The organism is Bradyrhizobium diazoefficiens (assembly GCF_016616235.1).
In the GTDB taxonomy this organism is placed as follows: Bacteria; Pseudomonadota; Alphaproteobacteria; order Rhizobiales; family Xanthobacteraceae; genus Bradyrhizobium; species Bradyrhizobium diazoefficiens_H.
The window spans coordinates 1738078-1794283 of sequence record NZ_CP067100.1 but is presented as its reverse complement, the minus strand read 5'-3'; the positions used below and the strand labels follow the sequence as shown (position 1 = coordinate 1794283).

53 protein-coding genes (1 of these 53 cut by a window edge) are annotated in these 56206 nt (G+C 64.6%); 13 read left to right on the top strand and 40 right to left on the bottom strand.

Features of this window, described 5'->3' with window-relative positions:
- Window positions 1-13, top strand: the 3' end of a protein-coding gene (locus JJB99_RS08525) for a 5-(carboxyamino)imidazole ribonucleotide synthase (RefSeq protein ID WP_200498343.1). 1094 nt of this gene lie to the left of the window's left edge; only the last 13 of its 1107 coding nucleotides appear in the window; the start codon falls outside the window, past its left edge; its stop codon occupies window positions 11-13.
- Between the two features lie 36 nt (window positions 14-49).
- Here JJB99_RS08525 and aqpZ read toward each other — a convergent pair whose 3' ends face one another.
- A complete protein-coding gene (aqpZ, locus tag JJB99_RS08520; protein ID WP_200498342.1) occupies window positions 50-772 on the bottom strand; it encodes an aquaporin Z in 723 nt (240 codons plus the stop codon).
- A gap of 263 nt (window positions 773-1035) precedes the next feature.
- Here aqpZ and rpsU point away from each other — a divergent pair, with 263 nt between their 5' ends.
- Together rpsU and JJB99_RS08510 are read left to right on the top strand one after the other, a co-directional pair.
- Window positions 1036-1332 (top strand): 30S ribosomal protein S21, encoded by a 297-nt coding sequence (gene rpsU, locus JJB99_RS08515; RefSeq protein ID WP_008546194.1) that lies wholly within the window; start codon window positions 1036-1038, stop codon window positions 1330-1332.
- Window positions 1333-1579: 247 nt separating this feature from the next.
- Window positions 1580-2230, top strand: coding sequence for a tetratricopeptide repeat protein (locus JJB99_RS08510; protein WP_200498341.1), 651 nt, complete (start codon window positions 1580-1582; stop codon window positions 2228-2230).
- Between the two features lie 68 nt (window positions 2231-2298).
- On the opposite strand, the gene JJB99_RS08505 is transcribed toward JJB99_RS08510, so the two are convergent.
- The 4 genes from JJB99_RS08505 to JJB99_RS08490 form a co-directional block, all read right to left on the bottom strand.
- Entirely contained in the window at window positions 2299-3648 is a 1350-nt protein-coding gene (locus tag JJB99_RS08505; protein WP_200500082.1) for a carbohydrate porin, read from the bottom strand.
- 131 nt (window positions 3649-3779) lie between these two features.
- Complete coding sequence (locus tag JJB99_RS08500) at window positions 3780-4841, bottom strand: ABC transporter permease (protein WP_200498340.1); 1062 nt, start codon at window positions 4839-4841, stop codon at window positions 3780-3782.
- On the bottom strand, window positions 4838-6364 hold the full coding sequence (locus JJB99_RS08495; RefSeq protein ID WP_200498339.1) for a sugar ABC transporter ATP-binding protein: 1527 nt from the start codon (window positions 6362-6364) through the stop codon (window positions 4838-4840). Before JJB99_RS08495 ends, JJB99_RS08500 begins: the two co-directional genes overlap by 4 nt.
- 61 nt (window positions 6365-6425) lie before the next feature.
- On the bottom strand, window positions 6426-7391 hold the full coding sequence (locus JJB99_RS08490) for a sugar-binding protein (protein ID WP_200498338.1): 966 nt from the start codon (window positions 7389-7391) through the stop codon (window positions 6426-6428).
- A gap of 276 nt (window positions 7392-7667) precedes the next feature.
- Between JJB99_RS08490 and JJB99_RS08485 the strand changes: the two genes are divergently transcribed.
- Window positions 7668-8942: an ROK family protein gene (locus JJB99_RS08485; RefSeq protein ID WP_200500081.1), complete on the top strand. Its 1275-nt coding sequence runs from the start codon at window positions 7668-7670 to the stop codon at window positions 8940-8942.
- A gap of 97 nt (window positions 8943-9039) precedes the next feature.
- Here the strand turns inward: JJB99_RS08485 and JJB99_RS08480 are convergent, their stop codons facing one another.
- The 13 genes from JJB99_RS08480 to JJB99_RS08425 all read right to left on the bottom strand — a co-directional run bounded on the left by JJB99_RS08480 (window position 9040) and on the right by JJB99_RS08425 (window position 19987).
- Window positions 9040-9993, bottom strand: a complete 954-nt coding sequence (locus tag JJB99_RS08480) for a hypothetical protein (RefSeq protein ID WP_200498337.1) — start codon at window positions 9991-9993, stop codon at window positions 9040-9042.
- A gap of 94 nt (window positions 9994-10087) precedes the next feature.
- A complete protein-coding gene (locus JJB99_RS08475; protein WP_200498336.1) occupies window positions 10088-10372 on the bottom strand; it encodes a cupin domain-containing protein in 285 nt (94 codons plus the stop codon).
- A 112-nt stretch (window positions 10373-10484) separates the two neighbouring features.
- Window positions 10485-11582 (bottom strand): calcium:proton antiporter, encoded by a 1098-nt coding sequence (locus tag JJB99_RS08470; RefSeq protein ID WP_200498335.1) that lies wholly within the window; start codon window positions 11580-11582, stop codon window positions 10485-10487.
- Window positions 11579-11725 carry a hypothetical protein gene (locus tag JJB99_RS35995; RefSeq protein ID WP_210347643.1) on the bottom strand — a complete coding sequence of 49 codons (147 nt, stop codon included), beginning with the start codon at window positions 11723-11725 and terminating at the stop codon, window positions 11579-11581. The genes JJB99_RS08470 and JJB99_RS35995 overlap by 4 nt, the downstream gene beginning before the upstream one ends.
- Entirely contained in the window at window positions 11722-13143 is a 1422-nt protein-coding gene (locus JJB99_RS08465) for a sodium:proton antiporter (RefSeq protein ID WP_246775174.1), read from the bottom strand. Before JJB99_RS08465 ends, JJB99_RS35995 begins: the two co-directional genes overlap by 4 nt.
- A 10-nt stretch (window positions 13144-13153) precedes the next feature.
- A complete protein-coding gene (locus JJB99_RS08460; protein WP_200498333.1) occupies window positions 13154-13951 on the bottom strand; it encodes an alpha/beta hydrolase in 798 nt (265 codons plus the stop codon).
- Between the two features lie 107 nt (window positions 13952-14058).
- Window positions 14059-15456 carry an NAD(P)(+) transhydrogenase (Re/Si-specific) subunit beta gene (locus JJB99_RS08455; RefSeq protein ID WP_200498332.1) on the bottom strand — a complete coding sequence of 466 codons (1398 nt, stop codon included), beginning with the start codon at window positions 15454-15456 and terminating at the stop codon, window positions 14059-14061.
- Window positions 15457-15494: 38 nt separating this feature from the next.
- Window positions 15495-15812, bottom strand: a complete 318-nt coding sequence (locus tag JJB99_RS08450; RefSeq protein WP_200498331.1) for a proton-translocating transhydrogenase family protein — start codon at window positions 15810-15812, stop codon at window positions 15495-15497.
- Window positions 15813-15823: 11 nt separating this feature from the next.
- Window positions 15824-16951 carry a Re/Si-specific NAD(P)(+) transhydrogenase subunit alpha gene (locus JJB99_RS08445; RefSeq protein ID WP_200498330.1) on the bottom strand — a complete coding sequence of 376 codons (1128 nt, stop codon included), beginning with the start codon at window positions 16949-16951 and terminating at the stop codon, window positions 15824-15826.
- A 140-nt stretch (window positions 16952-17091) separates the two neighbouring features.
- Complete coding sequence (locus JJB99_RS08440; protein ID WP_018317799.1) at window positions 17092-17244, bottom strand: aa3-type cytochrome c oxidase subunit IV; 153 nt, start codon at window positions 17242-17244, stop codon at window positions 17092-17094.
- Between the two features lie 96 nt (window positions 17245-17340).
- On the bottom strand, window positions 17341-17736 hold the full coding sequence (locus tag JJB99_RS08435; RefSeq protein WP_200498329.1) for a type II toxin-antitoxin system death-on-curing family toxin: 396 nt from the start codon (window positions 17734-17736) through the stop codon (window positions 17341-17343).
- 11 nt (window positions 17737-17747) lie between these two features.
- Window positions 17748-17972: an AbrB family transcriptional regulator gene (locus JJB99_RS08430; protein ID WP_018641564.1), complete on the bottom strand. Its 225-nt coding sequence runs from the start codon at window positions 17970-17972 to the stop codon at window positions 17748-17750.
- A gap of 110 nt (window positions 17973-18082) precedes the next feature.
- Window positions 18083-19987, bottom strand: a complete 1905-nt coding sequence (locus tag JJB99_RS08425; protein ID WP_200498328.1) for a M3 family oligoendopeptidase — start codon at window positions 19985-19987, stop codon at window positions 18083-18085.
- 127 nt (window positions 19988-20114) lie between these two features.
- Here JJB99_RS08425 and JJB99_RS08420 point away from each other — a divergent pair, with 127 nt between their 5' ends.
- The 3 genes from JJB99_RS08420 to JJB99_RS08410 all read left to right on the top strand — a co-directional run bounded on the left by JJB99_RS08420 (window position 20115) and on the right by JJB99_RS08410 (window position 26086).
- The gene (locus JJB99_RS08420) at window positions 20115-21611 is read left to right on the top strand and encodes a sigma-54-dependent transcriptional regulator (protein WP_200498327.1); all 1497 of its coding nucleotides are present in this window, start codon (window positions 20115-20117) and stop codon (window positions 21609-21611) included.
- Window positions 21612-21955: 344 nt separating this feature from the next.
- Window positions 21956-24190, top strand: a complete 2235-nt coding sequence (locus JJB99_RS08415) for a L,D-transpeptidase family protein (RefSeq protein ID WP_200498326.1) — start codon at window positions 21956-21958, stop codon at window positions 24188-24190.
- Window positions 24191-24475: 285 nt separating this feature from the next.
- Window positions 24476-26086: a DUF882 domain-containing protein gene (locus tag JJB99_RS08410; RefSeq protein WP_246775173.1), complete on the top strand. Its 1611-nt coding sequence runs from the start codon at window positions 24476-24478 to the stop codon at window positions 26084-26086.
- 45 nt (window positions 26087-26131) lie between these two features.
- Here JJB99_RS08410 and JJB99_RS08405 read toward each other — a convergent pair whose 3' ends face one another.
- The 3 genes from JJB99_RS08405 to JJB99_RS08395 all read right to left on the bottom strand — a co-directional run bounded on the left by JJB99_RS08405 (window position 26132) and on the right by JJB99_RS08395 (window position 27400).
- Window positions 26132-26557, bottom strand: coding sequence for a DUF1801 domain-containing protein (locus JJB99_RS08405; RefSeq protein WP_200498324.1), 426 nt, complete (start codon window positions 26555-26557; stop codon window positions 26132-26134).
- 71 nt (window positions 26558-26628) lie between these two features.
- The gene (locus JJB99_RS08400) at window positions 26629-26901 is read right to left on the bottom strand and encodes a DUF2312 domain-containing protein (protein ID WP_142250883.1); all 273 of its coding nucleotides are present in this window, start codon (window positions 26899-26901) and stop codon (window positions 26629-26631) included.
- Window positions 26902-27094: 193 nt separating this feature from the next.
- Complete coding sequence (locus JJB99_RS08395; protein ID WP_200498323.1) at window positions 27095-27400, bottom strand: DUF1244 domain-containing protein; 306 nt, start codon at window positions 27398-27400, stop codon at window positions 27095-27097.
- A gap of 171 nt (window positions 27401-27571) precedes the next feature.
- Here JJB99_RS08395 and JJB99_RS08390 point away from each other — a divergent pair, with 171 nt between their 5' ends.
- On the top strand, window positions 27572-28171 hold the full coding sequence (locus JJB99_RS08390; protein WP_200498322.1) for a DUF1036 domain-containing protein: 600 nt from the start codon (window positions 27572-27574) through the stop codon (window positions 28169-28171).
- Window positions 28168-29604, top strand: a complete 1437-nt coding sequence (gene pyk / locus JJB99_RS08385; RefSeq protein ID WP_200498321.1) for a pyruvate kinase — start codon at window positions 28168-28170, stop codon at window positions 29602-29604. The genes JJB99_RS08390 and pyk overlap by 4 nt, the downstream gene beginning before the upstream one ends.
- 150 nt (window positions 29605-29754) lie before the next feature.
- Here pyk and JJB99_RS08380 read toward each other — a convergent pair whose 3' ends face one another.
- Entirely contained in the window at window positions 29755-30435 is a 681-nt protein-coding gene (locus JJB99_RS08380; RefSeq protein WP_200498320.1) for a helix-turn-helix domain-containing protein, read from the bottom strand.
- A 230-nt stretch (window positions 30436-30665) separates the two neighbouring features.
- The gene (locus tag JJB99_RS36655; protein ID WP_283816047.1) at window positions 30666-30794 is read right to left on the bottom strand and encodes a hypothetical protein; all 129 of its coding nucleotides are present in this window, start codon (window positions 30792-30794) and stop codon (window positions 30666-30668) included.
- Between JJB99_RS36655 and JJB99_RS08375 the strand changes: the two genes are divergently transcribed.
- The gene (locus tag JJB99_RS08375; RefSeq protein ID WP_349629009.1) at window positions 30793-32223 is read left to right on the top strand and encodes a hypothetical protein; all 1431 of its coding nucleotides are present in this window, start codon (window positions 30793-30795) and stop codon (window positions 32221-32223) included. The genes JJB99_RS36655 and JJB99_RS08375 overlap by 2 nt on opposite strands.
- 328 nt (window positions 32224-32551) lie before the next feature.
- On the opposite strand, the gene JJB99_RS08370 is transcribed toward JJB99_RS08375, so the two are convergent.
- Entirely contained in the window at window positions 32552-32716 is a 165-nt protein-coding gene (locus JJB99_RS08370) for a Flp family type IVb pilin (RefSeq protein WP_200498318.1), read from the bottom strand.
- Window positions 32717-33017: 301 nt separating this feature from the next.
- Here JJB99_RS08370 and JJB99_RS08365 point away from each other — a divergent pair, with 301 nt between their 5' ends.
- Complete coding sequence (locus JJB99_RS08365; RefSeq protein WP_200498317.1) at window positions 33018-34511, top strand: hypothetical protein; 1494 nt, start codon at window positions 33018-33020, stop codon at window positions 34509-34511.
- 507 nt (window positions 34512-35018) lie between these two features.
- Here JJB99_RS08365 and JJB99_RS08360 read toward each other — a convergent pair.
- The 12 genes from JJB99_RS08360 to tolQ form a co-directional block, all read right to left on the bottom strand.
- Window positions 35019-35354 carry a nuclear transport factor 2 family protein gene (locus JJB99_RS08360; protein WP_200498316.1) on the bottom strand — a complete coding sequence of 112 codons (336 nt, stop codon included), beginning with the start codon at window positions 35352-35354 and terminating at the stop codon, window positions 35019-35021.
- Window positions 35355-35519: 165 nt separating this feature from the next.
- Complete coding sequence (locus JJB99_RS08355; protein ID WP_200500080.1) at window positions 35520-36725, bottom strand: ABC transporter substrate-binding protein; 1206 nt, start codon at window positions 36723-36725, stop codon at window positions 35520-35522.
- 455 nt (window positions 36726-37180) lie between these two features.
- Window positions 37181-39103 carry an ATP-dependent zinc metalloprotease FtsH gene (ftsH, locus tag JJB99_RS08350; RefSeq protein ID WP_200498315.1) on the bottom strand — a complete coding sequence of 641 codons (1923 nt, stop codon included), beginning with the start codon at window positions 39101-39103 and terminating at the stop codon, window positions 37181-37183.
- Between the two features lie 317 nt (window positions 39104-39420).
- Window positions 39421-40512: a tRNA lysidine(34) synthetase TilS gene (gene tilS / locus JJB99_RS08345; RefSeq protein ID WP_200498314.1), complete on the bottom strand. Its 1092-nt coding sequence runs from the start codon at window positions 40510-40512 to the stop codon at window positions 39421-39423.
- 64 nt (window positions 40513-40576) lie between these two features.
- Window positions 40577-41623 carry a tol-pal system protein YbgF gene (ybgF, locus tag JJB99_RS08340; protein WP_200498313.1) on the bottom strand — a complete coding sequence of 349 codons (1047 nt, stop codon included), beginning with the start codon at window positions 41621-41623 and terminating at the stop codon, window positions 40577-40579.
- 186 nt (window positions 41624-41809) lie between these two features.
- Window positions 41810-42298 carry a peptidoglycan-associated lipoprotein Pal gene (gene pal, locus JJB99_RS08335; RefSeq protein WP_200498312.1) on the bottom strand — a complete coding sequence of 163 codons (489 nt, stop codon included), beginning with the start codon at window positions 42296-42298 and terminating at the stop codon, window positions 41810-41812.
- A 272-nt stretch (window positions 42299-42570) separates the two neighbouring features.
- Window positions 42571-43302, bottom strand: a complete 732-nt coding sequence (locus JJB99_RS08330) for an N-acyl amino acid synthase FeeM domain-containing protein (protein ID WP_200498311.1) — start codon at window positions 43300-43302, stop codon at window positions 42571-42573.
- A 176-nt stretch (window positions 43303-43478) separates the two neighbouring features.
- Window positions 43479-45815 (bottom strand): putative bifunctional diguanylate cyclase/phosphodiesterase, encoded by a 2337-nt coding sequence (locus JJB99_RS08325; protein ID WP_200498310.1) that lies wholly within the window; start codon window positions 45813-45815, stop codon window positions 43479-43481.
- 255 nt (window positions 45816-46070) lie between these two features.
- Window positions 46071-47423: a Tol-Pal system beta propeller repeat protein TolB gene (tolB, locus tag JJB99_RS08320; RefSeq protein WP_200500079.1), complete on the bottom strand. Its 1353-nt coding sequence runs from the start codon at window positions 47421-47423 to the stop codon at window positions 46071-46073.
- Between the two features lie 40 nt (window positions 47424-47463).
- Window positions 47464-48423, bottom strand: coding sequence for a protein TolA (locus JJB99_RS08315; RefSeq protein ID WP_200498309.1), 960 nt, complete (start codon window positions 48421-48423; stop codon window positions 47464-47466).
- A 4-nt stretch (window positions 48424-48427) separates the two neighbouring features.
- Window positions 48428-48880 carry a protein TolR gene (gene tolR, locus JJB99_RS08310; protein WP_200498308.1) on the bottom strand — a complete coding sequence of 151 codons (453 nt, stop codon included), beginning with the start codon at window positions 48878-48880 and terminating at the stop codon, window positions 48428-48430.
- Between the two features lie 58 nt (window positions 48881-48938).
- Window positions 48939-49655 carry a protein TolQ gene (gene tolQ, locus JJB99_RS08305; RefSeq protein ID WP_027561063.1) on the bottom strand — a complete coding sequence of 239 codons (717 nt, stop codon included), beginning with the start codon at window positions 49653-49655 and terminating at the stop codon, window positions 48939-48941.
- A gap of 582 nt (window positions 49656-50237) precedes the next feature.
- On the opposite strand from tolQ, the gene JJB99_RS08300 reads away from it, so the two are divergent.
- Entirely contained in the window at window positions 50238-50756 is a 519-nt protein-coding gene (locus JJB99_RS08300; RefSeq protein ID WP_200498307.1) for a DUF2231 domain-containing protein, read from the top strand.
- Window positions 50757-50800: 44 nt separating this feature from the next.
- On the opposite strand, the gene JJB99_RS08295 is transcribed toward JJB99_RS08300, so the two are convergent.
- Entirely contained in the window at window positions 50801-51565 is a 765-nt protein-coding gene (locus tag JJB99_RS08295) for a serine O-acetyltransferase (RefSeq protein ID WP_200498306.1), read from the bottom strand.
- Window positions 51566-51889: 324 nt separating this feature from the next.
- Between JJB99_RS08295 and JJB99_RS08290 the strand changes: the two genes are divergently transcribed.
- Window positions 51890-53053 carry an acyl-CoA desaturase gene (locus JJB99_RS08290; RefSeq protein ID WP_200498305.1) on the top strand — a complete coding sequence of 388 codons (1164 nt, stop codon included), beginning with the start codon at window positions 51890-51892 and terminating at the stop codon, window positions 53051-53053.
- 66 nt (window positions 53054-53119) lie between these two features.
- Here JJB99_RS08290 and JJB99_RS08285 read toward each other — a convergent pair whose 3' ends face one another.
- The 3 genes from JJB99_RS08285 to JJB99_RS08275 form a co-directional block, all read right to left on the bottom strand.
- Window positions 53120-54247, bottom strand: coding sequence for a S41 family peptidase (locus JJB99_RS08285; RefSeq protein ID WP_246775171.1), 1128 nt, complete (start codon window positions 54245-54247; stop codon window positions 53120-53122).
- A gap of 481 nt (window positions 54248-54728) precedes the next feature.
- Complete coding sequence (locus JJB99_RS08280) at window positions 54729-55214, bottom strand: DUF2852 domain-containing protein (RefSeq protein ID WP_200498304.1); 486 nt, start codon at window positions 55212-55214, stop codon at window positions 54729-54731.
- Window positions 55215-55335: 121 nt separating this feature from the next.
- Window positions 55336-56088 carry a TetR/AcrR family transcriptional regulator gene (locus tag JJB99_RS08275; protein WP_200498303.1) on the bottom strand — a complete coding sequence of 251 codons (753 nt, stop codon included), beginning with the start codon at window positions 56086-56088 and terminating at the stop codon, window positions 55336-55338.
- Between the last annotated feature and the right edge of the window lie 118 nt (window positions 56089-56206).

Genomic DNA, 56206 nt, shown 5'->3' with positions numbered 1-56206 from the left:
GAAGGCCGGGTAGCGGGACCGGGGCGCGTGCTGCGATCCCGCCTGTCGATCAGGCCGGCTTCACCCCGGCGACGACGCCGGTGGGCTCCTCGCTGAGCCAGCGATAGATCACCCCCCCAAGCGCGCCGCCGATCAGCGGTGCGAGCCAGAACAGCCAGAGCTGCGCCAGCGCCCAGCCGCCGACGAACAGCGCCGGGCCCGTGCTGCGCGCCGGATTCACCGACGTATTGGTGACGGGGATGCTGACGAGATGGATCATCACCAGCGCAAGCCCGATCGCGAGCGGCGCAAAACCCGCCGGCGCGCGGCCGTGGGTGGCGCCCATGATGACGAACAGAAACATCATGGTCATCACCATCTCGGTGACGAAGCAGACGACCATGCTGTACTGGCCGGGCGAATGCGCATCGTATCCGTTCGAGGCAAAGCCCTTGGCGATGTCGAAGCCGGGGGCGCCGCTCGCGATCACATAGAGCAGCTCGGCGGCGACGATCGCGCCGCAGACCTGCGCGATCACGTAAGGCAGGATCTGGCCCGCCGGAAAGCGCCCGCCGGCGGCAAGCCCGACGGTGACCGCCGGATTGAGATGGCAGCCCGAGATGTGGCCGATCGCATAGGCCATGGTGACGACGCTCAAGCCGAAGGCGAGGGAGACCCCGACCAGGCCGATGCCGACCTGCGGGAAGCCGGCCGCGATCACCGCGCTGCCGCAGCCTGCGAATGTGAGCCAGAATGTGCCGATGGCCTCGGCCGCGTATTTCTTCATATCCATGTGGCATCTCCCCTGATTGCAAGATCTCCGGATCAACTTCCGGAAAACGGCCCCGTCCTGGGCGCCAAACCACCCCAAAATAGGACCGCATAGGGCATTTTCGCCGCATTTAATGGCTGAACTTGGCCCGAAAACCCGCTTGGCAGGTGGACATCCAGGGTTTTGTCTGATACATCCGCGCGCTCAAGGTTAAGGGCCTGCGCATTTCGCCATCCCCTTAGACTTACCAGAATTCAAATCCGATCCACCAAAGAGGATGCCGCGTGCAGGTTCTCGTTCGCGATAACAATGTCGATCAAGCCCTCAAGGCGCTGAAGAAGAAGATGCAGCGCGAGGGCATTTTCCGCGAGATGAAGCTCCGCGGTCACTACGAGAAGCCCTCCGAGAAGAAGGCCCGTGAAAAGGCCGAAGCCGTGCGCCGCGCGCGCAAGCTGGCCCGCAAGAAGCTGCAGCGCGAAGGCCTGCTGCCGATGAAGCCGAAGCCGGTGTTCGGCGCCGGTCCCGGCGGTGATCGCGGCGGCCGTGGCGGCCCGGGTGCAGGTCCGCGCGGACCGCGCTGATCTTTCCGGATTTATCAGACTTCAGTTTTCGATAACGCGGGCTCCTGGCCCGCGTTATTGTTTTGTGAGCGGTGCCTTGCTGGGATGGGGCACCACCGATGCGGCGCCAATGCGCGATGAGATTGGATGAATCGTCACCGCGCTTTAGGTTGTTGTTTGCGCATGATCTCTTCGGAAAACCGCGGCACACCTTGCGCTCACGCGGTCCTCCGGGTCCGGATCATGCTTTAGCGCGAGCGAACCGTAGATGGCCTTCCCTTTCCCCGAACGCGGAATGGCGCGGCTGCGCCGGATCTGGCAGCAGCCGCTCGCGCTCGGCTTGATGGGCATTGCACTGTGCGGCTGCTCCTTCGACCTGGGCTCGCTGATGCCGGAGAAGGACAAGCCGCAGGAGGCGCCCAAGGCGGCACCGACGGCCGAGAGCGCGGTCAGCCCTGGCAATGTCACCGAGGCCCAGGCGCACACGGCGAAGGCCCAGGCCCTGGCCAAGTCGGGCGAGACGGCCGCAGCGCTGGATGAATTCAATCGCGCGGTCGGGCTCGATCCCTACAATGCGCAGGCGCTCTATGGCCGTGCCCTGATCTATCAGGCCAATAACCAGCACGATTTCGCCATCGCTGATTTCAGCGCCGCGAGCGGGCTCAACCCGCAAAAGGCCGAGCCGCTGCTCGGCCGCGCCGCCAGCTATCTTGCGATCGGCAAAGTCAAGGAGGCCGCGGCCGACCTCGACGAGGCCTCCGAGGCCGATCCGCACAATGCCCAGGTCTGGACCGCGCGCGGACAGGCCTATGAGCGGCTGGGCGACAAGGCCAAGGCGGCTGCGTCTTACAACAAGGCGGTCGCGCTGCGTCCACGCGACGATGCCGCCCGCAGCGGGCTCGCCCGCGTGGGCGGCTAATCGAAGCATCCGTCGTCAACGCATCCGCCGTCCGGCTCAATGTTTTGAACCGGACGGCTGGCGCCAGATCAGAAGTGGACCTCGGTGCGCATACCGAGAACCACGGCATTGTCGGTCTTCACGCCTGCGGCGTTATAGCCGCGCCCGCCGGGATTGATGACATATTGCGCGTCGAACTTGAGGTTCAACCAACCGGTCGCCTGCCATCCGTACCAGACTTCGATCGGAACCTCGTTGCCGCCAGCATTGGGACCGAGGGCAGCTGAATTGACGTGGGTCGTTCCGACCGCGAAGCCGACTTCGTCCTTGGGACGCCAGGTGAACGTTCCGGTATGCCTGAAGCCGAGCGCGATCTGATAATCCTGGTACGACGTCCGGTGATCGGCCCAGCTCGTATTGAGGAAGGTGTACCAGCCCTGCGCGTCGGGACCGTCAACGGTCAAGCGCTGCAGGATCGACTCGTAGATGCCGTAGCGGCCTCTTTGATCTCCGAGATTCTGATCGGGGACGCCACCAACGCCCGGGATGGTGCTGATGATGCCCGGGAGACCCCCATCGATGGTCGACGCGCTGTCATACCAGCCGCCCAATCTCCAGGTCCCGGTCAAGGGACCCTTCGGAGTCCAGACCAACTCGACCGGCACCAGCACGCCACTGGCGGGGCTGGAGGACGGGACGCCCGGCAGGAAGTAGATGCTGGGCTCCGAGGTCGTCAGATAATTCGGATTGGCATCGTAGACGCCGACCGAAACCGTGAATTCCGGAGTCAGCTTGTAGTGGACGACGCCGGCCCACTGGCTTACCGGCCAGTTGTAGATGTATCCACCCTGGATGTTGCCGGGTTGGCCGCCGCAGAAGGTCAGGTTGATGAACTCGCACAGACCGAAGAAGAAGTCGGAGCCGACGGGAAGACGGCCGCCCTTCAGTTCGAGGCGGTCATCGAACAGCTTCTGCGAGTAGTAGAGCTGCGTCAGGCGCAGAATATTGCCGCGGCCGTAGACTTCGTTGGTCAGCTGCAGGGCGGGAATGCCCGCTTCGCTGTTCAGATTATCGCCGAAGCGGTCAACCAGCGTGAGGCCGATCGTGCCGCCCTGGATGCCGGCAAGCTTGCCCATGTCGAGCTTGGCCCCGAACCACAGTTGTCCGGCGTTGGCTGCGGTGTTCCTGCTTCCGCCCGACAGATTGCCGACGGATTCATTGCCCAGCGTCAGGCCCAGATCGATGCCCTGCTCCTTCAGCCTGGTCCTGCCGAGATCGCCGAACAGATACGGCCTCGTCCAGAAATCGTCAGCGGCCGCATAAGGGACAGGCGGCGCCTTCGTCGGAAGATCGGCCGCATATGCTCCACCGCTCAAGAGCGATGACAAAGCAATCGCCGCACCGCATGCCCATGCGGTGTTCACATATCTACGCAACATTTCGTCCTCCCGCCGTCTCAGGCTTTGTCTCTTCCTCACGCCCTTGCCCAAAGCCCTCGAGCCCCGAACGTGGTCCTTCCCCAGCAGCCGCCGACGAAGCAGCGTGATGTCAGCTGGAGGCTGGATCTCTGTCATGCTTGATCGCCCGTTCTCGCCGGCAACACAGCCTGGCTGTGCGGTGAGGCGCCCTGTTTTGCCTGCACAGGTTTCGATCTCGGCGCCGTGGTGGCGACGCCGGCCAGCGCCATCTTGCGCCGCCGCCGGGCCTGCAATTGCTGATCGGCCAGCACGCCGATCAGAATGACCGTCCCCATCACTGCGAAGTTCAGGGAATTGGGGATTCCCAGGATATTGACGAGGTTCTGCAGCACCTGCAGCAGCCCCGTCCCCAACACGATACCGAGGATGGAGCCCTCGCCGCCGCGCAGGCTGCACCCGCCCAGCACGGCAGCCGCGATCGCGTAGAGTTCGTAGAAATTGCCGAACGAGCTCGGCGAGACCGAGTTGGTGTAGAACACGAACAACACGGTCGAAACGCCGGCGAGTCCGCCGCTGATGATGTAGGCGGTTGCGATCACGACATTTGTGCTGATGCCGGAGAAGCGCGCCGCTTCCTCGTTCTTGCCGACCGCATAGAGCCAGCGCCCGTAGACCGAGCGGTGCAACAGCACCCCGAGAACCAGCGCGAGGACGATGAGGAAGATGAAGGTGTTCGGGATGCCCGCCACATTGCCGGAGGCGATGTTGCTCAGTGTCGCGGCCTCGTCGCCGTAGCCGAAGCCGCGTGTCGAATCGCTGGTATAGTAGCGGGCGGCGCCGCGATAGATCAGGAGCCCGCACAGCGTCACGATGAAGGGCTGCATCTTGAGGCGCGTGATCAGGAAGCCCTGGATGCCTCCCAGCGCCAGCCCGCCCAGCAATACGGCCAGCAGCGCGATGGGCCAGGGAACCTGATAGGTCGTCAGAAGGTCGATGAAGACGACGCCGAGCAGCGCGAACATCGAGCCGAGCGAAAGGTCGATGCCGCCGGTGATGATCACGAGCCCCTCGCCCAGCGCGAACACGCCGAACAGACCGATCAGGTTGGCCATGTTCAGCAGATTCACCAGCGACAGGAAGGCCGGATTGATCGCGCCGGTGACGGCGGAGATCACCGCAAGCAGCAGGAACAGGCCGAGCTCTTTCTTCGTCATGGCGCAGCGGCTTCCATGGTTTCCGGCGCTTGGCCGATCGCCAGCCGCAACACGTTGTATTCGCTGAACTGTTCGCGTTCGAGGACGCCGCTGACACGGCCTTCATGCATCACGGCCACCCGGTCCGAGACGCCGATGACCTCCTCCATGTCCGAGGAAATCATCACGATCGCGACGCCCTGGTCGGCGAGATCGCGCATCAGCGCATAGATCTCGCTCTTGGCCCCGACATCGATGCCTCGGGTCGGCTCGTCGAAGAACATCACGCGCGGCTGCATGGAAAGCCATTTGCCCAGCACGACCTTCTGCTGGTTGCCGCCGGAGAGCGTCACGACTTCCATATCGATGCTCGGCGCCTTGATGGACAGGCGCCTCGCCTGCTCGTTCGCGACCTTGCGTTCGGCCGCGCCGTTGACCAGCGACATCCACGCATAGTTCAGCAAGTTCGCGAGCGTGACGTTCTCCCGGATCGGCAGCTCCAGCACGAGCCCGGATTTCTTGCGGTCTTCCGGCACCAGATAGATGCCCTGCCCGATCGCGTCCCGCGGCGAGGCGACGGCGACCGGCGCGTTGTCGATCCTGATCTCGCCACCCAGCAGCGGGTCGATGCCGAAGGCGGTGCGAGCGAGTGAGGTGCGGCCGGCGCCTACGAGCCCTGCCAGGCCGAGGATCTCCCCGCGGCGCACGGAAAGATCGATCTGCCGGTCGGGAAACGCCGACGTCACGAGGCCGGCGATATCGCAGCCGCCCGGTTGCGGCGACCGCTTCGGCGGCGTGTACAGCGACTTGAGGTCGCGGCCGATCATCAGCCGGATCATGGCGGCGTGACTCAGCTCGTCCCGCGCCAACTCTCCCACCGTGCGCCCGTCGCGCAGCACGACCACGCGGTCCGCGCAGGTCATGATCTCGCCGAGCCGGTGAGAGATATAGATCACCGAAATGCCGTGCGCCTTCAGGTCGGCAATCACCGCCAGCAGCCGCTCGGTCTCGGAAATCGTGAGGCTGGAGGTCGGCTCGTCCATGATGATCACGCGGGCGTCGATCGAGAGCGCCTTGGCGATCTCCACCATCTGACGCTCGGCGATGGACAGATTTTCGACCGGCGTGTCCGGACTGAAATCGGCGCCGAGGCGCTCCAGCAGCGGCGCCACGCGGGCGCGCATCTGCGCGTCGTCCACCAGCTTCAGCGGACCGCCGAAGAGTTTCTCGCGCCCGATGAAGACGTTCGCGGCGACGTCGAGGTTCTCGAACAGGTTCAGTTCCTGGTGCACGAAGGCGATGCCGGCCCGCGTCGCCTCGCTCACCGTCATCCGCGCGTGGTCGTCGCCGCCGATGCGGATCACGCCTTCGCTCGGCGCGATCACGCCGCCCAGCACGCGCATCAGCGTCGATTTGCCGGCGCCGTTCTCGCCGATCAGGCCCAATACCTCGCCGCGGTACACACGCAGGCTGACATCGTCGAGGGCCCTGACACCGGGATAAGTCTTGCTGATCCCGGCAAGCTCCAGCAGCATATCCGTCATTCCGCGTTCCCCCGCGTCACACCCGGCGGTCTGTGGCCGCCGGGCGTGAAACACACCGAAGCTATTTCTTCAGCAGGTCCTTCAGGTATGCAGTGAACTCCGCGACGTTGGACTTGCTGATCACCTTGGTCGGCACGATCAGCTTGCCGTCCGCCGGGATCCAGGACTTGTCGCCGTTCAGCGTCTTGATGATGTTGGTGGCGGAGAGATAGCCGAACTCGTACGGCTGCTGCACGACCGTGGATTCGATCGTGCCGTCGGAAATGCCCCGCAGCGTACGCTGATCCTCGTCGAAGCCGACGATCTTCACCTTGCCGGCCTTGCCCGCCGCCTTCACCGCGTCATAGATCAGCGGTGTCTCGTAGCTCCACAGGCCGGACAACAGCGCAATGTCGGGATATTTGACGAGGACGTTCTCCATGTTCGCCTTGGCCTTGGCGAAGTCCACCTGATCGGTGAACACGTCGACCAGTTCGACCTTGGTACCGGCGATCGCGTCCTTGATTCCCTGGACCCGCTCGCGGGCGTTGTCGGCGTCCATCGTGCCGACAAATAGCGCGATCTTGCCGCCGTTCGGCAGCGCTTTCTTGATCTCCTCGCCCGCCTGCCGGCCGGCTGCGACGTTGTCGGTGCCGATATAGGCGAGACGCTTGCTCTGCGGCGCATCGCTGTCCGTCGTGATCAACACGGTCTTCGCCGCAACCTTGTTGAGTTGTTCGGTTGCATGCGGCGCATCGTCGACGGAGATCGAGATGCCGGCGACGCCGCGCACCAGCAGGTCGTCCAGCTCGCGCCGCTGGCCTGCGGCCGTGCCTTCGTTGGTGACGATCAACTCGATGTTGTAGTCCGGGTGTTCTTTCTGGGCTTTCTCGAGCCCGCGTCCGGCGATGGTCCAGAAGTCGGCCGCAACGTTGGTCACAAGCGCGATGGTCTTTTTCTGCTGCGCCTGCGCCACCCCGGTGGCCATCGCGAGCGCGGCGGCACTCGCCAACAACGGGACGATCAATTTCTTCACTGAGTCCTTCACGGCATCCTCCCTTTGAATCACCCCACATGAGGCGGTGCGTGCGACGCTTCTGCGTCTTATTTTATTTACGCGATGAATAAATTACTGGAGAAAGCTCTCTGGTCAAGGCTGTTCCTGTTGTAACCCTCACGCACCAGTAGCATTTAGGTATGGAAGTGCGACATTTTGGCACCACTTTTCCTTCTTTGCTGAAGTCATCCAGTCGATTAATTTCCAAAATCGAATTTAAGGTTCCCGGCATTGATTAACTTCGCGAACGAATTAAAAGCCGGCGGCATGGATCAGCAACCCGAGCCCCCGAAACGTAATTCAGGCGTGGCTCGCGGATCGAACCGCGGCCGTCTGGTCGAAGCCTTGCGACGCCAGGGGCCATCGCCGCGGGTGGAGCTCGCGCGCAGCACGGGGCTGAGCTTCCCGGCCATTTCAGCCCTGACGTCGCGACTGATCGCGGATGAGCTGCTGTGCGAGGCCGAAACCGAGACCGGCGCGGCGACGTCGTGGCCCAACGATACCGACGAAGAGGATGCGGACGGGCTGAACGGCAGGCGCCGCGGCCGGCCGGCGGTGCTGCTGACCCTGAATCCGGCGTTTGGCCGCATCATTGCGGTCTCGCTGCGCATGAACCAGATCGAGACGCTGATCGCGGATTTCAGCGGCTCCGATCTGGCGCAATCGCGACTCGCTCTCGCGACCCGGGCGCTCGATTCGGCCGCGCTGTGCGAGCTCGTCATCGCGCAGATCGAAGCGATGCTCGAGGCGACGGCCACGCCGCGCCATCGGCTGCTTGGTATCGGGATTGCGCTGCAGGGCATCGTCAACGCCGACACCGGGCGGCACCTGTGGAGTCCTGCGCTCTCGGTCACCGACGTCGATCTGGCGAAGCCGATCCGGCAGGCATTCGGGGTCGAGGTCGCGATGGCGAATGATGCAGTCGCGGTTGCACTGGCCATCGCCGCCGCGGAGCCGGCACTGACGCAGGGCCTGTCGGCCACGATCATGGTCGGCCACGGCGTCGGGATGGGCGTCGTCGTCGACGGCGAGGCGCGCTGGGGCACCGGCGCCGGCAGCGAGATCGGCCATGTCAAGCTGGCGCCGAACGGTCCACAATGCCGCTGCGGGCAGCGCGGCTGCATCGAGGCCCATCTCGCCGACTACGCGCTCTACCGGGATGCCCGCACCTTCCTCGACCTGCCGCCGGCGCCATCGCAGCAGCCATCGGACGCGCAGATGGCTCTGCTGCGCGAGCGAGCCTCGGCCGGTGATCCCCGCCTCGAGCACTTGTTCCACCAAGCAGGCCACGCGCTTGCCGAGGCGGTCGCCGTGACGATATCGGTGCTGCGCCCGAACCATGTCATCCTGGCGGGCGCCGGCCTACAGGCATTTGAAATGATGCGCCGCGCCTATGAGGAGCGGCTTGAACAGGCGGTTTTGCCGTGGCTGCTCAAGTCCACGGCAATCCATGTACGTCCGAGCGAGTCGGTGACAATTCTCGACGGCATGGTGCGGCGGACGCTGGAGGTCGTGGACCGCAACTACATGGAGACCAGCTAGAGCGTGATCCGGAAAAGTGTGTAGCAGTTCTCCGATAAGATCATGCTCAAACAATAACCTAAAGCGCGATCGCGATTCGTCCTTGTCTCATCGCGCTTTAGTCCGGAGTGGAGCTCTTCGGCAGGACGGAGTGGAACATCGACTTCATGCCCGACAGCATCTCGTCCGCAACGTTGGTCTTCTTCGGCCGCGGCATGGAGGCGCCGGCATCGGCCCGCAGATCGAGCGGCGGCGCGATCACGGGCACGGGGATGTCAGCCGGCGGCGTGATTCGATTCGGGTCGTCGTCGCCAACCGACGACGTGTAAGACGGCGACGAGGTGCCGTTGCCATAGGCGTCCGGCGAGGGCGCGGACACCGTGATCGGCGGCGGCAGCGGACGGATCGTGGACGGCTCGGTAGCGATGACGCGCGGAGCCTCCGGGGTGCGGATGGCTTCGCGCACCGCGGGCTCGGGCGTCCGCTCGACCGGCTTGGTCTCGGCAGATTTGGCCTCAGCGGCCTTCGCTTCAGAAGATCGGCCCTCGGGCGACTTGCGCAGACGCTCGATGGCAGCGCGCGCCAGATCGTTGGCATCGGGCGTGGCCGCCTGGGACGCCGCGGCCGGCGCCGAATTGGCTTCCACCACAGGAGCTGCGGCTGCCGGAGTCGACTTGGCGGCCGCCTTCTCGCGTGCTGGCGGGCGGCCGTGCGAAGCGGTCTCGGCGGGAGTGACGTCCGCAGCCTTGGTGTCCGCGGCCTTGGTCTCAGCGGCCTTAGTATCGGCGGCCTTGGTTTCGGACTTATCGGCAGGCTTCTCGGCCTTGTCCGCCGCGGTCTTCTCGGAGACGCTCTTCTCGGATACGCCCTTGGCCTTGATGCCGGGCGCCGGGAGGTTGGCCACGTCAGCGGGCTTATTGCCGCTCTTGCCGGCATCGCCGGGGGCGACTACGGCCGCGGGGGCGTCGGCCGGCTTGGCGTTGATGTAGTGATTAACGATGTAGGCCCCGATGATCGTCGCGAGCACCGAGGGGAAGATATCCATCGAGATTTTAGCGAGGTATTTCAGCATTTCTCGGCCACTCCCCGCGCGATCTGATGCGGGAACTTTGGGGCATTGTAAGGGATCAACTGCGACGGATCGATGGCAAATAGTCATGCCAGCCTTAAGGCTTCAGCTCAATCTCAAGAAATACGATCTCGGTTGAGGTTTCGTTAAGTACGTCGTGTTGGACGCCGGCCTTGCGAAAGTAGGACTTTCCGGCCGCAAGCTGCGCCTTGGACCGCTCGCCGGTGGGCACCACGATCGTCATCTCGCCGCCGACCACGGGAACAATCACATAGTCCATCCCGTGGGTGTGATGCCCGGTTGCGCTGCCCGGCGCGAGCCGCCATTCGGTCACCCGGACCTGGTCGTTGTCGATCTGAACCTCGGATTTGGCGGCGAGCATCGGGAACTCCTTGAAGCATGATCTGGACCCGGGAGCTCGCGTGAGCGCAAAGTGCTGAGCGCTTGTCCCGAAAAGATCATGCTCGAACGACAGCCTGGAACGCGACGGCGCTTCAGGGCACGAAAACCATGAACACGTAGACGGCAAATACCACCATATGGACCAGACCGAACAGGACATTGGTTCTGCCCGTGCCGAAGGTCAGCATGCTCAGGAAGAAGGTGAGCAGCAGAAGGACGCTGCCCTGGGCGCTGAGCCCGAGTTCGAGCTCCTTGTCGAACGCGTAGGTTGCAACGCCGACGGCGGGAATGGTGAGGCCGATGGTCGCGAGCGAGGACCCGAGGGCGAGATTGATGCTCTTCTGGAGATCATTCCTGCGGGCCGCCGCAATCGCCGCGACGCCTTCGGGCATCAGGATCAGGAGCGCGACCAGAAGCCCGGCAAAGGCCGGTGGCGCGCCGATCTTGGCGGCCACGGCGTCGACCACGAGCGAGAACTTCTTGGCGAGCAGCACGACCGCCAGGAGCGAGATCAGGAGCAGCCCGGCGGTGAGCGCAAGCGCTCCGACCGACAGGTGTGTCTCCCCTCCCTCGCCTTCCGCCCGTTCGTGGACGAAGTAATCCTTGTGCAGGACGGTCTGGGTGTAGAGAAACACCGCATAGAGCGCGAGCGTCACCACATCGACGAAGCCGAGCTGAACCGCCGAGTAGGCCGGGCCCGGCGTGGTGGTCGTGTAGTTCGGCATGATCAGCGTGATCGTGGCGAGCGCGAACAGCACACTGAGATAGACGTTGGCCCCGGAGAGCTGAAAACCCTGCTCGCGATAGCGCAGGCCGCCGATGAAGATGCAGAGCCCGACGAGACCGTTGCAGACGATCATGACCACGGCGAACACGGTGTCGCGCGCCAGTTCCGGGGCAGGCTTGTCGCCCAGCATGATCGTGGTGATCAGGGCCACCTCGATGATGGTCACCGAGAGCGTCAGCACCAGCGTACCATAGGGTTCACCGACCCGTTCGGCGATCACCTCGGCATGATGCACGGCGGCGAACACCGTGCCGAACAGGATGACCAGAAGGATGGTGGCGAAGACGAGCCCGCCCGGCGAAAGCGTGAAGACGTAGCCGGTCGCGGCGACGGCCACGAACAGCAGCACCGCCAGCGCCGGAAAGACCCAGGCCGACCGGGGCATCGGATCATGCGCGCTCATCCATCGGCTCCAGTTACTTCGGGCATGATCCGGGAAAGTGTGTCGCGGCTGTCCGAAAGATCATGCTCGCTCGAAAGGCCCGAGGTGCAATGAAAATCCGTTGCACCCGCCGCGAGCAGTAGCAAATCGGCCGGCAGATTCAATGCCACTCCAGCAACGGCGCGACCGGCAGCAAGGTCAGCAGCAGGAACAGCGGGATCAGCACGGCGCCTGCGCGCAGGAGATAGCCGAAGAAGCCCGGCATCTCGATGCCGTTCTCGCTGGCGATGCTGCTCACCATGAAGTTCGGCGCATTGCCGACATAGGTGAGCGCTCCCATGTAGACCGCGCCCATGGAAATGGAGGCGAGCGTGCCGGACAGCCCATGCATCAGGACCTGCGGGTCGCCGCCGGCGAGCTCGAAGAACAGCAGATAGGTTGGCGCATTGTCGAGGAAGGCCGACATCAGCCCGGTCAACCAGAAATAGGCGACCTCGCGCGGCGCGCCGTCCGGCGTCGTGACCGCCGATAGCAACCAGGCGAAGACGCCGCGATGGCCGGCATCGAGCATGGCAATGACCGGGATGATGGCGACAAAGATGCCCGCAAACAGTTTCGCGACCTCGCGGATCGGCTCCCAAGTGAAGCCGTTGGCCTGCCTGTGCTCGTCCGGCGTCAGCCACACCGACAGCGCGGCAATGGCGAGCAGCGTCGCGTTGCGGATGACGTCTTCCAGCTCCAGCCGGGTGCCGAGAATGTCGAAGGCGATGCCGGACTTCCATGTCGCCGAGGCGAGCAGGCCGGCGACGATCGCTGCGATCAGCACCAGGTTGACGATCCCGCGGATCCGCACCGGCTCCGCGGGATCTTTGACGCCGGGTAACGGTTCGCTGCGGAAACGCCAGACGTCGACGGCGATGAAGATGGCGAGCAACGCGCCGGCAACGATCGTGGTCTGGAACCAGATATTCCGCGTGGTCCAGAAAAAGTCGACGCCGTGCAGGAAGCCGACGAACAGCGGCGGATCGCCGAGGGGGCTCAGCGCGCCGCCAACATTGGCGACCAGGATGATGAAGAAGACGACGACATGGGCGTTGTGGCGCCGCGGCCGGTTGGCGCGGATCAGCGGACGGATCAGGATCATGGCGGCGCCCGTGGTGCCGACGATGCTCGCCATCAGCGTGCCGAGCGCGAGGATGGCGGCATTCGCCGCCGGCGTCGCCTTGATGTCGCCGCTGATGAGGATGCCGCCGGCCACGACATAGAGCGAGAACAGCAGCACGATGAAGCCGAGATATTCGGCGAGCATGGCATGGACAAGCGCGGCAAGCGTCATCATGCCGCCAAAGAGCCAGACGAGCGAGCCAAGCGTCAGCAGCGACCAGGCCGCGGCGATCTTGCCGTAATGGTGATGCCAGAATTTCGGGAACAGCAGCGGCCCGAGCGCGATCGACAGCAGGAGACCGCCAAAAGGCAGCGCATAGGGCCAGCGCATCGCCGCGCCATCGAGCCCGGCCGCAGCCCATGCGGGCTGCGGCAGCAACGCAAGGAGTGCGGCGATGGGCGCGCCACCGTGCCGCATCAAGAGCCGTCTAGGAAGCCATGAAGCGCTTCGCTGTTTCGATCGCACCAAAAGCATCGAGATTGTCGTGTCCACCACCGGCGAAGCGCACGAACTGCTTTGGTTCATGCCCGAGCGCGAACAGACGCTCTCCGAACACGATCGAAATGGCAAGGTCATTGGTGCCATGCATCACCAGCAGCGGCACCCTGACGCGCACGATTCGCTCGTCGGAGCGAAACTGATCACGCATCAGCAGGCGGACCGGGACGAAGCGGAACGCCGTGGCGGCGAGGTCGGCCGTGGAAGTGTAGGGAGCCTCCAGGATCAGCTTGCCGACGGGATGCTCGGAGGCGACCGCGACGGCCACGCCCGTCCCAAGCGAAAAGCCCCAGGCGACGATCCGTTCCGCCGCATAGTGCGCCGTGGTGAAGGCGTACGCGACGGCGGCATCGCGCAGGAGCCCCTCCTCGCTCGGCGCGCCGGTCGAGCCGGCATAGCCGCGATAGGATAGCGCGACGAGACCGGTACCGTCAGCGGTCATCGCCCTGAAGCGGCTGACGCAGCCGGCGAGAAAATCGCCGTTGCCCGGGAAATAAAGGATGACAGGACGGCCCGGCTTGGCCGGCACGTGCCAGACGATGACCTTCTCGCCGTCGGAGGTGGGCAGGACATGCTCTTCGGCCTCGGGCAGGCCGGCGGCGTCCGGGGCGGTGCGACCGACGGGCGGGATCGGAAACAGCATCTCGCGCTGCCGGACATACAGCACGACGAGACCGGCGCAATAGACGGTCAAGAGCAGGATGGCGATCCACTTGACGATGGTCATGATCACGTGGCCGGTCTCCGGCTCAGCACCTGCGACGGCCCCGCCGCAATTCCATGACATCGAGCCGGATGCTCGCGGGCACGTTCAGGCCACGGTCCGCTCCCGGACTACATCGCCTTGACGATATTCTCGGTGACCTTCTTGGCGTCGCCGAGCAGCATCATGGTGTTGTCGCGATAGAACAGCGGATTGTCGATGCCGGCATAGCCCGAGGCCAGCGAGCGCTTGATGAACATCACGGTGCCGGCCTTCCAGACCTGCAGCACCGGCATGCCGTAGATCGGCGAGGTCTTGTCCTCCTCGGCGGCCGGGTTGGTGACGTCGTTGGCGCCGATCACGAAGGCGATGTCGGCTTGCGCGAACTCGGAGTTGATGTCCTCGAGCTCGAACACCTCGTCATAGGGCACATTGGCCTCGGCCAGCAGCACGTTCATGTGGCCGGGCATGCGGCCGGCGACCGGGTGAATGGCGTATTTCACCTCGACGCCTTCCTTTTTCAGGATGTCGCCCATCTCGCGCAACGCGTGCTGGGCCTGCGCCACCGCCATGCCGTAGCCGGGCACGATGATCACCTTGGACGCGTTCTTCATGATGAAGGCGGCATCGTCGGCCGAGCCGAGCTTGGCCGGCTTCTGCTCGCCGCCGCCACCGCCGGCCGCAGCGGTCTCGCCGCCAAAGCCGCCGAGGATGACCGAGATGAAGGACCGGTTCATCGCGTGGCACATGATGTAGGACAGGATCGCGCCGGAGGAGCCGACCAGCGCGCCAGTGATGATCAGCGCGGAATTGCCGAGCGTGAAGCCGATGCCCGCCGCAGCCCAGCCAGAGTAGGAGTTCAGCATCGAGATCACGACCGGCATGTCGGCGCCGCCGATCGGGATGATCATCAGCACGCCGAGCGCCAGCGCCAGGATGACGATCAGCCAGAAGTCGAGCGCGCCGCCGGTCAGGACCAGCCGGACGATGAAGAACACCAGCGCGACGGCGAGCGCGATGTTGATGATGTGGCGGGCGGGCAGGATGATCGGCGCGCCGCTCATCCGCGCCGACAACTTCAGGAACGCGATCACCGAACCGGTGAAGGTCAGCGCGCCGATGGCGACGCCGAGCGACATCTCGACCAGGCTCTGCGGATGGATGTTGCCGGATGTGCCGATGTCGAAGGCTTCGGGCGCGTAGAACGCGCCGGCGGCGACCAGCACCGCGGCCATGCCGACCAGCGAATGGAAGGCGGCGACCAGTTCCGGCATCGAGGTCATCGGCACGCGGCGGGCGATCACCGCGCCGATCGCCCCGCCGATCGCGATACCTGATATCACCAGCAGCCAGGCGACGCCGTCCGCCGGTGGATGGCTGGCGAGCGTGGTCGCGACCGCGATCCCCATGCCGATCATGCCGAACAGATTGCCCTGGCGCGACGACGCCGGGCTCGACAGCCCGCGCAGCGACAGGATGAACAGCACTCCCGCCACGAGATACAAAAATGCAGAGAGGTTGGCGCTCATCTCAGGTCCCCATTATCCCATCAGCCCGAGGTGGCCGCTTACTTCGACTTCTTCTTGTACATCGCCAGCATGCGCTGGGTGACAAGGAAGCCGCCAAAGATGTTGACGCAGGCGAAGACCAGCGCGACGAAGCCGAAGCCGCGCGCCCAGCCCGAGCCGCTCGAAATCATGCCGACGCCGACCGCGAGCAGCGCGCCGACCACGATCACCGAGGAGATCGCGTTGGTGACGCTCATCAGCGGCGTGTGCAGCGCCGGCGTCACCGACCACACCACGAAATAGCCGACGAAGACGGCGAGGACGAAGATCGACAGCCGGAAGATGAAGGGATCGACGACCTGTGCAGCATGCTCCATGGCGGCTCTCCTTACGCTTTCGGCTGGAAGTTCGGGTGGATCACGGCGCCGTCCCTGGTCAGGGCGGTGGCCTTGACGAGCTCGTCGTCCCAGTTCACGGCGAGCTTCTTCTCGTTCTTGTCCACCATGGTCTCGATGAACGAGAACAGATTGCGGGCATAGAGGCTGGAGGCCGAGGCCGCGACGCGGCCGGCGACATTGGTGTAGCCGACGATCTTGATGCCATCGAGGTCGACGACCTCGCCGGGCCTTGCGCCCTCGACATTGCCGCCGCGCTCGACGGCGAGATCGACCAGCACCGAGCCCGGCTTCATCGACTTGACCATGTCGGCGCTGACGAGCTTCGGCGCCGGCCGCCCCGGAATCAGCGCGGTCGTGATCACGATGTCCTGCTTCTTGATGTGCTCGGCGGTGAGCGCGGCCTGCTTGGCCTGGTACTCTTTCGACATCTCCTTGGCGTAGCCGCCGGCGGTCTGCGCGTTCTTGAATTCCTCGTCCTCGACCGCGAGGAATTTCGCGCCGAGCGATTCCACCTGCTCCTTGGTCGCGGGGCGCACGTCCGTCGCGGTGACGACGGCACCTAAGCGGCGCGCGGTCGCGATCGCCTGGAGGCCGGCGACGCCGACGCCCATCACGAACACCTTTGCGGCAGGCACGGTGCCGGCCGCGGTCATCATCATCGGGAAGGCGCGGCCGAACGCTTCGGCGCCCTCGATGACGGCGCGGTAACCGGCAAGGTTGGCCTGCGAGGACAGCACGTCCATCACCTGCGCGCGGGTAATGCGCGGCATCAATTCCATCGCGAAGGCGGAAACGCCGGCATCGGCGATCGTCTTCAGGGCGGCCTCGTTGCCGTAGGGATCCATGATGGCGATGACGAGCGCGCCGCGCTTGTACTGCGAAAGCTCGGAGGCCTCGGGCCGCTTCACTTTGATGATGATGTCGGCGTCCTTGAGCGCGTCGGCACTGACGGTGGCGCCCACCGCGGTGAACTCGGAATCCGGCAGGCCCGATTTGATCCCGGCGCCCGGCTCGACGGCGATCTCGGCGCCGAGCGCCTTGAATTTTTTCACCGTATCAGGCGAGGCCGCAACGCGCGGCTCCGACGGATCGATTTCCTTGGCAACGGCGATCTTCATAGGCCCTCCGGCGGCGCGGGACAGCGCACGCGCAAACTTAAGCGTTTACTCCCGCGGCGTTCGTTACCGGTTTTGTGACCGGCTTGGATGCAAATATTATGAGCAGCTGCTGCCGCTGGCGTGTGCAGCTGCCGAAGGAATCAGGTCAGGAAGATCGCCATCAGGATCACGATGAGCGCGACCGAGGCGGTGCCGTATTTCACCAGCTTGATGAAGCCCTCATAGGTCTGCTCGTGCGCAACGTAATCGTTGCCGTCGGCGGTGCTGTACGCAACTTCGCTATGATCTGCCATGGATGTCCCCAGTCGAAAGTCCAATTCTTGGGCTGGGATACCGCAAAGCTTCGGGCAGGGCAACGGCAGGCGGACGTGGTTTCGCCGCAAATCAGGTCATTTGGAATCCCAATTGTCGCGGATCCAGCGAACGAGGCTCGGCTCGCTGACGTCGCCCGCCGCGAGAGAGAGGATCATGGTCGTTGCTTCCGCAGGATCAGGGCTGAAGGCTACGCCGTTCTTGTGGAGGAAGACTATCATCGCCATAAAGGCGATGCGTTTGTTTCCATCGACGAATGCATGGTTCTTCGCGAGCCCGAATGCATAGGCGGCGGCAAGCTCGTCCAGCGACGCCTGCTCGTAGCGCCACTTGTTGATCGGGCGATCAAGCGCCGACCGCAACATGCCTTCGTCACGCAGACCAGGCGCGCCTCCGAAGCGTCGGAGTTGCCGGCTGTGAATGGCGACGGCCTGCTCGTAAGTGATCCAGAGCGGCTCCTGAGGATCGCTCATTGCATGGCCGACTATTTCGCAAGCGCCGCGAGCGTATCGCGATACTTGTCCATCACCTCGTCGGCGATTTCCATCGTCCGCTCGAAATCGGGATCGTAGGGCAACAGCTGGAATCCACCGCCCGGCAATTCCACGATGTGCAATTGCTGCCCGCGCTTGAGATCGAGCCGCTGCATCAGCTCGCGAGGGAGCAACAGACCATCTGAGTTGCCGATCTTCTTAATTTCGATCTTCATGGCTTTTTCCGCCAACCGCTACGTTATACATATGTATAACGTAAGCCTAACAAGGGTTCAACAGGTGTTTTACGTGACCTTAAATAAACTAAGGCGCGACCCGCATCGCCTCAGCCCATCGCCTCCAGTTCGTCGATCATGCCGGCGATGACGCTGAGCCCGCCCTCCCAAAACTTCGGATCCTTGGCATCGAGGCCGAACGGCCGCAGCAGCTCGGAATAATGCTTGGTGCCGCCGGCCGCGAGCATGTCGAGATAGCGCTCGGCAAAGCCTTCCGCCGCGTGCTCATAGACGGCATAGAGCGAGTTCACGAGGCAATCGCCGAACGCGTAGGCGTAGACGTAGAACGGCGAGTGGATGAAGTGCGGGATGTACATCCAGTAGTTCTCGTAGCCCGCCTTGATCTCGATTGCCGGCCCCAGGCTCTCGCCCTGCACCGACAGCCAGAGCTCGCCGAGCCGCGTCGCGGTCAGCTCGCCGTTCTTGCGCTCGGTGTGGACCGCGCGCTCAAAGGAATAGAACGCGATCTGCCGCACCACCGTGTTGATCATGTCCTCGACCTTGCCCGCGAGCAGCGCCTGGCGCTGCTTGGCGCTCTTGGTCTGCGCCAGCAGCCGCCGGAAGGTCAGCATCTCGCCGAACACGCTCGCGGTCTCGGCCAGCGTCAGCGGAGTCGGCGCCATCAGCGCGCCGTTCTTCGCAGCGAGCACCTGGTGCACGCCATGACCGAGCTCATGCGCAAGCGTCATCACGTCGCGCGGCTTGCCCTGGTAGTTCATCAGCACGTAAGGATGCGCCGACGGCGTGGTCGGATGCGAGAACGCGCCCGGCGCCTTGCCCGGACGCACCGGCGCGTCGATCCAGCGGTCGGTGAAGAAGCGCTCGGCGATGTCAGCCATGTCAGGCGAGAAGCCGCGATAGGCAGTCAGCACCATGTTGCGCGCATCGGGCCAGCCGATCACGTCGGTCGCGGCAAACGGCAGCGGCGCGTTGCGGTCCCAATAGGCGAGCCGCTTCTTGCCGAACCACTTCGCCTTCAGCGCATAATAGCGATGCGACAGCTTTGGATAGGCGGCGCGCACGGAGGCGACCAGCGCATCCACGACCTCGCGCTCGACGCGGTTGTTCAGATGGCGGGAATCCGCAACGTCCTGAAAACCGCGCCAGCGGTCGGAGATGTCCTTGTCCTTGGCGAGCGTGTTGGTGATCAGCGCGAAGGTGCGCTCATTGGCCTTGAAGGTCTTCGCCAGCGCTTCAGCCGCGGCTTTGCGCTTGGCGCCGTCGCGGTCCTGCAGCAGGTTGAGCGTCGGCTCGATCGCGAGCTCCTTTGCGCCGACCTTGAAGCGCAGGGCGGAAATGGTCTGGTCGAACAGCCGGTTGAAGGCGGAATAGCCGGTCTGCGCCTTCTCCAGAAAAAGCTGCTCGAGCTTGTCGTCGAGCTGATACGGCTTCTCCTTGCGCAAATCCTCGATCCACGGGCGGTAATGCGCCAGCTCCGGGGCCTGCATCGCGCCGTTCAAAACATCGTCATCGATGCGATTGAGCTCGAGCGCGAAGAATAGCAGATGCGTGGACGCCGCCGTCAGCCGCTCCGAGACGTCGCCGTAAAACTTTGAAATCTTGGGGTCCACGCTGTCGCCGGCATGCACGAGGCCGGCATAGGAGCCGAGACGGCCGGCGAGATCGTCGATCGCCTCATAGCGCCGCACGGCCTCGGCGAGCCATTTTCCGCCATCTTCGTTTGCTGTCCCTGTCGCGAGCTTGCCCTTGTAGTCGGTCTCGAACGCGACGCAATCGGCATCCATCTTGTCGAGATCGCGCGCCACTTCCGGCGCATCGATCCCGGAATAGAGATCGGCGAGGTTCCACTCGGGAAGCTTGCCGGTCTTGCTCGCAGCTTTGGAGGGCTTTGCCTTGTCGACGGCTTTTTTGGTGCTTGGCTTGCGGAGATCGGGCTTGGCTGCCGGCTTTTTGAGAGCAGACTTGTTCAAGGCAGATTTGGAGCGCGAATTCATTGTGTGGGAAACCTGTGTTCAACAATCGCGACTGCGAGCGGGGGCATCAAGGTTTAAGAGTGCGTTAATCGGCTTCGGCCAGAGTGACCCGATTCGAGACAGATAGTAGTAGCGTGCGGGGAACACCATGGCTGCCTGTATTTTGATCGCCGACGACGACGCTGTAGCCCGCCGGCTGGTCGAGAACATGGTGCAGAAATGCGGCTATGAGACGGTCGTCGTGGACTCCGGCGACGCCGCGATCGCCGCCCTCACCGCTCCCGATGCATTAGCCATCGACGCCGTCATCCTCGATCTCGTCATGCCCGGCCTCGATGGCATGGGCGTGCTGGCGAAAATTCGCGACGTCGGCCTCAGCGTCCCTGTCATCGTGCAGACCGCCCATGGCGGCATCGATAACGTGATCTCGGCGATGCGCGCAGGTGCGGCCGATTTCGTCGTCAAGCCGGTCGGCGTGGAGCGCCTCCAGGTCTCGCTTCGCAACGCGCTCAACGCCTCGGCTCTGAAGGGCGAGTTGCAGCGCATCCGTCACAGCCGCGAGGGACGGCTGACCTTCTCCGACATCATCACTCGCGCCGAGGCGATGACAGGCGTGATGCGCGCCGCGCAGAAGGCGGCGAACTCCTCGATCCCCGTGCTGATCGAGGGCGAGTCCGGCGTTGGCAAGGAGATGTTTGCGCGCGCCATCCATGGCAGCGGCGAGCGCAAGGCCAAACCGTTCGTCGCGGTCAATTGCGGCGCGATCCCCGACAATCTCGTCGAATCCATCCTGTTCGGCCATGAGAAGGGCGCCTTCACCGGCGCCACCGAACGCCATACCGGCAAGTTCGTCGAGGCCCATGGCGGCACGCTGTTCCTGGACGAGGTCAGTGAGCTGCCGCTGAGCGCGCAGGTCAAGCTGCTGCGTGCGCTCCAGGAAGGCGCGGTCGAGGCGGTCGGCGGCCGCAAGCCTGTGAAGGTCGACGTCCGCATCATCTCGGCAACCAACCGCAAGCTCTTGGAGCGGGTGAAGCAGGGCCATTTCCGCGAAGACCTGTTCTACCGCCTGCATGTGCTGCCGCTGACGATCCCCTCGCTGCGCACTCGCCGCGAAGACATTCCGCATCTGCTGCGACATTTCCTGGCGCGCTTTGCCGCCGAGGAGAACCGCCCCATCACCGGCATCAGCGGCGAGGCGGTCGCGCATCTCGCCCAGCTCGACTGGCCCGGCAACATCCGCCAGCTCGAGAACGCGGTCTATCGCGCCGTGGTGATGAGCGAGGGCGACCAGCTCGGGCTCGGTGATTTTCCCCTGCTGACGTCGCAGCCGCATACCGCAACGGAGATTCCGACCGCGCCGTTGATGATCGAGCCGATTGCTGCGCCTTCCGTGGTATCGGGTAGTGAAATACCGATCGCGCCTCTGCCGCTGGCGGGATCTCTCTCCATGCTGACCCCGACCGGCGACGTCCGTGCGCTGGAGGACATGGAGAACGAGATCATCCGCTTCGCGATTTCGCATTACCGCGGGCAGATGTCCGAGGTCGCCCGCCGCCTCAAAATCGGGCGGTCCACCCTCTACCGCAAACTCGACGAAGCCGGGGTTCCCGGCCATGGCGGCAAAAGCGGCGAGGAGACGCACTGAGCCGCATGTGAACCGTAGCTGCCGTGGCGCGGACTGGTCGTAAGCCGTTCGCAGGATGGCGGAATCTGATTGCAATCTGAACCGTGACTTGGAAGTGACAGACACAGGGAAAAGCGCGTCGCGGAAGCGCACAATCCGTTGCAAACAGGCTTCCTTGAAGTCAGTTTGTGGTGAGTTGTCCCGTGTAGCGCTGGCTGAAAAACCGGGGCCTGTATATCGTCTGCGTCAGAATCGTTGCGTGCAGGCGTGCAACTTTCGCGAGGCCGGCGCGGTTTGGCCGAAGCTCATTTGAACGATAACGAAGCTGTTCCACGAGGAACAGTTCACCCGAGGGGTGCAACACAATGCGAGACTGTTTGAACCACCGTGCAGGTTTTGACCGTGTCTTGATGACGGTCGCGGCAACCTTCCTCACGGTGTCGGCCAGCTCGGCCCTGGCGCAGGATCAGGCCCGCAGCAGCGCCGCCGAGCTCGCGATCGAAGCCGCGATTCCGCGCCCCGAGCCCGCCAATGTCCCGCCCCCAACCGCTTCCGACATCAAGCTCGACACCACGGCGACGGTTCAGGACTCCGCCAAAGAGCCGACCAAAGAACCCGTGAAGACTGAAGCTGCTCCCGCGCCAGCCCCGGAGAAGGTCGAGACCAAACCTTCCGACGTCGCCACCACGCCGGCGCCCGAGGCGCCGAAGAGCGACACTGCTAAATCGGAACCTGCGCAAACCGAGCCTGCCAAGACAGAAGCTACAAAGACAGAAGCTACAAAGACCGAACCCGCCAAGGCCGATACCGCGACGGCAACACCGGCTGCGTCGGCAGCGCCCGCTGCGGCTCCGGCCGAGCCGGTCAAGGCCGCAAGCAACGTGCCCGCCGCCGACCAGCCGGTCGCCGACAAGCTCAAGGACCTTATCGGCGCCAAGGCCTCGCGCCATTTCGAGCGCAAGAACGAGCGCGCCGCGGTCGAGAAGTTTTACAGCGCGCGCGACTTCGCGCCGGTCTGGACCCAAGCCGGCAGCCTGACCGCTGCGGCCAAGGGCGTGATCGCGCGGCTGAAGGACGCCGCCTCCGACGGCCTCAACCCGGCCGATTATCCGGTGCCGGATTTCGCCGCGGCCACGACGCCCGATGCGCTCGCGGATGCCGAGCTGAAGCTCACCGCCAGTATGTTCGACTATGCGCGCCAGGCCCAGAGCGGCCGCATGCACTGGTCGCAGGTCAGCGCCGACATCCTCTATCCCGAGCATCCGGTCGATCCGAACGAGGTGCTGACGAAGATCACGACCGCGGCGGACGCTTCCGCGGCGCTCGAGAGCTACAATCCGCCGCAGAAGCTCTACAAGGAGCTGAAGGCGAAGCTTGCGGAGCTCCGCGGCCAGGGCAACGGCCCGGCAATCGAGATCGCCGAAGGTCCGACGCTGAAGTACACGCCGGCCAGCAAGAAGCAGGCCGAGATCGTCGTGGACGATGCGCGCGTGCCGCAGCTGCGCGCCAAGCTCGGCCTCACCGAGAACGCCAGCGACACCCGCTATGACGCCACGGTCGCCGAGGCCGTGCGAAAATTCCAGAATGGCATCGAGATGAAGCCGACCGGCATTCTCGACGACAGGACGGTCAAGGCGCTCAACACCCCGAAGCGCGACAAGCAGATCGACGTGGTGCTGGTGAACATGGAGCGCTGGCGCTGGCTGCCGCGCGACCTCGGCGTGCCGGCGCTGGGCGATGCCTATGTCATCCTCAACATCCCCGACTACACGTTGAAGGTGATGCAGCACGGCCAGCAGGTCTGGACCACCCGCGTCGTCACCGGCAAGCCGGGTCAGCACGCCACGCCCCTGCTGACCGAGACGATGAAGTACATCACGGTCAACCCGACCTGGAACGTGCCGCCGTCGATCGTCTACAACGAATATCTGCCGGCGCTTCAGCAGGACCCGACCGTGCTCCAGCGCATGGGCCTCAAGCTCGAACAGAACCGCGACGGCTCGGTGCACATCTCGCAGCCGCCCGGCGAAGCCAACGCGCTCGGCCGCATCCGCTTCAACTTCCCGAACAAGTTCCTGGTCTATCAGCACGACACGCCGGACAAATACCTGTTCGCCAAGGAGGAGCGCGCCTTCAGCCACGGCTGCATGCGCGTGCAGAACCCGGATCAGTACGCCTCCGTGCTGCTCAACATCGCCATGCCGAACGAGAAATACACGCCGGAGCGGATCCGCAGCATGTACGGCAAGAGCGAGATCGACTTGAAATTCCCGACGCCGATCCCGGTCAACATCACCTATCAGACCGCGTTCGTGGACGAGGCCGGCAAGCTGCAATTCCGCAAGGACGTCTATGGCCGTGACGCGACCATGCTCAACATCCTGAAGAACGGCCGCGGCAAGGATCTCGAGACCGTCGTCGCGCACTCGCAGCCGAGCTATTCGCGTCCGGCGACGACGCTGCCCTCGGGCGTCGCGGTGGCCAACAATGGCGGCGGCTTCGGCTCGTCGGGTCCGAACTTCTTCGAGCGGCTGTTCGGGGCGCCGACCCCGCCGCCGGCTCCGGTCGGCCGCCGGCCTCAGCGGGTGTTTACCCGCTGAGCCTCCGCCCAGCGCCTCATTTCCTGAAATCTGCAATGAAATCAGCGACCCCGTCCTATGGACGGGGTCGTTTAACGTTAACCATTCTCCAACCCGGCCTCGGGCAGTGGGCGTTTTTTTGCCACAGTCAACCGTTTAGGTTTGTATTCTGACTTGGTTTGGGGGCGGGAAGGTCAACGTCGAATTAACCTTCTCGCTTTAAGAAAGCGTTCATCCTCTTTCGCGCGCTAACGGGGTTGGCGGGAGAGTCCATTTTGAACGCTCGTCGACTGGGTGGGCTCATACGTGCTGACTGGTCTCGCACGCCAATTCGCTGTGCTGTCGTTGTCCCATGCGGGAGTGAAGGCCGGATCCCGGATCGGCCTTGCTTGCGTGGTGCTGCTTGCTGCCGCCGGCTCGGTTCATGACGCCGCCGCGCTGAACGAGACCAAGACGCTCTCGTTCCACCACACCCATTCCGGCGAAGACCTCACCGTTACCTTCAAGCGCGATGGCCGCTACGACGAAGCCGCGCTGAAGCAGCTCAACCATTTCCTGCGCGACTGGCGCACCCAGGATGAGACGGTGATGGACCGTCACCTGTTCGACATCCTCTGGGAAGTCTATCGCGACGTCGACGGCAAGCAGCCGATCCAGATCATCTCCTCCTACCGCTCCCCCGCTACCAACGCCATGCTCCGCCGCCGCTCCTCCGGCGTGGCACGCTTCAGCCAGCACATGCTGGGGCATGCGATGGATTTCTATATTCCCGGCGTGCCGCTGGAGCAGATCCGCTTCGCCGGCCTGCGCCTGCAGCGCGGCGGTGTCGGCTTCTACCCGACCTCCGGCTCCCCCTTCGTGCATCTGGACACCGGCAGCATCCGGCACTGGCCGCGCATGACGCATGACCAGCTCGCCCGCGTCTTCCCGGACGGAAAGACGGTGCATCTGCCGACCGACGGCGTGCCGCTGAAGGGCTATGAGTTCGCCAAGGCCGAGATCGAGCGCCGCGGCAGCGGCGATGATGCCGGTAGCAAGCCGAGCTTCTTTGCGGCCTTGTTCAAGGGCAAGTCGGCGCCGGCCGCCCCGAGCAGTGACGAGGACGACGAGGGCGCGCCTGCGGTCGCCGCCAAGCCCACCGTGGTCGCCGCCGCAGCCAAGTCCGTCGATCCGGTGCCGACGCCGCGCGCCAAGCCGCAGGTCGCAGCTGCGCTCCAGCTCGCCTCGGCCGATGCGCAGCTGGTCGCCCCGCCCAAGCCGAAGCCCGCGCCGTTCGCTGAGAAGCCGGCGGCCGGCAAATCAGCCGACGCCAAGCCGGAGACCCCGGCCGACATCATCAACGCCCGCGGCTTCTGGGATGACGTCCCGGCTGCGCCGCATCAGGCAACTCCGGCGCAAGTGGCCGCGCTGAAGGCACGCCAGGCGCTCGCCGCCGCGACCGATCCGCAAGCAACCGCAAGCGTCTCCAATGCGGCCTATCAGGCGCTGGCCTATGCGCCGGCATCCGCGTCCCCGGTCGACCGCGCCAATGTCGTCGCCGCCTCTGCGCCGATCCCGCGCGCCGCCCGCCCCGCGTCCCGCAGCGTTGCCCAGGCGACCGAGATCAATAGTGTGGTCGGCAAGCGCGTCGATGGCCTGGTCGCCACCGCGACCCGGCTCTCCGCAGCCAAGGGCGAGAGCATCTGGCTCAAGATCGTGATGCTGTCACCGAGCGCCAGCCGCGCGATGTCGGTGACGCTGATGGGCGAGCTCGATACGGCGGCGCTGCGCAGCTATTTCGTCAAGCCGCACGCCGTGATCGCGATGGGCTTTGTCGACGATCCCATGCAGGGCCTGTCCTGCGACAGCTTTACCGGCAGCGCCACCGCGAAGCTCGAGACGACGTCGTTCGTGATGCGGACAGCGGCGCTGCGCTGAGGCTGGTAGCCTCCGCCGTTTCCAACACGTTGATCTCGTATCCCGCTACCGCGCTCTCCTTGCCCGCCGGTCCAGGTGATACGTCAGCGCCAGCGACAGACACACGGATAGCTCCTGCTTCGGCAGCTTGCCGGCCACCGGCAACAGCAACGCACGCGTCTGCCGGTACTCGAATTGATCCGGAAAGCGCTCGCGAAAAGTGTCGACCAGCGTCGTCTTGCAGTTAAAGAGAATGGCGGCGTGCTCGGAGTGCTTCAGACGGCCAAGACGGATCGTGGAGCCGCTGCCGGACTCATCCGTCAGGTAAGCGGGCTCGCCCCATTTCAACGTTTCGGTTAGCCGGCCGACGTCCTCATGCTCAGCGGCAGTCGCGAAGATCAACTCGCGCACCTGAAGCAGCCGCTTGGCAATTGGCGCTGGAAGAGCGCCGAAGGCACGGCTGATCTCATGCGGCGGCTTCGGCGCAGGCACGGCGGTCTCCCTTCACAAACGAAGTGCAACACGCCGGATTTGTAGCTCGGATGTGCGCGAGGCGAAACGCCTCAGATCATGCCCAGCGCCTGCATGTAGGTCTCGAGAATGGTCTCGGCCTCGGCGCGCTCGTTCGGGTCCTGCTTGCGCAGGCGCACGATGGTGCGCAGCGCCTTGACGTCGTAGCCGTTGCCCTTGCTCTCGGCATAGACGTCGCGGATGTCGTCGGAGATCGCCTTTTTCTCTTCCTCCAGCCGCTCGATGCGCTCGATGATGGATTTGAGCTGGTCCTTGGCGAATTTCGTCGCGGGCTCGTCGTCGCGGACGGCGGCGGTGGTGGCCATCTTGGTACTCCAAATGGAACTGGCAAAACGAGGTGACGCCGGCATTGTCACCGCGCGTGCTGGCAAATCCTTAGGGTTCGCACCACTTGCATTCAAGCAAGCATCGCGCTCGTCCACAGCGCGCCCACACCTTCCTAAGGGGAGCTGAAGAAAGCTGTTGTGTGATGCGACTCAAGGGCGGCGAACGAGCCCGTCAGTGCCCGTGGGGATGAGCCTTCTTCATCGCCTCGATCTGCTCGGCCGTGGCCGCGCCCTGATACTTCGCCTTCCAGGTCTCGTAGGGCATGCCGTAGACGGCCTCCCGGCTCTCGTCCTTGCTTAAGCTCACCCCTTGTGCGTCCGCGGCATCCTTGAGCCAGTTGGACAGGCAGTTGCGGCAGAAGCCCGCCAGGTTCATCAGGTCGATGTTCTGAACGTCCGTCCGCTCACGCAGATGATCAACCAGGCGCCGGAAAGCGGCCGCCTCAAGCTCCGTTCTGGTTTTGTCGTCGATTGCCATGGCTGGATCCCTGAACTGGCGCTGACCCTGATCGGGGTCACCCTTACGGGATCAGGTGGGGCCTGTCACAGATTTTGCCATATCGCGGAGCAAACGGCCCCGAACCCGGCTTGCGGCGGTTCCCGCGGCCCTACGCCAAATCGTCAATCATCTGGTATACGTTCCGCGACAATGATCGCCGAATCTTCCCGCTCCCCCCTCCGTCTGCTCGCCCGGTTGGTCCCGGTGCTGGCGGTTGGCCTGCTGTGCCTCTGGGCCAGCCCGGCCGCCGCCGATTTCCGCCTCTGCAACAACACCTCGAGCCGGGTCGGCATAGCGCTCGGCTACAAGGATGCCGATGGCTGGACCACCGAGGGCTGGTGGAACATCTCCTCCCGCTCCTGCGAAACCCTGCTGCGGGGAACGCTGGTCGCCCGCTACTATTACATCTACGCGATCGACTATGACCGCGGCGGCGAATGGTCGGGGCAGGCCTTCATGTGCTCGCGCGACAAGGAATTCACCATCCGCGGCACCGAGGATTGCCTGGCGCGCGGCTATGACCGGACCGGCTATTTCGAGGTCGACACCGGCGAGCAGCGGGCCTGGACCGTGCAGCTTACCGACGCCAACGAGCAGCCGTCCCAGCAGCAGCGCGTGCCTGGCCTGCCCGGCTCGGTCGGCCCGGGTGGCGGCGTTCCGGGTTTGCCCAATAGTCCGCCCGGTGGTACGCCCCCCGCCGCGCCTGGCCTCCCGCCAGCTTCCCCGCCACCGTCTGGAAACAAGCCATGAGGCGTCTTCGCCGTATCAAGATTCTCGCGACCCTCGGACCTGCCTCGTCGGATCTCGCGATGATCCGCCGCCTGTTCGAGGCCGGCGCCGACATTTTCCGCATCAACATGAGCCACACCCCGCATGACAAGATGCGGGAGCTGGTGGCGACGATCCGCAACGTCGAATCGAGCTACGGGCGGCCGATCGGCATCCTGGTCGACCTCCAGGGCCCCAAGCTCCGGCTCGGTGCCTTCGCCGAGGGCGCGGTGCAGCTCCAGAACGGCCAGACCTTCACACTCGATTCTGATAAGGCGCCGGGCGATACCACCCGCGTCAACCTTCCGCATCCCGAGATCCTGGCGGCGCTACGGCCCGGCCATGCGCTGCTGCTCGACGACGGCAAGGTGCGGCTGATCGCCGAGGAGACCTCGAAGGAGCACGCGGTGACGCGTGTCGTGGTCGGCGGCAAGATGAGTGACCGCAAGGGCGTCAGCCTGCCCGACACCGACCTGCCGGTCTCGGCCATGACATCGAAGGACAAGGCCGACCTCGAGGCCGCTTTGGTCACCGGCGTCGACTGGATCGCGCTGTCCTTCGTGCAGCGCGCCGATGACGTGCTCGAGGCCAAGAAGATGATCCGCGGCCGCGCAGCGGTCATGGCCAAGATCGAGAAGCCGCAGGCGATCGACCGCCTCGCCGACATCATCGAGGCCTCCGACGCGCTGATGGTGGCGCGCGGCGACCTCGGCGTCGAATTGCCGCTGGAGCGGGTGCCGAGCCTGCAGAAGCAGATGACGCGCATGGCGCGCCGGGCCGGCAAGCCGGTGGTGATCGCGACCCAGATGCTGGAATCGATGATCCAGTCGCCGGTGCCGACCCGCGCCGAAGTCTCCGACGTCGCCACCGCCGTGTATGAGGGCGCCGACGCCATCATGCTGTCGGCGGAATCGGCGGCCGGCAAATTCCCGGTCGAGGCGGTCTCGACCATGAACCGTATCGGCGAGGAGGTCGAGCGCGACCCGACTTACCGCTCCGTGATCATGGCCCAGCGCCCCGCGCCGGAATCCACCGCCGGCGATGCCATCGCCGACGCCGCGCGCCAGATCGCCGAGACGCTCGACCTACCCGCCCTGATCTGCTGGACCAGTTCGGGCTCGACCGCCGTGCGCGTCGCGCGCGAGCGGCCGAAGCCGCCGATCGTGGCGATCACGCCCAACATCACCGCCGGCCGCCGGCTTGCCGTGGTCTGGGGCGTGCACTGCGTCGTGGCGGAGGACGCGCGCGACCAGGACGACATGGTGGGCCGTGCCGGCCAGATCGCGTTCCGGGACGGATTCGTCCGTGCCGGCCAGCGCGTCATCATCGTCGCCGGCGTGCCGCTCGGCATTCCCGGCACCACCAACATGGTGCGCATCGCCTCGGTCGGCCCCGAGGGCGACGCGAACATGTAGGCCCCGAAGGGCGGCCACATCAAAAATGGTGAAAACAACCTCATCCACAGTAGCCGGCCGGTCCCGCTGCTGTGCTCGGGTTTTGCGAAAAGACGTGCGCGGGCAACAGCCTGAGCGCGATCAGGCGTCCGCCCCTGCAGCAGCGGCGGTCTAAGCCCCGACCAGCGCCTTGGTGGTCGGCAGCAACGTCTGCTGCACCACGAGACCGCGGGCGCGGGCGTCCATGACGCCGACCGCGCGCAGCGCCAGCAGGGTCACGGTCTGGACCGCATCGCGCATCCTGGCGGTATCATCGAGATTGTCAGGCGCGAGCGGCCCGACCAGCGCCTCATGCAGCGCACCGAGCAGCGCCGTTGCGGCGAGCGCGGTATCCTGCGCCGGGAGATGACCGGCGCGGACGGCGGCATCAATCCTGGAGGCAATCTCGCCCGCAATCTCGCGCCGGCTGGCAAGGCGGGAGGCGCTGACATCGACATCGACCGGCTCGGCCAAAATGCCCCAGGCGAGGCGGCGCTGCGACAGGGTATGGACCGCCACGGTCGTGACGGCGGCGGCCAGCGCCGACGACGGGCCGGGCGCCGCGTCAGCCGCCCGCCGGATCGCCGCGAGTTCGTCCCGCGACACCTCGGCGATCAGTTCGGAGATCAGCTCGGCTTTGGAGGGAAAGTAGCGGTAGACCGTCCCCGCCGCGACATTGGCCCGGACCGCAACCGGCGCGATCTGCACCGCCGCCATGCCGCCCTCCGCCGCCGCCTCGCGCGCCGCCGCCAGTATCGCACTGCGCCGGGCCGCCAGGCGCTTAACCACTTGATGCGTCCGCCGATAAACCATGGCGCGCTTCCTGTCCCACACGCCTGCCGCACGCCGCGGCCAAACGCTTCGTCACTTTAAAAGATGCAAATCGCCCCGCAAGGACTGAACAACTATTCAGAGGGGATGACAAGATGCAAATGCGTGGAGCGTCGCGCGGGACGGACGGAGGCGCCATGCAGCTTGGACCGGCACACGAGCAAATCGTAAACGCATCCCTGCACCCCACGGCTGGGGCGAGGCGGTCCGGTTTACCGCAACTTAAAGGCGATGATGCTCAGATGCCGGCGCTTTTCCGCGGCGCCGTTCAGTTCCGAGAGTCCAATGTCGATTTCGATAACAAGCAGCGTTCCCGTCCGCGGCGTTGCACGCTGGCTCATGCCGTTCTGCATCGGCACGATTGTCTACGTGTTCTTTCTGGGCATGGGCGACATGATGCTGCGCGACCCCGATACGCCGTGGCAGATCACGGTCGGGCAATGGATCCTGGAACACCGCGCGCTGCCCTACAGTGACATTTTTTCGTTCACGCGAGCCGGTGAAGCCTGGATCTCGAGTTCGTGGCTGTCGCAAATCCTGTTCGCGCTTGCTTACGAGCCGTCGAACTGGTCCGGCCCGGTTATCCTGACATCGCTTGCGATCGGTGCGACCGCGGCGATTTTCGTCTACCTGCTCGCGCCCTATCTGGCACCCGCGCACGCCTTCCTGCTGCTCACGCCGCTCCTCGCGATGTCGGCAGGCCACTTCTTCGCGCGACCACACATGCTGGCTCTGCCTGTCATGCTGGCCTTTGTCGGCGGGCTGCTGGCAGCCGCCGACCGGCGTGCCGCACCCGCCTGGCTGTTGCTGCCTTTGATGGCGTTGTGGGCCAATCTTCACGGCGGCTTCGTCATGGGACTGGCGCTGATCGGACCCATTGGCCTCGATGCGATCGCGGGCGCCGATCGCGAAGTCCGATTTGCGCTGGCGCTGCGCTGGGCCTTGTTCGGGCTGGCTGCGCTGGCCGCAAGTTGCTGCACGCCCTATGGCTGGGAGACGCTGCTCGGAGCCACGCGGATCCTCAGCCTTGGCAAGCTGCTCTTGTTGATCCCGGAGTGGATGCCGGCCAATTTCAGCTCATTCAACCTGTTTGGAGCCACCCTGCTCGGTCTGATCGCCCTCGGTTATTGCAGCGGATTGGTGCTGCCGTGGACCCGTATCCTCCTGCTGCTCGGCCTGACCTGGGCGGCACTCTCCCACTTCAGAAACATCGAGGTCTTCGCGCTCTTGACGCCGCTTGTGGTTGCGAAGCCGATCGCCGAACAATTGGGCTTGACCAGAGCTGTGGCGCAAGAGGCGCGGTACTCCCTCGCAATGACAGCAATGGCGGCGCTCGCGATCGTCGCAGCCGGTTGGGGTATCACACGCTCTTACGCCACGCCCGACCGGTATGCCTTCATCCGCAATGTGACTCCTGCGGCTGCAGTCGACCTGCTTGAACAGCGGCATGCGCAGCGGATTTTCAGCACCGCTCCGATCGGAGGCTATCTGATCACCCGCAACATCAAGACCTTCATCGATGGTCGCGCCGAGCTGTATGGAGAGCAGTTTGTGCTCGACTACTACGATGCCATCGACGGCAAGAGCGTGGAGACTCTGTTGCGTCTGCTCGAGACCTACCGGATCGACGCGACGCTGCTGAACACTACCACGCCGGCCGCGCAAATCATGGACCATCTGCCGGGCTGGAAGCGGATCCATACCGATGATGTCGCCGTGGTTCACGTCCGCAACGACGCGCCGGCGCAGCTTCCTACTGAAGCAAGGTGAATCGAGACAACGCCAGCTCTCGATGCGGCGGCATCGGCGCTGGGCTCCCCCTCCCGCTTGCGGGCAGAGCATTTGAAGACAGCTTTTTCTTCGGCCATCCTTCGAGGCGCCCGCTTTAGGCGGGTTCCTCAGGATGAGGACGGAGTGCGCGGCAGCAGATTCAACGGGCCGCGACGCCACTTAGCCTCATCCCGAGGAGGCCGCGGAGCGGTCGTCTCGAAGGACGAGGCGCGCTCGGCCGCCGCCGAACGGCCAGCGGCTGACTCTGCCCACAAAAGAAAAGAGCCCCGTCGAGGACGGGGCTCTCAAATTCTCAGATCGTCCGAACTTACTTCAGGCTGGACGAGATCGAGCCGAACTTGCTGTTCAGCGTGCTGCCGAGGTTGTTGATGACGGTGATGATCGCGAGCGCGATGCCCGCAGCGATCAGGCCGTATTCAATCGCGGTGGCGCCGGATTCGTCCTTCACGAAACGCGAAACGAGGTTCTTCATAGACTGCTCCAAGGAGTACACGAGGCTACAACTGATCTGGTCTTTTCGGCTTCCCAGCGCCGCCCGACCATGGAACCGAAACGTAGCGGCAAAGACTTGCGTCGCAGTTAACTCGGCTGCGCAAACACGGAGCGGTTTGCGTGTATTCGCCGATGGTAAAGGGAAATTGAAAACAATCGGTTAAGTCGTCGGTATTCGCCGCGAAGCCGGCCTCGCAGATTTACCCCAAGTTATGACCGGCCATGGTCCAATGCCGTCCGCTCGGCCAACCCGACAAGAACAAGCAGGACAACGAGGCGGCATGTCCCTTTCCTTTGCCAACAGCATCGCGGCGCAGAGCCGCGCGCGCGCCCTGGTCCCGCTGTGCGCCGGTGCCGGCACCTATCTGTTCTTTCTCTATGTCGGCGACACGCTGCTTCAGGACTCCGACTCGTTCTGGCAGATCAAGATCGGGCAATGGATCCTCGATCACGGCGCGCTGCCGTACACCGATTTCTATTCCTTCACGCGGACAGGCGCGTCCTGGATCTCGACGTCGTGGCTGTCGCAGGTTCTGTTCGCCTTCTCCTATGCGCAATGGGACTGGGCCGGCCCGGTGATGCTCACCGCGATCGGGATGGCGCTCACGGCTGCGGTCTTCGTCTATCTGCTCGATGCGCAGATCGAGGCACCCCGCGCGGTGCTGTTCGCGATGCTGGCGCTGCTGCTGTCGATCCATCACGTGCTGGCGCGTCCGCATATCCTGGCGCTGCCGGTCATGGTGGCGTGGGTCGGCCTGTTGATGTCGGCGGCCGACCGTAGGGCGGCGCCGTCCTGGACCTGGCTGCCGCTGATCGCGCTGTGGGCCAATCTGCATGGCGGCTTCGTGCTGGGCCTCGCTCTGATCGGCCCGATCTCGCTCGAAGCGGTCGAGCATGCCGAGAAGGGACAGCGGCTTTCGCTGTTCGTGCGCTGGGTGCTGTTCGGCATCGCCGCGCTGGTCGCGAGCTGCGGCACGCCCTACGGCTGGCGCACGCTGATGGGCGCAACTAACATCCTCGGCCTCGGCGAATTGCTGACGCTGATCTTCGAATGGATGCCCGCGAACTTTGCCAGCTTCACCGCGTTCGAAGGCGCCCTGCTCGGCCTGATCGCGCTCGGCTATTACCGCGGCCTCACGCTGTCGGCACCCCGGATCTTCCTGATCCTGTTCCTGACCTGGAGCGCACTGACCCATGTCCGGAGCATCGAAGCCTTCGCCTTCCTGGTGCCGCTGGTGCTGGCAAAGCCGCTTGGCGAGATGTTTCCGCGCCAGCAGCCCGACGCCGCCGGCGCCGACCGCTGGCCCGCCCGCTATGTCACCGTAACAGGCGCGCTGATGATCCTGGCCGCGAGCTGGACCACGACCGCGCTCTACATGAACCACCACCGCTTCACCTTCACGATGACGCAGACGCCGGTTGCGGCTGCGGACCTGCTCGAGAAACTTGGGGCCAAGCGCATCTTCAACGCCTATCAGTTCGGCGGCTATCTGATCTCGCGCGACATCCCCGTCTATATCGACGGCCGCGCCGAGCTCTATGGCGAGAAATTCGTCATCGACTTCTTCAAGGCGACCGAAGGCAAGAAGCCCGAGCTGCTGCCGCGCCTGCTCGAGGAGTCCAAGATCGACGCGACGATTTTGGTCGCCGACGCACCCGGCCCGCAGATCCTCGACCAGCTCAAAGGCTGGAAGCGGATCTATGCGGACGACATCGCGGTGGTGCATGTGCGGGAGAATGCGGACGGCGCGGCGGCGGCGGTGCCGCCGAAGTAAAGGGCGAAGCTCCCTGCCCGTGCTCGTGAGATGCCCGCCTCCCAGATGTGCAGCAGCCTCGCGCAGCGCACCGGCAGTGCCGCCACTTGTCCGCAGCGAATAGGTTTCGCGTAGCTGTGTTGAAGCTGGTAAATGTGCGCGATGTCGCTGCTTCTATGCTTGGCCAGCGCTGCTTTTTTGAGCATTGCCGCATGGGGATTTCTATCCGCCGTGGCAGAACTCGACAGGTCGGGCGTTCAACCGGTGGACGCGATTTCTCGTAAATTTCAAGTCGACGAATTCATCTGGAGTGCCCGCGCACCGCAAGCGTTGAGGCGCCGGTATATCGCGACACAGGCTTGCGTTGTCCCGGCAGTCCTCTGCCTGGCCGCTCTGGTGTGGCTCAACGAGCCGCGTCGTGATGTCCGCATTTGGGGTGCGGTTGCATTCTGCTCCGTGTCGCTTCTGGTGGCAGCTCGTTTGACGTGGAAGGTGGCCCGCAGAAGAGAGTGACGCTTTTCACACTCCTCAGGGTGCAGCGACCGTAACCGTCTCTTCCAATATCTTGGGCTGACCATCCCGCTGGACGATAATTGCGCTGTAATATCCATGGAAGGGTTGATCACCGAGCTTAGCCTGCCAAGTTCCAGCGTTAAGGAGGAAGGCTCCTTCCGAACGGGAGATGAGAATTTTAGCCGAGTGGTCGTGCAGACCGAGCTTGAGCGCTTCTTGAAAGCTGCCCCGAATGGCATCGCGTCCCTCGAAGACTCCGCTGGGAGTTACTCGCACGGCATCCTCAGTGAACGCGGCCGCCATGGCATCGACATCGCCGCGATTGTAAGCTTCCGAGAAGCGCTTCTGCATCTCGGCGGTAGATGTTGTCTCAGACTTTGTCCTGCGCCCAGACGGCCGCTGGAGCGGCAAGCAGCAAGCAAATCATGGAAAAAGTCTTGAAGGGCATGGCGCCTCCTAGGCCGATCCGAGTTTGGGCGCGCATTGATTCAACCAAAACCATCCCGCGCTTAGCTATCAATTCCCCGTCTGCAGTTCGCCAAAGCGCCCCCAGCTCTTGCCGTTGAAGCGCATGAACTGCATCTGGTCCACGGGGACGTGGTCGGCCGTGCCAGTGTTGACCTTGATGCCGGGCAAAAGCATCGGCAGTTCGAGATCGCGGATCGCGTAGGCCTGCTTCAGGATGTTCTCGGTCGAGAGGTCGTCGCCGCAGGCCTTCAGCACCGCCTCCAGCGCCATCGCGCTATTGTAGGCGTTGACGTAGTTGGTGTCGTGCTGGTCGGCCTCCGGCACATACTTCGTCATGAAGTCGCGCCAGCCCTTCACGCCGGGATCGTCCTTCCAGGCGGGATCGTCAGGGTCCTTCACATAGGCCGTGGAGAGAATGCCGGTGCCGGCCTCCAGGCCCGCAGGCTCCATCACGGTCGAGACCCACACCGCGACATTGGAGAGGAACGTCATCGGACGCCAGCCGATCTCGAAGGACTTGCGGATCGCCTGGGCGGCGAATTTCGGCGTCGCCGCGATCACGAACACGTCGGCGCCGGATGCTTTCAATTTCACGATCTGGGAATCGATGGTCGGGTCCTGGATCTCGTAGGTCGCACTGGTGACAATGGAATCGTATTTCTCGCCGAGCACGTCCTTGAGGCCGGCGAGATAGTCGCGGCCGTAATCGTCATTCTGCGAGATGACGGCGAATTTCGCGCCGGGATTTTTCGCCAGCGCATAGCGCGCATAGAGCCGCGCCTCGTAGCGGAACGGCGCCTGCACGCCCATCGTCGCCTGCGGATATTGCGCGATGTCGGCGAATTTCGAGGCGCCGGAGCCGATGAACAGCTGCGGCACGTTCTTGGACTGGAGATACTTTGCGATCGCCGTGTTGTGGGCCGTGCCGATCGAGGAGAAGATCAGCGCGACTTCGTCGCTCTCGACAAGCCTTCGCGTCTGCTCGACCGATTTCGGCGGGGCGTAGCTGTCGTCGAGCGAGATCAGATTGACCTTGCGACCGTTGATGCCGCCCTTCTCGTTCAGCATCCTGAAATAGCCGACCTCGCCCTTGCCGAGTGCGCCGAAGGCCGACACCGGGCCACTATAGGGCATGGTCTGGCCGATCCTGATTTCGGTCGCGGTGACGCCGCGCATCTCGGCGGCGCGCGAAGCCGCGGGCAACAGCAGGAACGAAACGGCGCCAAGCGCGCCCAATGCCGCCGTCAGGCGCATCGGCTTCCCCTCCCATTTCTCGATGCGGTCGTGCCGCACCTTTGTTTGAAGGAGCATGCCATGGCGTCCGGCGCAGTCCAATCCCTATCGCGGCCGGATTGTAGTGATCGTAGACCGTAGGCCGGGCAAAGCGAAGCGTGTCCACCAGTTCTATCGCGGCTGCCGAGAGATCGTGGGGCACGGCGCAGGAGCGCCTTTGCCCACCTGGCGAGGCTTCGGCGTGACCACACACGCGCCTCTCGTGCCCCGGACGCGCTGCAGCGTGCAACGCTGCTGCGCAGAGCCGGGACCCAGAAGGCAACACGGGAGGATGCTGAGACGTGGGCCCCGGCTCTGCAGCGCACCGCGCCGCAAAGGCGACCCGGTGCGCTGCGTCCGGGGCACGAAAGCTGAGTTCAAGCCAACAAAAAACGCGGCGTTGCCGCCGCGTTTTTCAATCCACTCTGCCGCTTGCGTTACGCCTGCGGCTGCGGCTCCAGGCCGGGATCCGGATCGGGCCGCGGGCGCGGCTTGCCGGCCGGGGGCACGGCGGAGGCGCGCGGGGTGGTCGGCTCGAGCACGGACTCGCGGTTCGGCTTCTTGCCCTTGAGCAGGTCGACGATCTCGTCGCCGGTCAGCGTTTCGAACTCGAGCAGGCCCTTGGCCAGGGCTTCGAGGTCGGCGCGCTTCTCGGTGAGGATGCGGGTCGCTTCCTTGTAGCCTTCCTCGACCAGGCGCTTGATCTCGGAGTCGATCTTCTGGACCGTCGCTTCCGACGCGTTCTGCGTCCGCGACACCGACATGCCCAAGAACACCTCGTCCTGGTTCTCGCCGTAGGAGACTGTGCCGAGCTCTTCGGACAGGCCCCAGCGCGTCACCATCATGCGGGCGAGGCGGGTGGCCTGCTCGATGTCGGAGGCGGCACCTGAGGTCACCTTCTCGCGGCCGAAGATCAGCTCTTCGGCAACGCGGCCGCCCATCATGATGGCGAGGCGCGAAGTCATCTGCTCCAGCGACATCGACAGCTTGTCGCGTTCGGGCAGCTGCATGACCATGCCGAGCGCTCGGCCGCGCGGAATGATCGTCGCCTTGTGAATCGGATCCGTCGCGGGCACGTTGAGGCCGACGATGGCGTGGCCGCCCTCGTGATAGGCCGTCAAGAGCTTCTCTTCCTCGGTCATGACGAGCGACTTGCGCTCGGCGCCCATCATCACCTTGTCTTTGGCTTCCTCGAACTCGGCCTGCGTCACCATCCGCTTGTTGCGGCGCGCCGCGGTGAGCGCGGCTTCGTTGACGAGGTTCATCAGGTCGGCACCGGAGAAGCCCGGGGTGCCGCGCGCGATGGTCTTGAGGTTGATATCGGGCGCCAGCGGAACTTTACGGACATGAACCTTGAGGATCTGCTCGCGGCCGACGACATCAGGGTTCGGCACCACGACCTGGCGGTCGAAGCGGCCGGGACGCAAGAGCGCGGGATCGAGCACGTCCGGGCGGTTGGTGGCCGCGATCAGGATCACGCCCTCGTTGGCCTCGAAGCCGTCCATCTCGACCAGCAACTGGTTCAGCGTCTGCTCGCGCTCGTCATTGCCGCCGCCGAGACCGGCGCCGCGATGACGACCGACCGCGTCGATTTCGTCGATGAAGATGATGCAGGGCGCGTTCTTCTTGGCCTGCTCGAACATGTCGCGCACACGAGAGGCGCCGACGCCGACGAACATCTCGACGAAGTCAGAACCCGAAATGGTGAAGAAGGGCACGTTGGCTTCGCCTGCGACCGCGCGCGCGATCAGGGTCTTACCGGTGCCGGGAGGGCCGACCAGCAGCACGCCGCGCGGAATGCGGCCGCCGAGGCGCTGGAATTTGCCGGGGTCGCGCAGGAACTCGACGATTTCCTGGAGGTCCTGCTTGGCTTCGTCGACGCCAGCGACATCCTCGAAGGTGACGCGGCCATGGGCCTCCGTCAGCATCTTGGCGCGCGACTTGCCAAAACCCATCGCCTTGCCGGCGCCGCCCTGCATCTGGCGCGACAGGAAGATCCACACGCCGATCAGCGCGATGAAGGGCAGCCAGGAGACCAGCAGCGAGACGAACCACGGCACGTTGTCGCCGGGCGGCTTCGCGGTGATCTGGACCTTGCTGTCATAGAGGCGCTTGACCAGCGTCGGGTCGCTCGGCGCATAGGTCTGGAAGCTCGAGCCGTTGGTGAAGGTGCCATGGATCTCCGGACCCTGGATCACGACGTCGCGCACATTGCCGCGGTCGACTTCGCTCAGGAGCTGGGAGAAGGCGATGTCCTGCGAGGAGGCGCGCTGACCCGGATTCTGGAAGAGCGTGAACAACGCCAACAGCAGCAAGACAATGATGACCCAGAGGGCGAAATTGCGCAGATTGGCGTTCATCGATCTTCCTTCGTGGTCGCGCGGATCGCGGCCTGATCCTTCGGGAGTTATCGGGCCCAGTCACTCGACCTAGCTACTTGGGCCAAGCTATTTGGGCAAGGTGAGGAAATCCCCAAGGAATCCTCTCGGTTAGACGGATACAATTTAGGTGCCGCCCCGGTCGCTGCCAAGGGAACGAGGTGGGACTATTTATCCCATCTTAGCCCGATTCCCGCTGAAATAATGACGATGGGGCCGGGGGTTTTTGCTGCCTGGTTAAGGTGTCCTGACGCGGTGCATCGGGAACGGCCGGTGTCATGGTCCGCTCTCGTCCGCCCTTACCTGCCCTTACCCGCCTTTTGCCCGCCCTTGGACCGCCGTGCCGGCGCTGGCGCGATGTGGATACGCCCCCCGGCAAGGCTGATCAAGGCTCCCGCAAGGGTCTGCTTCAGGATCGCACGGCCATTTGCGCCGGCACGGCGCCTCGCGGTCGGACCGGTCGCAAGGGCCTGATCGAGCGCGGCCAGAAGGGTTTCGACCTTGCCGAGTTCCGCCGGTCCCTCACGGCCGAGCGCATTGATCGCTCGCAGCAGGAGCCGCAGCCGGACCTCCTCGGGAAGCAGGGCGAAGGCTGAGGCTTCGAAGCTGCGAGTGCCGGCGTGCGACGCATCGCCGCGATCCCGCAAACGGAGGAAGCGCTCGGCGCCGTCCGCCAGCACCTCAACCGCCGCATTGGCGCGGGCGAGGCGTGCGGCCAGCCGCGCCAGGCTGCGGGCATCGCCGCCCTCCGCAGCGAGCTGCGGCAGCAACGCGCGCAGCCGCGGCCGGGTAAAATTCGCATCACGGTTGGTGGGATCGTCGGCAAAGCCGATTCCGGCCCGCTTCAGGGTTGCCATCAGCTGCGACTTCGGAACGTCGAGCAGCGGCCGCGCCAGCACGATGCCGTCGCGCTCCGAAAGCCGCGCCATCGCCGACAGCCCGGCAAGTCCGCTGCCGCGGAGCATGCGCATCAACAGCGTCTCGGCCTGATCGTCGCGGGTGTGGGCGGTCAGCACATGGCTTGCGCCGGCGGCACGCGCGGCTTGCACCAGAAGACGGTAACGGGCCTCGCGCGCGGCCGCGGGCAGCCCCGTCTTCGGCTTGGCGCCGCGCCAACGCAAGGTCCGGTGCGGCAAGCCGAGCCCGGCGGCCAGCCGCTTGACCTCGCGCGCCTCGCGCGCGGCTTCCGGGCGCAGGCCGTGGTCGACGGTGACGACGGTGAGCCGCGGCCCACGCGCCAGCCCACGCTGCCAGCGTGCGGCGAGCCACATCAGCGCGACGGAGTCGGGGCCGCCGGACACCGCGAGCACCAGCGCGGGTGCGCTTTTCAGCTCGGCGAACAGCTGCTTCGCCGCGCGCGCCGAGATTGGTGAATTGTCGTCCTCTGACATGACGCTGCAATCGTCCGCGGATGGATCGACTGTTTAGCGCAACGCCATCCGCTTTGTCAGCGGATCAGCACTTCACCCGCTTCTGCTCGCGATCGACCGCGGCTTTGACACCGGCGGAGGCGCGCGGATATTTGCGGCCGACCTCGCCGAAGGCGGCGCAGGCGGCCTCCTTCTCCTTCAGCGCGGCCAGCGACTGGCCGAGCCGCAGCAACGCGTCGGGCGCTTTGGCCGATTTGTCGTATTTGGTGGTGACGGCGAGGAAGGCTTCGGCGGAGTCGCGATATTGCTGGCGTTGATAGTAGCTTTCGCCGAGCCAGTATTGCGCGTCGCCGAGCAGCGGGTCGTTCGGATATTTCTGCGCAAAGTTCTTCATGGTCTGCTCGGCGAGCGCATAGTCCTTGCGCTGCATGTAGCCGATGCCGAGGTCGAACTCGTCGCGCGGCGTGGCCGAGGGCGGCAGCGTGGTCAGGCCGACGCCGCCGGACTGCGCCGGATGGCCTTGCTGCGCCGGCGGGTAGCCGGGCTGGGCCGCCGGAGGCGCGGCCTGCGGCTGATAGCGCGGGCTGTTGTTGGAGAGATCGAGCGGCTCGCCATAGCCGCGCCCGCCAGGCGCGCCCACCTGCTGGTTACCTGCCGGCAACGGCTGCTGTCCGCCACCGAGCGCGCGCGGCGCGCCGGGCGCATTCGGGTTCTGGTTCGGATCGAACGCATCGCCGCGGCGGCGGCTGCCGGGTGCGCCGGGCGCAGCCTGCTCCTGAACGATCGGCGCGGGCGCCGCGATCTGCGGCTGCTCGTAATTCGGCTGCGCAGCCTGCTGCTGCTGGCGATAGGGACCGATTTGCGCAGGCGGCGCGGCGGAGACACTGGGCTGGACCGGCACCTGTCCGGGGGCGGCCTGCGCGCCGCCTTCGAGCGCCCGCAGGCGCTGTTCGAGCTGGCGGTTGCGGTATTGCAGCTCTTCGTTCTGGCCGGTGAGCTGGCGCAGCTGGTTCTCCAGCCGCTCGATCCGCATCTCGGGATCATCATCCGTCTGGGCGAATCCGGGCGAGCACAGGGAGAGCAGCGCGGCGGTCGCCACGGTGCCGGTAAAAACCTTCAATATGGATGACATCTTGCCCTGACGACGAAAGCGAAATGGCCTGCGACGGAACTTCGACGCGCCACACATTGAAGGGGAGTACGCCAAAAATGTGACTGCTACAAAGGGGTTTCTGTCACAGATCGCTGAAACGAAACCGGCGCCCGTGAGGGCGCCGGCATGATCTGTCTCTGAAGCTGAACTGCAGCTGACTGATAGTTACGAACTCGCGTTCAGCACGGTCACGGCGCGGCGGTTCTGCGACCAGCAGGAGATGTCGTTGCAGACGGCCACCGGACGCTCCTTGCCGTAGGAGATCGTGCGCATGCGGTTCGGGTCGATGCCGCGCGAGGCGAGGAACGAGCGCACCGACTGGGCTCTCCGGGCGCCGAGCGCGATGTTGTATTCGCGGGTGCCGCGCTCGTCGGCGTGGCCTTCAATGGTGAAGGAGTAGCGCGGATAGCTCTGGAGCCACTGCGCCTGCTTCTCCAGGGTCACGATCGCCTGCGGGGTCAGATCGGTCTGGTCGCTCTCGAAGAACACACGGTCGCCGACATTGACGACGAAGTCCTGCTGGCTGCCCGGCGTCGCCGCATTGGCCATCGCATCGGTCGGACCGTTCTGCTTGGCGCAGGCCCCCATCGACAGCGCAATTGCAACCAGCGCAGCCAGCTTCAATCCCTGGAGGATACGCATAGGATATTTCATTCCGGAGCCTCCACGCTCACGTTCGTCCACTCGTTCCGGTCTACAGGGGGTTGGTTAAGCGAACGTTCCGTCAACCTTGATGGAACCTTGCCTCAGCCGGTCAAATGCCCCCAACCAGCGAAAAGCAATCGTCATGGTTAATGGGTTGTAAATGTGGCGCGAGGGTGAAGGCAAGCCCGCGCTGGCCGGCGAAAACGCCGTTCTTGCTGGAATTTTCGGCCGTGTTGCCGGACGCCGCGACGGGAGGAACCTGCGGGGAGCCGACGGCCGCCTCAGGCGGGACTGAGGGGCGCCGCAACGAGCGTCGGCCGCGACGCAGCCTGGCGCTGGCCGACGCGATCGAACAGCATCCGGCGCTCGAAAGCGCTCGAGCGCATGATCGGAAAGCGGGTCAGGACCCGTTCGCGGAGCTTGGCGAAATCGGAGGCCATCAGGACCACCTGCCTTGAATGCCAGCCCGGAAACGGCCGCGGCTCGGTGAGGGTCTCGTGCAGGAAGACGCGGCGGTAGAACGCCTGATGGTCCGTGCGCACCATCGCGAGGCCGAGATCGGCCTTGAAGTGGTCGCAGGCCAGATAGGCCAGGCGCAGCGTCAGATAAGGCAGCTCGTGAAAGCGCTGGCTCTTTTCCGGGTCCGCGGCAAACCGCGCCGGATCGACGAAAACCTCGCCGCGATCGAGCCGAGGGTGAAGGACATCGCCGAACAATTCGGATGTATAGGACATCCGCTGCTCCGGCGTCAGGACGTGAAGGCGGAGCGAGCTGCAGAGCTCGCCGTCGAGATAGATGCCGAAGATCCAGGCGTTGGGCGATTCATCGTAGCTGTCGACGATCCGATGAGAGGCCGACGGCGAGATCAGTCCGCCGTGCAGATAGGCCCGGTAGCGCATCTCATAGACCTGATCTCGCTCCTCGGGAGTTTCGATCAACCGGTAGTCGACGCGGTCAAACAGCCCTGCCCCCCGCATTTCCAGCGGCGCACGCGGTTCGGCTCCTGACTTCATCTGGTACTCCCGACACTCCAAGCAACTTCTGCGAGTGTGGACGAAGATTAATGACTCCTTAATAAGATTGCAAAGGCTTCGGACCTTTACGGTTAACTTTCAGGCCCCGCAAAACTCCGGGGAGGCGCAGGAAAACCGCTGGAAACACAGGAGAAACAGAAGCGCTGCGCGCGCAGCTAGGCGAACGAGCGCGACGAGATCGCGACGATCTGGGCGTCCGCGATGCGGCGGCCATGCGAAGCGTCGAGCAGCTGACGGATCCGCACCGCCGGCACGGGCCGGCTGAACAGATAGCCCTGTCCTTCGGAGACGGTACCGTCCGAGCTGATCAGCTCGAGCTGCTCATTGGTCTCGATGCCCTCGACCACGACCGCCATGCCGAGATCGGCGGACAGCCGCGCCACGCCGCGCAGCAGCGTGAGCGGCCGGTCGGTGTCGATGCCCTCGAGGAAGGAGCGGTCGATCTTGACCTTCTGCATCGGGAAATTATGCAGATAGCTGAGGCTGGAATAGCCGGTGCCGAAATCGTCGAGCGAGATGCGCACGCCGAGCGCATGCAGCTGCGAGAGGATGTCATGGGTGAGCTGGGTGTTACGCAGCAGCGAGGACTCGGTGATCTCGATCTCGAGCCGGTGCGCCGGCAGCCCTGAGACCTCCAGCGCATAGCGGATTTCGCTGAGCACGTCGCGCTGGTGGAATTGCTGCGGCGAGAAGTTGACGGCGACGCTGACGCCGTCCGGCCACTTCATGCATTCCAGGCAGGCGCGGCGCAGGATCCAGCGGCCGAGATCGACGATCAGGCCCATGTCCTCGGCGACCGGGATGATGTCGACCGGCGAGACCGTGCCGCGCACCGGATGATTCCAGCGCAGCAGCGCCTCGCAGGTGGTGATCTTGCCGGACTTGAGATTGACCAGCGGTTGGTAGAACAGCTCGAACTCCTCGTTGGCCAGCGCCTTGCGCAAGTCGAGCTCGAGGATGCGGCGGGCCTCGACGGTCGCCGCCATCTCGTCGCGGAAGAAGCAGAAGGTGCCGCGGCCGTCGGCCTTGGCGCGGTACAGCGCCATGTCGGCGTTCTTGAGCAGGGTATCGGCGCTGACGCCCTCCGGCGAGGTCAGCGCGATGCCGACGCTGGCGCCGATCTCGACCAGATGATTGTCGATGCGGTAGCGCTCGCTCAGGCGTTCGACGATCCGGCGCGCGAGCGCGGCGGCATCCTCCGCCGCACCGATGTTCTGCTGGAACACGACGAATTCGTCGCCGCCGAAGCGCGCGACGAAATCCTCCGGCCGCAGCATCTCGCGCAGGCGATTGGCGACCGCGCAGAGCAGCTGGTCGCCGCAGGGATGGCCCAGCGTGTCGTTGACCTGCTTGAACTGATCGAGATCGATGAACAGCAGCGCCGACAACCGCTCGGCAGAGTGCGAGGCCGCCAGCAGGCGTTCAATCTCGTTACGGAAATGAACGCGGTTGGGGAGCGCCGTCAGCTCGTCGTAGCGAGCGAGATGGGTGATCTTTTCCTCGGCGTTGCGCCGCTCGGTGACGTCCTCGAGCAGCACCACCGCGCCTCCGTCGGCCATCGGCTGGACGGTCCAGGACAATGACCGGTTGCGCTCCGCGTCAGGATCGTCGGTGACGATCTCCTTTGCCTGCGAGCTCTCGATCTCGGCGATGATCGCCTCGCCGCTCGCAGCCGATATCGCACCGGAACTGACGCACGCCTCCACGATATCGCGCGCGTTGACGCCGTTCCGAACCAGCGTGCCGGGCAGATCCAGCATCTCGCTGAACCGATGGTTCATCACCGCGAGCTGCCTGTCGACGCCGAACATGCACAGGCCGTGCGGCATGTTGTTGAGGGCGGTATCGAACTGGCCGGCGAGCGCCGCTTCGCGCTCGCGCGCCACGACCGCCCGCATGAATATTTTGTGCAGATTGGCGGAGAGCTGCATGATCGCCAGCAGGAATGCGGCGCTCACGACCGACATTGCGATGTAGTAGGGCGTGGCGTGCCATGCCAGCGCGACGACCGCCGGGCCGAACATGAGCGCCGCCTGCAGATGGTAGATCGACGGACGGCCGTAAGCCCTCCCCGCACCTCCGCCAACGATGCCGGTGGTGATGGACAGCGCGATCATGTGGGCAACGGCGTCGTCCGTGCTCACCAGAGCCACGGAGCACCACGTGCCAATCGCAGCGGCCTGGATCAGCGCGCCGATCAGATAGCGTCTCTGCCACAGCGCGGCCTCTTCGACGGTCAGGCTCGATTTGCGCGGCAGGAATCGCCACAGATCGAACAACCGGACAGCTCCGGCCAGGATGATCAGACCCAGCGTTGCCCAGGTCAGGAGCTGTCCCGTCCTCAACGCGGTGATGGCCGCCCCGATGGCCACGAAGATGATCCCCGCAAGCAGCGGACCGGGCGCTTCGAAGAGAGAATCGATCTGCGCGGTCGACACCTTCGGCGCGGCCTGTCCCCGATCGGGTTCTCCGGTCTGGCTTGCGAACTGCATCTGGTTTGTACGCGCGTCCTGTTTGGCGTAGTTTTACCCAGACCAGGTGAAGTCTTTCTGAGGGAACATCGTTAAAGTCGAGTTGTTTTTCGACAACGGCGAGCCGATTTCTGCTGATATATCAATCAACTAGGCAAGCCTTGCCGAGCGCAAGGTAAAGCAAAGCTTGCGCTGAGCAGCGAACCCCGAAAAAAACGGCGCGGTTTTTCGAAAACATCGCGCGTCTGAACGCGCGATGTTTTAGCCGCACAGGCGTTACTGGCCTGCGCTCGAGGACAGCAGCGGCGACCACGCCGGGTCGGAGGCGAAGCCCGGCGTCGGCACCTTCAGCTCGTTGCGGCCCGAGATGTCGACGCTGTAGAGCGACGGTCCGCTGTTGCCGCCGGGATCGCGGAAGAACATCAGCACGCGGCCGTTCGGCGAGAAGGTCGGGCCTTCATTATGGAAGCCGGACGTCAGCAACCGCTCGCCGGAGCCGTCCGGCTTCATGACGCCGATCGAGAACTGCCCACCGCCCTGTCTGGTGAAGGCGATGTAGTCGCCGCGCGGCGACCACACCGGCGTCGAATAGGTTGCGTTGGTATCGTCCTTGGAGAAGGAGATGCGCTGCGCTGGCCCGCCGCCGGCGGCCATCACGTAGATCTGCGACCTGCCGCCGCGATCGGATTCGAAGCAGATGCGGGTGCCATCCGGCGAGTAAGAGGGAGACGTGTCGATCGCCGGCGTGTCGGTGAGGCGGGTGGTCGAGCGCGAGCGCAGATCCATCACGAACAGGTTGGAATTGCCGCCCTGCTGCAAGCTCATGATGACGCGTTGGCCGTCCGGCGAGAAGCGCGGCGCAAAGGTCATGCCGGGGAAGTTGCCGACGATCTCGCGCTGCCCGGTCTCGATGTTGAAGAGATAGACCTTCGGATCGCCCTGGCCGAACTCCATGTAGGTGATCTCTTGCGAGTTCGGCGAGAAGCGCGGCGTCAGCACGAGATCGGAGCCGCGGGTGAGGTAGCGGACATTGGCGCCGTCCTGGTCCATCATGGCGAGCCGCTTGACGCGGCGCTCCTTCGGCCCGCTCTCGTCCACGAACACGACGCGGCTGTCGAAATAACCCTTCTCGCCCGTCATCTTTTCATAGATCTGGTCCGAGATGATGTGGGCGATCCGGCGCCAATATTCCGGCGAGGTGAAATATTGCTGTCCCGCGAGCTGCTGTCCGGTGACCACGTCCCACAGGCGGAATTCGGCCTTGAGTCGGCCGTCCTGCTGCCGCGTCATGCGGCCGGTGACGAGGGCCTGCGCGTTGAGCGTCTTCCAGTTCTCGAATTGCGGCGCGACGTCGATATTGCTGATGCGCTCGATGAAGGCGGCCTGGTCGATCGGGGCAAACAGGCCCGAGCGCTTCAGATTGTTGGTGATGACCTGGGTCACGCCGTTGCTGACATCGCCGTCGGCGGGCGAGCCCGGCACGAAATTGGTGATCGCGATCGGGATGGGACGAAACTCAGTGGGATCGATGCGGAGACGGCCTTGCTGCGGCTGCTGGGCGAAGGCTTGTCCGCCTCCGAGCAACGCAAGCGTTGACCCGGTCAGCGTCATGAAGCGGCGGCGGTTCATCGATCGGACGTCATTCATCGGAAATTCTTTTGTTCGGATGTCACAACATGTCTTTCAGGCCGAAAGTCATCGGAATGAGCTTCCAGCTATCGTATTGCTGCTTCGGCAGGAACGAATAGACCTGGCACTGTACGATGGCGCGCTTGGCGCTCTCCGCGACGGCCTGGGCGATCGACCGCGATGGTCCGCGCACCGCGACGATGACGGGCTCTGCGGCGAGCGATCCGTCGATCCTCATGGGAATGTCGATGTCGGCTTCGTATTGGTTGGCGTCCTGCCCGTTATAAGTGGGCGTGAAGCAGCGCTTGACCGCGCCCTGGAATGCACCTTGCCAGGTCGCGACGTTGTTTGCGGCTGTTCCGCTCGTTGAGCCCAATGACGCCGACGCATTCAGCGTCGATCCCGCGAGCTCGTGCCGGGTCGCAGCCCGCTTGTCGAGGTCCCGGGCAATCTGCGCGGGGTCGAAGGTGCGCTCCTTGGGCTTCGGCTGCTGCTGCGGCTGCACCGCGGCGACCTTCTGCTCCACCGGCTTGGGCGGCGGCTTCTTGGTTTCCAGCTTCTTCTGGAGCTCGGCGATCGGATCTTCCTTGGCCGGATCTGGCTTCTTTTCCTGCGGCTTCGGCTCTTCTTTGGGCTTGGCCTCGGCGACCGGCTTGGGCGGCTCGGGCTTCTTCTCGACCGGCTTCTCGACGGGTTTGGGCGGCGGCTCGGGCTGCGAGTTGGTCTTGATCAGCTCTTTCTTCTCGGTGACCTTGCCGACGGCGTCCTCTTCAGGCTTGGCCTCCGCGATCTTCTCGACCTTGGGCTTCGGCTCTTCCTTCTTGCCGGTCTTCTGCCCCGACATCATCTTTGCAAGCTGATCCGAGGAGATGATGTCGATCGGGAGGGACTCTTCCGGCGCGACAAAAGCCTTGCTGCTGAAGGTGACGAGCCCCCATCCCAGCACGAGGACGTGGAGGGCAATCGACGCAACGAGTGTCTTGTCGACCTTCACCTTCACCGGCCTAGGACCCCTGATCCGCTTCCGTGACGAGCGCCAGCTTCTTGAAGCCCGCGCCCGACAGCAGGCCCATCACCTTGGCCACCGTGCCGTAATCCGCCTTCTTGTCGGCGCGCAGATAGATGCGTTCCTCGAGGCCGCCGCGCGCGTCCGTGATCGCCTTCAGCTTCGGCACCAGCTCGTTGAGCGCGATCTCGGCGTCGTTGATGAACACCTTGCCCTTGATGTCGACCGACATCTGGATCGGCTTCTGGTCGTTCTGCTCGAGGCTCTTGGCCTGAGTCTGCGGCAAATCGAGCGGCACGCCGACCGTGAGCAGCGGCGCCGACACCATGAAGATGATGAGCAGCACCAGCATCACGTCGACCATCGGGGTGACATTGATCTCGGCCATGACCGGCTTGCGCCGGCTGCGGCGCCCGCCGCCTCCGGACGAACTCGCGACGTTCATGCCCATGGTCTGGTGCCCAAATGATCCTTCACACTATACATGCCGTCTGTATACATGCCGTCCGTCAGCCCCGCTCGTCGATCTGACGCGACAGGATGGCTGAAAATTCATCGGCGAAGCCCTCAAGCCGCTGGGCCTGCCGGTTCACCTCGGAAGTGAACTTATTGTAGAAAATAGTGGCAGGAATGGCGGCGATAAGGCCGACGGCGGTCGCAAACAGCGCTTCCGCGATACCGGGGGCGACCACCGCCAGAGAGGTATTTTTCGACGCCGCGATCGACTGGAAGCTCGACATGATGCCCCAGACCGTGCCGAACAGGCCGACGAAGGGGCCGGCGGAGCCGACGGTGGCGAGCACCAGGAGGCGGCGTTCCAGCCGCTCGACCTCCCGCGCGATCGAGACGTTCATGACCTTGTCGATGCGCATCTGAAGGCCCGCGACCGAGCGGGCGTGGCTCTCGAAGGAACGCTTCCACTCGCGCATGGCCGCGACGAAGCAGGCGGCCATGGAATGGGTCGGCTTGGCCGAGAGGGTGCGATAGAGCTCCTCGATCGACTCGCCGGACCAGAACGCCTGCTCGAAACGGTCCATCGAGCGGCGGGTGCGGGAAAACAGGAAGATCTTGTCGATAGCGATCGCCCAGACCCAGACTGAGCAGGACAGAAGTCCCAGCATCACCCCTTTCACGATCCAGTGAGCCTGCCAGAACAACGCAATCAGCGACACGTCCGCGGAAGCGGCAACCGGAAGGGCTGACTGAGCCACGTCGGCCGGATTCATAAGCAGTATCCTCTCAAGGCGATCGTTACCTGATGTCCGTGACAGCAAATCGCTGCCGGTTCCCCAATAGCCGCGCCGGAACCGGCGCAGCCGGCAAGCCCGCTCAAAGCCTCATCTTTCTGGGTGCAGGGGGCTCGTCCAAAGCCGGTCGCCTGCATTCCCTGCCAAGATGTCAAAACTATGGGCCTCGACCCAAAGGCCCTGACCCAAGGCCTCGACCCAAGGCCTCAACCCAAGGCCTCGACTTCGGGCTTTGGGCGTGATTGTCCGCAATTACCAGAGCCCGGCGATGGTTAACGTGCGGTTACCAAGGCCGGATTTGGCCGCGGGAAAGGCAGGCAGCGCAGGGGGATGGCCTGCGGGCAGGCAAGGTTTGACGCCCCGGACGCACCGCAACTTCCGGCGTGGCGGCCCTGAGCCGGGACCCAACATGCGGCGTGTGGGCCCTGCGGGGAGCTGGCCCCAGCTCAGCAGCGCGTCGTCAAAGGGAGGTTGCGCTGCGTCGGGGCACGAGAGCTCGATGAGGAACCATCCCTCGCTCCGAAAAATTATCCCGAAAACCACTTTCGGTGAGGCATTGCCATGAGCATCAACCCCAAGACGACCGCCGCGATCGGCGATCACCCGCTCCACCCCATGATCATCCCGTTCCCCGTCGCATTCCTGGTCGGCGCGCCCATCGCCGACCTGGCGTTCATCGGCACCGGCGACAATTTCTGGGCCAGGGCGGCCATGTGGCTGATCGGCGCTGGCATCGTGATGGCGCTGCTTGCCGCCATAGCCGGCTTCACGGACTTTTTCAGCGAGCCGCGCATCCGCCGTCTGAACGATGCCTGGTACCACATGGTCGGCAATCTTGCGGCGGTCGTGCTGGCTCTGATCAATTTCTACCTCCGCTACGCGCAAGGTGCAGAGGCTGCGGTCAAGCCGTGGGGCGTGGTGCTGTCCCTGATCGTGGTCGGCATCCTGCTGTTCACGGGATGGAAGGGTTGGGAGATGGTCTATCGCCATCACGTCGCGGTGGTGGACGCTCCGGGCCAGACGAGCTCCGAGCCAGTCACGCCGCACCATGGCGGCGAGAGCCACCGCCGCGCCGCCTGAGAACGAGGGAGGCGCCGCCGGCTCTTCCCCGCCGGCGCGGCGCATCAGGGCAACGCAGCCTCGGGGCAGTTGGTCAACCGCGCGGGATTGCCAACGGCCGTGCAGCCGGCAGGCACATCCTCGGTCACGACCGTGCCGGCGCCGATCTTCGCGAAATCGCCGATACTAATGTCCCCGAGGATGGTCGCGCCGGCCCCGATATAGACGCCGCGGCCGATGCGCGGCGAGCGTGCCGGCAATTCGCCACGGCGGCCGATGCTGACGTTCTGAAGGATGATGGTCTCGTCGCCGATCACCACATTGGCACCGATCACGATGCCGGTGGCGTGGTCGAGATACACGGACGATCCGATGCTCGCGGCCGGATGAATGCTGACCTGCAGGAGGTTCGACGCCGCGTTCTGAAACAGCAGCGCGGCGTCGCGATGGTCATGACGCCAGAGCCAGCTCGAGACGCGCCAGGCTTGCAGCGCGACGTAACCCTTGTAATTCAGCAGCGGCGGCAGCAGGTTGGTGATCGCGGGATCGCTGCGCACGATCGCCCGCAAATCGCGGCTGGCGACTTCGATCAACTCCGGAGAGCCGCGAAAGGCGTCGCGGGAAAAGCCCGTGAAACGCGTTTGCTCCGTCGCACTGTTGCCAAGCCTGCGCCCGATCAGATCGGCGAGAGCGGCAGAAAAATCGTCGTGGTCGAGAATGGCGGTGGCGAGCGACCTGGCGAAGACGGGATCGGATGCGGCGGCACATTGCGCCTCAGCGCGGATCGCCTGCCAGAGGCTATCGCTGGCCATGATCGCAGCTTCCGCCATCGTTCTCTCCGGTGTTTTGGCGCGTTCCGTCTCAGGCGTCGAATATAGGGCGCGGGGTCACCCACGCGCCACGCCGCATCGGTGACGACCCGAGCAAGATGCCGCAGATCCCCGTGAGGTTACGTGCTTGCATGCCAGGCATCCGCGACCATATATTCCGTCAAATTTCCGGCCCGACACTGCTTCGGCCGGCAGATGCACAGGCAAGGCATCTCGTTCCAGTTCCCGCGGTGGTCCGCCATCCGCGGGTTTTTCGTACCCGGCCGCCTTTGGCGCTGCCGGCGCGAATCCCTGATCCCCCTCACCCGAGGTTTACGCTGAAATATGACGCCTAATGCGCCCGCCGTCGACGAACACGACGACATCATGTACCCCTCCGCCGTGCCGTTCGTGCTGGTCCATCTCGGCTGCTTTGCGGCGATCTGGTCGGGCATCACGTGGCAGGCCGTCGCGATCTGCATCTCACTGTATGTCGTGCGGATGTTTGCGATCGGGGCGGGCTATCACCGCTATTTCTCGCATCGGGCGTTTGCGACCAGCCGGGCGTTTCAGTTCATTCTGGCTTGGCTGGCGCAGAGCACCGCCCAGAAGAGCGTGTTGTGGTGGGCGGCCAAGCACCGACACCATCATCTGCATTCCGATACCGAAAACGACGTGCACTCGCCGCGTCAACGAGGCTTCCTGTACAGCCATCTCGGCTGGATCTTCTACCGTCAGCACGACACGACCGACCTCGTGAAAGTCGGCGATTTCGCGGCCTATCCCGAGCTGGTCTGGCTGCACCGGCTGGAGCTGCTGCCGGCCGTCGCACTTGCGGTGCTCTGCTTTCTGATTGCGGGATGGTCCGGTCTCGTCGTCGGCTTCCTGTGGAGCACCGTGTTGCTCTATCACGCGACGTTCTGCATCAACTCGCTCGCCCACGTGCACGGCCGCAAGCGCTACGTGACCGGCGACGACTCGCGCAACAACTGGCTGCTGGCGTTGTTCACCCTGGGTGAGGGCTGGCACAACAATCACCACGCCTACCAGAGCAGCGCGCGGCAAGGCTTCTACTGGTGGGAGGTCGACCCGACCTATTACGTCCTGAAGGCCTTGTGCTCGGCGGGCGTGATCTGGAATATGAAATCGCCGCCCGATCAGGTGTTGCGCAACGAGCAGCCGCTCGGCGCGCGGGTCATCAATCGGGCGGCACGCGAGCTGGCCGGACGGTTCGATGCACAGACGCTGGCGGACGCGATCTCGTCGGCGCGTCGCCGCGCCGATCTGGCCCAGCTGCAACTCCCGACGCTGCACGAGATCCTCGATCGGGCCCATGAAGGCGTCGACGCGCTGACGCATCTGCATCTGCCGACGATCCCGACTCGGGACGAGTTTCTGGCCGAGGCCAAGGCGATCTTCGCGCGAACGCGATCGCTCAATGAGATCGTGGATCACGCCTATGAGCACTTCCTGGCGTCGGTTCGCGCGCGGGTCGCCGCAGTGATCTGACCACGGCGGGGGTCAGCAGCCCCTGTCCGAGGCGCGCGCCCGCGGGTCTCGCAAGGCGCGCCGCCCTCACTGCGCCTGCCCCTTCGTTTGATCGCTGTGATCGAGATAGGCCAGCGCCTGCTTGAGCTGGGCGTCATCGGGTTTACCGATCAGCTCCGCCTTGATCGGCGGCGAAGAGATCGGCTTGGCCGGCGCAGCTTGCGCCCGCGGCTGCGCCGGGTTGCCGTTGAGAGACCCAGGATTGGCAAGCGCCCCGGTCAGCGAACTCTCCCGAAGCACGACGCCACCCGCGATCTGCTGCTCCTTGGGCGCCTCGGCAACGACATCGGGCGCAATGCCTTCATCTTGAATGGAGCGTCCAGACGGCGTGTAATAGAGCGCGGTCGTCAACTTGACCGCACCATGTCCCTTGAGCGGGATCAATGTTTGCACCGATCCTTTGCCAAAGCTCTGCGTGCCCATCACCTTGGCGCGATGATGATCCTGCAAAGCGCCGGCGACGATTTCCGAGGCCGAGGCGGAAGCGCCGTTGACGAGCACCACAACCGGAACGCCGGCTAGCATGTCACCGTGGGCGGGTGCGCTAAAGCTCCGGTTCTCGCTGGCATCCCGCCCGCGGATGCTCACGACCGTGCCGCCGTCGAGCAGGTCGCCTGCGACATCGATTGCGGCCTTCAAAAGTCCGCCCGGATCGTTGCGCAGATCGAGCACAAGCCCCTTCAGCTTGCCATTGGACTGGCGCTGGAGATTCTGTATGGCGCTTTTGAATCCGGCGGAAGTGTCTTCGCCGAACTGGCTGATGCGAATATAGCCGACGCCATCCGGCTCCAGGTTCGACTTGACCGATTCCACCTGGATGATTTCCCGCGTCAACGTGACGTCCAGCGGCTCCTGCTTGCCGCGGAGCAGCGTCAGCGTCACGCTCGAACCGGGATCGCCACGCAGCACCGCGACCACTTTGCTCAGAGGCATGCCCCGTGCGCTGGCGTGGTTGATCAGGAGAATCTGGTCGCCCGGCTCGATTCCGGCCCGCGCCGCAGGCGTGCCGTCGATCGGCGAAATCACCTTCGGCAAACCGTCCTGTTCGCTGATCTGAATGCCCAGCCCGCCGAACCGGCCGGCCATATCGGCTTGGGATTGCTTGAATTCCCCTTCGTCCATGTAGTCAGAGTGTGGGTCGAGGCGGTTGAGCATGCCCTTGAGCACGTCATTGGTCAGCTCGTCAGAGCCGATCGGGTGGACGTAAGCGCGATGCACAAGCTGGACGACGCTCGCGATCAGGCCGAGCTCGGCGGCGTCGGGCTCATCGCGCTGCATGGCAATGGCAGTGACGAGGGGAACGGCAACAAGGCAGGCGCAGAGCGAGGACGCGATCAGCAGGCGGGCTTTGGTCATCATTGGCCTCGGTTCGCAGGAGTGCAAGGGGACTGTATGGCGCGGAGGCGCACCCGGCATGCGCGGCGCGACAGCAGGACGGGCCCACACCACCGTATTGAACGCAAATCGCAGCCGGACGTTTCAGCCGGCCTGTCCCCTCTGCGCCATGGCGACGAGCCCGCCGATGCTGTGGCCAAAAGCCAAACCGCCCGCCTGCGGGTTGCGCAGACGGGCGGCTCGGGGCCATCAGGACTTTGGGGGCATGCGCCTGAAGGCCTTGAGAGATTGAGAGCTCAGATCAGCCCTGATGCTGGTCGGTCGGCGGCGGGGTCGGGCGCGTCTTGTGCTGCGCCATGAACTGGTCGAACTCTTCCTTGTCCTTGGCGTGACGCAGACGGGTCAGGAAATCCTTGAACTCGCGCTGCTCTTCCTCGAGCCGCTGGATCGTCTCGGCGCGGTATTCGTCGAAGGCGCGGTTGCCGGAGGACGGCGGGCCGAAGCCAAACCCGAAGCCGCGGCGCTCCATGCGGTCACGCATGCGATCCATCTTGTACTGCATCCGCTCCATCTTGTTCTGCCAGCGATCCTGGTGGCTCCAGCACGACATTCTTCTGCTCCCGAGTGTGAAAAAGAGAAGGGCAAGTCCGATCGGCCACCAGATGATGAAGCCGAGGATGGTCACGGCGATCCAGCCGGGGTGCCAGGGCGTATCGAGCATGTGGGGGCGCTCGTAGTTTTGGTCCGACGGGCCGCGCCATCGATTGACATCAGCGGTGTAGGCCATTTCCCTTCTCCATCACGGCATCAGCGCCGTTGTGAATGTAAATAACATTTACATAGCTAGACCATCCCGCGATTTTGTCAAGCTGGCCGCCCGGCACGCCCGCGGAATTATTTGCGCAATTTTATTTCGGCTTGCCCCAAGGACCGCCTGGAGCGCTGCCGGGCGGCGGGCCAGAACCGGAGGATGCCTCCGGAGGTATGGGGGGCGGCTCGGCGCCCTTCGCAGGCGGACGGCGGTCGGTCGGGAAGCCGAGGCCGCGCAGATAGATCAGCACTTCGGCTTCCAGCAGCTCATCCGGCGACATCGGCAGCTTGCGCCGCGCGGCATCGCCGCGCGAGAACAGCGAGGCGACGCCGTGCGCCATCGACCAGATGTGCAGCGCCATCATCATCGCCGGCGGCCGCGGCGCACCGGGCGGGGCCAGCGCCGCAAGTCGCTCGGCTGCGGCCCGAATGATGTTGAAAGCGCGCTCACTCGCAGCCTGAAGCGCCGGATTGGCATCGACCGGCACGCCGGATTCGAACATCGCGTTGTAGAAGGCGGGCTCCTCGCGGGCGAAGGCGAGATAGGCCCTGCCGACGCGCTCGAACGCCGTGACAGTATCGGGCCGGCCGTCGTCCCAGGCCGCAGTGAGACGCTGCTCGAACTGCTCGAAACCGCGCTGGGCGATCGAGGACAGCAGTTCGTCGCGGTCGCGGAAATGCCGGTAGGGCGCGGCCGCACTGACGCCCGCCATGCGCGCGGCATCGGCGAAGGTGAAGCCGGCCGCGCCCTTCTCGGCGATCAGCCCGAGGGCGGCCTGCAATAGGGCTTCCTTCAGATTGCCGTGATGATAGCCGCGCTCGGCGCGGCGCTGCTCCTTGCGCCAGCTCATGTGAACGACCTTTACATGAGCCGCGCCTGAAGGTCACTAGCGGGAATCGGGCGTGACTAACCCCGTACTTCCACGGTGATGCCGGCCGGCGCGCCGGCATCACCGCCGAAAACGAGCC

What these genes read in the sequence shown, in the direction of transcription:
- aqpZ (WP_200498342.1), bottom strand. Translation starts at nt 772, where the DNA reads ATGGATATGAAGAAATACGCGGCCGAGGCCATCGGCACATTCTGGCTC.
- JJB99_RS08510 (WP_200498341.1), top strand. Translation starts at nt 1,580, where the DNA reads ATGGCCTTCCCTTTCCCCGAACGCGGAATGGCGCGGCTGCGCCGGATC.
- JJB99_RS08505 (WP_200500082.1), bottom strand. Translation starts at nt 3,648, where the DNA reads ATGTTGCGTAGATATGTGAACACCGCATGGGCATGCGGTGCGGCGATT.
- JJB99_RS08500 (WP_200498340.1), bottom strand. Translation starts at nt 4,841, where the DNA reads ATGACGAAGAAAGAGCTCGGCCTGTTCCTGCTGCTTGCGGTGATCTCC.
- JJB99_RS08495 (WP_200498339.1), bottom strand. Translation starts at nt 6,364, where the DNA reads ATGACGGATATGCTGCTGGAGCTTGCCGGGATCAGCAAGACTTATCCC.
- JJB99_RS08485 (WP_200500081.1), top strand. Translation starts at nt 7,668, where the DNA reads ATGGATCAGCAACCCGAGCCCCCGAAACGTAATTCAGGCGTGGCTCGC.
- JJB99_RS08480 (WP_200498337.1), bottom strand. Translation starts at nt 9,993, where the DNA reads ATGCTGAAATACCTCGCTAAAATCTCGATGGATATCTTCCCCTCGGTG.
- JJB99_RS08475 (WP_200498336.1), bottom strand. Translation starts at nt 10,372, where the DNA reads ATGCTCGCCGCCAAATCCGAGGTTCAGATCGACAACGACCAGGTCCGG.
- JJB99_RS08470 (WP_200498335.1), bottom strand. Translation starts at nt 11,582, where the DNA reads ATGAGCGCGCATGATCCGATGCCCCGGTCGGCCTGGGTCTTTCCGGCG.
- JJB99_RS08465 (WP_246775174.1), bottom strand. Translation starts at nt 13,143, where the DNA reads ATGCGGCACGGTGGCGCGCCCATCGCCGCACTCCTTGCGTTGCTGCCG.
- JJB99_RS08460 (WP_200498333.1), bottom strand. Translation starts at nt 13,951, where the DNA reads ATGACCATCGTCAAGTGGATCGCCATCCTGCTCTTGACCGTCTATTGC.
- JJB99_RS08455 (WP_200498332.1), bottom strand. Translation starts at nt 15,456, where the DNA reads ATGAGCGCCAACCTCTCTGCATTTTTGTATCTCGTGGCGGGAGTGCTG.
- JJB99_RS08450 (WP_200498331.1), bottom strand. Translation starts at nt 15,812, where the DNA reads ATGGAGCATGCTGCACAGGTCGTCGATCCCTTCATCTTCCGGCTGTCG.
- JJB99_RS08445 (WP_200498330.1), bottom strand. Translation starts at nt 16,951, where the DNA reads ATGAAGATCGCCGTTGCCAAGGAAATCGATCCGTCGGAGCCGCGCGTT.
- JJB99_RS08440 (WP_018317799.1), bottom strand. Translation starts at nt 17,244, where the DNA reads ATGGCAGATCATAGCGAAGTTGCGTACAGCACCGCCGACGGCAACGAT.
- JJB99_RS08435 (WP_200498329.1), bottom strand. Translation starts at nt 17,736, where the DNA reads ATGAGCGATCCTCAGGAGCCGCTCTGGATCACTTACGAGCAGGCCGTC.
- JJB99_RS08430 (WP_018641564.1), bottom strand. Translation starts at nt 17,972, where the DNA reads ATGAAGATCGAAATTAAGAAGATCGGCAACTCAGATGGTCTGTTGCTC.
- JJB99_RS08425 (WP_200498328.1), bottom strand. Translation starts at nt 19,987, where the DNA reads ATGAATTCGCGCTCCAAATCTGCCTTGAACAAGTCTGCTCTCAAAAAG.
- JJB99_RS08420 (WP_200498327.1), top strand. Translation starts at nt 20,115, where the DNA reads ATGGCTGCCTGTATTTTGATCGCCGACGACGACGCTGTAGCCCGCCGG.
- JJB99_RS08415 (WP_200498326.1), top strand. Translation starts at nt 21,956, where the DNA reads ATGCGAGACTGTTTGAACCACCGTGCAGGTTTTGACCGTGTCTTGATG.
- JJB99_RS08400 (WP_142250883.1), bottom strand. Translation starts at nt 26,901, where the DNA reads ATGGCCACCACCGCCGCCGTCCGCGACGACGAGCCCGCGACGAAATTC.
- JJB99_RS08395 (WP_200498323.1), bottom strand. Translation starts at nt 27,400, where the DNA reads ATGGCAATCGACGACAAAACCAGAACGGAGCTTGAGGCGGCCGCTTTC.
- JJB99_RS08390 (WP_200498322.1), top strand. Translation starts at nt 27,572, where the DNA reads ATGATCGCCGAATCTTCCCGCTCCCCCCTCCGTCTGCTCGCCCGGTTG.
- pyk (WP_200498321.1), top strand. Translation starts at nt 28,168, where the DNA reads ATGAGGCGTCTTCGCCGTATCAAGATTCTCGCGACCCTCGGACCTGCC.
- JJB99_RS08380 (WP_200498320.1), bottom strand. Translation starts at nt 30,435, where the DNA reads ATGGTTTATCGGCGGACGCATCAAGTGGTTAAGCGCCTGGCGGCCCGG.
- JJB99_RS08375 (WP_349629009.1), top strand. Translation starts at nt 30,793, where the DNA reads ATGCCGTTCTGCATCGGCACGATTGTCTACGTGTTCTTTCTGGGCATG.
- JJB99_RS36655 (WP_283816047.1), bottom strand. Translation starts at nt 30,794, where the DNA reads ATGAGCCAGCGTGCAACGCCGCGGACGGGAACGCTGCTTGTTATCGAA.
- JJB99_RS08370 (WP_200498318.1), bottom strand. Translation starts at nt 32,716, where the DNA reads ATGAAGAACCTCGTTTCGCGTTTCGTGAAGGACGAATCCGGCGCCACC.
- JJB99_RS08365 (WP_200498317.1), top strand. Translation starts at nt 33,018, where the DNA reads ATGTCCCTTTCCTTTGCCAACAGCATCGCGGCGCAGAGCCGCGCGCGC.
- JJB99_RS08360 (WP_200498316.1), bottom strand. Translation starts at nt 35,354, where the DNA reads ATGCAGAAGCGCTTCTCGGAAGCTTACAATCGCGGCGATGTCGATGCC.
- JJB99_RS08355 (WP_200500080.1), bottom strand. Translation starts at nt 36,725, where the DNA reads ATGCGCCTGACGGCGGCATTGGGCGCGCTTGGCGCCGTTTCGTTCCTG.
- ftsH (WP_200498315.1), bottom strand. Translation starts at nt 39,103, where the DNA reads ATGAACGCCAATCTGCGCAATTTCGCCCTCTGGGTCATCATTGTCTTG.
- tilS (WP_200498314.1), bottom strand. Translation starts at nt 40,512, where the DNA reads ATGTCAGAGGACGACAATTCACCAATCTCGGCGCGCGCGGCGAAGCAG.
- ybgF (WP_200498313.1), bottom strand. Translation starts at nt 41,623, where the DNA reads ATGTCATCCATATTGAAGGTTTTTACCGGCACCGTGGCGACCGCCGCG.
- pal (WP_200498312.1), bottom strand. Translation starts at nt 42,298, where the DNA reads ATGAAATATCCTATGCGTATCCTCCAGGGATTGAAGCTGGCTGCGCTG.
- JJB99_RS08330 (WP_200498311.1), bottom strand. Translation starts at nt 43,302, where the DNA reads ATGAAGTCAGGAGCCGAACCGCGTGCGCCGCTGGAAATGCGGGGGGCA.
- JJB99_RS08325 (WP_200498310.1), bottom strand. Translation starts at nt 45,815, where the DNA reads ATGCAGTTCGCAAGCCAGACCGGAGAACCCGATCGGGGACAGGCCGCG.
- tolB (WP_200500079.1), bottom strand. Translation starts at nt 47,423, where the DNA reads ATGAACCGCCGCCGCTTCATGACGCTGACCGGGTCAACGCTTGCGTTG.
- tolR (WP_200498308.1), bottom strand. Translation starts at nt 48,880, where the DNA reads ATGGGCATGAACGTCGCGAGTTCGTCCGGAGGCGGCGGGCGCCGCAGC.
- tolQ (WP_027561063.1), bottom strand. Translation starts at nt 49,655, where the DNA reads ATGAATCCGGCCGACGTGGCTCAGTCAGCCCTTCCGGTTGCCGCTTCC.
- JJB99_RS08300 (WP_200498307.1), top strand. Translation starts at nt 50,238, where the DNA reads ATGAGCATCAACCCCAAGACGACCGCCGCGATCGGCGATCACCCGCTC.
- JJB99_RS08295 (WP_200498306.1), bottom strand. Translation starts at nt 51,565, where the DNA reads ATGGCGGAAGCTGCGATCATGGCCAGCGATAGCCTCTGGCAGGCGATC.
- JJB99_RS08290 (WP_200498305.1), top strand. Translation starts at nt 51,890, where the DNA reads ATGACGCCTAATGCGCCCGCCGTCGACGAACACGACGACATCATGTAC.
- JJB99_RS08285 (WP_246775171.1), bottom strand. Translation starts at nt 54,247, where the DNA reads ATGCTCAACCGCCTCGACCCACACTCTGACTACATGGACGAAGGGGAA.
- JJB99_RS08280 (WP_200498304.1), bottom strand. Translation starts at nt 55,214, where the DNA reads ATGGCCTACACCGCTGATGTCAATCGATGGCGCGGCCCGTCGGACCAA.
- JJB99_RS08275 (WP_200498303.1), bottom strand. Translation starts at nt 56,088, where the DNA reads ATGAGCTGGCGCAAGGAGCAGCGCCGCGCCGAGCGCGGCTATCATCAC.